Origin of the sequence: Actinomadura sp. NPDC000600 (assembly GCF_040492135.1) — a bacterium.
Lineage (GTDB): Bacteria > Actinomycetota > Actinomycetes > Streptosporangiales > Streptosporangiaceae > Spirillospora.
In genome coordinates this window covers 1-55,463 of record NZ_JBEUPD010000035.1, presented here as the reverse complement: position 1 = coordinate 55,463, position 55,463 = coordinate 1, and the positions used below count along the sequence as shown (strand labels likewise).

Annotated in this window: 56 protein-coding genes (1 of these 56 running past the window's edge); 34 read left to right on the top strand and 22 right to left on the bottom strand. The window is 73.6% G+C overall.

The genetic code is table 11. From position 1 onward, the window contains the following. Positions 1–274: the 3' portion of a LacI family DNA-binding transcriptional regulator gene (locus ABWI07_RS35365; RefSeq protein WP_149264108.1), read on the top strand. The gene continues 740 nt to the left of window position 1, outside the view; the window shows 274 of its 1,014 coding nt (coding positions 741–1,014); its start codon lies off the left edge, out of view; the stop codon is at positions 272–274. A 102-nt stretch (positions 275–376) separates the two neighbouring features. Here ABWI07_RS35365 and ABWI07_RS35360 read toward each other — a convergent pair whose 3' ends face one another. Then, positions 377–1,840, bottom strand: coding sequence for an aromatic amino acid ammonia-lyase (locus tag ABWI07_RS35360; protein ID WP_353821239.1), 1,464 nt, complete (start codon positions 1,838–1,840; stop codon positions 377–379). A gap of 162 nt (positions 1,841–2,002) precedes the next feature. Here ABWI07_RS35360 and ABWI07_RS35355 point away from each other — a divergent pair, with 162 nt between their 5' ends. From ABWI07_RS35355 to ABWI07_RS35340, 4 genes are read left to right on the top strand one after another with little or no spacing between them, the layout of a single operon-like run. Further along, complete coding sequence (locus tag ABWI07_RS35355; RefSeq protein ID WP_353821238.1) at positions 2,003–3,181, top strand: ABC transporter ATP-binding protein; 1,179 nt, start codon at positions 2,003–2,005, stop codon at positions 3,179–3,181. Continuing rightward, positions 3,181–3,828, top strand: coding sequence for an ABC transporter permease (locus ABWI07_RS35350; protein WP_149264105.1), 648 nt, complete (start codon positions 3,181–3,183; stop codon positions 3,826–3,828). Before ABWI07_RS35355 ends, ABWI07_RS35350 begins: the two co-directional genes overlap by 1 nt. After that, positions 3,825–4,511 carry an ABC transporter permease gene (locus ABWI07_RS35345; RefSeq protein ID WP_149264104.1) on the top strand — a complete coding sequence of 229 codons (687 nt, stop codon included), beginning with the start codon at positions 3,825–3,827 and terminating at the stop codon, positions 4,509–4,511. The genes ABWI07_RS35350 and ABWI07_RS35345 overlap by 4 nt, the downstream gene beginning before the upstream one ends. Positions 4,512–4,530: 19 nt before the next feature. Beyond that, positions 4,531–5,454 carry an ABC transporter substrate-binding protein gene (locus tag ABWI07_RS35340; protein WP_353821237.1) on the top strand — a complete coding sequence of 308 codons (924 nt, stop codon included), beginning with the start codon at positions 4,531–4,533 and terminating at the stop codon, positions 5,452–5,454. A gap of 83 nt (positions 5,455–5,537) precedes the next feature. Here the strand turns inward: ABWI07_RS35340 and ABWI07_RS35335 are convergent, their stop codons facing one another. After that, positions 5,538–6,455, bottom strand: a complete 918-nt coding sequence (locus tag ABWI07_RS35335; RefSeq protein WP_353821236.1) for an endonuclease/exonuclease/phosphatase family protein — start codon at positions 6,453–6,455, stop codon at positions 5,538–5,540. Positions 6,456–6,534: 79 nt separating this feature from the next. On the opposite strand from ABWI07_RS35335, the gene ABWI07_RS35330 reads away from it, so the two are divergent. After that, complete coding sequence (locus ABWI07_RS35330; RefSeq protein WP_149264101.1) at positions 6,535–7,131, top strand: gamma carbonic anhydrase family protein; 597 nt, start codon at positions 6,535–6,537, stop codon at positions 7,129–7,131. A 40-nt stretch (positions 7,132–7,171) separates the two neighbouring features. Here ABWI07_RS35330 and ABWI07_RS35325 read toward each other — a convergent pair whose 3' ends face one another. Continuing rightward, on the bottom strand, positions 7,172–8,356 hold the full coding sequence (locus ABWI07_RS35325; protein WP_353821235.1) for a cytochrome P450 family protein: 1,185 nt from the start codon (positions 8,354–8,356) through the stop codon (positions 7,172–7,174). After that, positions 8,356–9,165: an SAM-dependent methyltransferase gene (locus ABWI07_RS35320; protein WP_235037367.1), complete on the bottom strand. Its 810-nt coding sequence runs from the start codon at positions 9,163–9,165 to the stop codon at positions 8,356–8,358. Before ABWI07_RS35320 ends, ABWI07_RS35325 begins: the two co-directional genes overlap by 1 nt. 121 nt (positions 9,166–9,286) lie before the next feature. Between ABWI07_RS35320 and ABWI07_RS35315 the strand changes: the two genes are divergently transcribed. Next, positions 9,287–10,150, top strand: a complete 864-nt coding sequence (locus ABWI07_RS35315) for an alpha/beta fold hydrolase (RefSeq protein WP_353821234.1) — start codon at positions 9,287–9,289, stop codon at positions 10,148–10,150. A gap of 162 nt (positions 10,151–10,312) precedes the next feature. Next, on the top strand, positions 10,313–10,681 hold the full coding sequence (locus ABWI07_RS35310; protein ID WP_235037365.1) for an avidin-fold protein: 369 nt from the start codon (positions 10,313–10,315) through the stop codon (positions 10,679–10,681). On the opposite strand, the gene ABWI07_RS35305 is transcribed toward ABWI07_RS35310, so the two are convergent. Next, positions 10,662–11,285 (bottom strand): Lrp/AsnC family transcriptional regulator, encoded by a 624-nt coding sequence (locus ABWI07_RS35305; RefSeq protein WP_353821233.1) that lies wholly within the window; start codon positions 11,283–11,285, stop codon positions 10,662–10,664. The genes ABWI07_RS35310 and ABWI07_RS35305 overlap by 20 nt on opposite strands. A 130-nt stretch (positions 11,286–11,415) precedes the next feature. On the opposite strand from ABWI07_RS35305, the gene ABWI07_RS35300 reads away from it, so the two are divergent. The 6 genes from ABWI07_RS35300 to ABWI07_RS35275 are packed head-to-tail and all read left to right on the top strand — an operon-like array spanning position 11,416 to position 17,671. Continuing rightward, positions 11,416–12,999: an ABC transporter substrate-binding protein gene (locus tag ABWI07_RS35300; RefSeq protein WP_353821232.1), complete on the top strand. Its 1,584-nt coding sequence runs from the start codon at positions 11,416–11,418 to the stop codon at positions 12,997–12,999. After that, the gene (locus tag ABWI07_RS35295; RefSeq protein ID WP_149264097.1) at positions 12,996–14,090 is read left to right on the top strand and encodes an ABC transporter permease; all 1,095 of its coding nucleotides are present in this window, start codon (positions 12,996–12,998) and stop codon (positions 14,088–14,090) included. The genes ABWI07_RS35300 and ABWI07_RS35295 overlap by 4 nt, the downstream gene beginning before the upstream one ends. Continuing rightward, positions 14,087–14,932 (top strand): ABC transporter permease, encoded by an 846-nt coding sequence (locus tag ABWI07_RS35290; protein ID WP_149264096.1) that lies wholly within the window; start codon positions 14,087–14,089, stop codon positions 14,930–14,932. The genes ABWI07_RS35295 and ABWI07_RS35290 overlap by 4 nt, the downstream gene beginning before the upstream one ends. Beyond that, on the top strand, positions 14,929–15,741 hold the full coding sequence (locus ABWI07_RS35285; RefSeq protein ID WP_353821231.1) for an ABC transporter ATP-binding protein: 813 nt from the start codon (positions 14,929–14,931) through the stop codon (positions 15,739–15,741). Before ABWI07_RS35290 ends, ABWI07_RS35285 begins: the two co-directional genes overlap by 4 nt. Continuing rightward, the gene (locus ABWI07_RS35280; RefSeq protein WP_149264095.1) at positions 15,738–16,685 is read left to right on the top strand and encodes an oligopeptide/dipeptide ABC transporter ATP-binding protein; all 948 of its coding nucleotides are present in this window, start codon (positions 15,738–15,740) and stop codon (positions 16,683–16,685) included. The genes ABWI07_RS35285 and ABWI07_RS35280 overlap by 4 nt, the downstream gene beginning before the upstream one ends. Next, entirely contained in the window at positions 16,682–17,671 is a 990-nt protein-coding gene (locus ABWI07_RS35275) for a M24 family metallopeptidase (protein ID WP_149264094.1), read from the top strand. The genes ABWI07_RS35280 and ABWI07_RS35275 overlap by 4 nt, the downstream gene beginning before the upstream one ends. A 181-nt stretch (positions 17,672–17,852) precedes the next feature. Here ABWI07_RS35275 and ABWI07_RS35270 read toward each other — a convergent pair whose 3' ends face one another. Together ABWI07_RS35270 and ABWI07_RS35265 are read right to left on the bottom strand one after the other, a co-directional pair. Beyond that, positions 17,853–18,428, bottom strand: a complete 576-nt coding sequence (locus tag ABWI07_RS35270) for a TetR/AcrR family transcriptional regulator (protein WP_353821230.1) — start codon at positions 18,426–18,428, stop codon at positions 17,853–17,855. A gap of 41 nt (positions 18,429–18,469) precedes the next feature. Continuing rightward, the gene (locus ABWI07_RS35265; protein WP_353821229.1) at positions 18,470–19,453 is read right to left on the bottom strand and encodes an alpha/beta hydrolase; all 984 of its coding nucleotides are present in this window, start codon (positions 19,451–19,453) and stop codon (positions 18,470–18,472) included. A gap of 114 nt (positions 19,454–19,567) precedes the next feature. Here ABWI07_RS35265 and ABWI07_RS35260 point away from each other — a divergent pair, with 114 nt between their 5' ends. From ABWI07_RS35260 to ABWI07_RS35250, 3 genes are all read left to right on the top strand, one after another. Continuing rightward, the gene (locus ABWI07_RS35260; protein ID WP_353821228.1) at positions 19,568–20,173 is read left to right on the top strand and encodes a TetR/AcrR family transcriptional regulator; all 606 of its coding nucleotides are present in this window, start codon (positions 19,568–19,570) and stop codon (positions 20,171–20,173) included. A gap of 79 nt (positions 20,174–20,252) precedes the next feature. Next, a complete protein-coding gene (locus tag ABWI07_RS35255; RefSeq protein WP_353821227.1) occupies positions 20,253–21,749 on the top strand; it encodes an MDR family MFS transporter in 1,497 nt (498 codons plus the stop codon). Positions 21,750–21,758: 9 nt separating this feature from the next. Then, complete coding sequence (locus ABWI07_RS35250; RefSeq protein WP_353821226.1) at positions 21,759–22,787, top strand: Lrp/AsnC family transcriptional regulator; 1,029 nt, start codon at positions 21,759–21,761, stop codon at positions 22,785–22,787. A gap of 94 nt (positions 22,788–22,881) precedes the next feature. On the opposite strand, the gene ABWI07_RS35245 is transcribed toward ABWI07_RS35250, so the two are convergent. The 6 genes from ABWI07_RS35245 to ABWI07_RS35220 form a co-directional block, all read right to left on the bottom strand. Then, a complete protein-coding gene (locus ABWI07_RS35245) occupies positions 22,882–23,760 on the bottom strand; it encodes a VOC family protein (protein WP_353821225.1) in 879 nt (292 codons plus the stop codon). A 143-nt stretch (positions 23,761–23,903) separates the two neighbouring features. Then, complete coding sequence (locus tag ABWI07_RS35240; protein WP_353821224.1) at positions 23,904–24,779, bottom strand: SDR family NAD(P)-dependent oxidoreductase; 876 nt, start codon at positions 24,777–24,779, stop codon at positions 23,904–23,906. Positions 24,780–24,787: 8 nt separating this feature from the next. Then, a complete protein-coding gene (locus ABWI07_RS35235) occupies positions 24,788–26,341 on the bottom strand; it encodes a class I adenylate-forming enzyme family protein (protein WP_353821223.1) in 1,554 nt (517 codons plus the stop codon). A gap of 3 nt (positions 26,342–26,344) precedes the next feature. Continuing rightward, the gene (locus ABWI07_RS35230; RefSeq protein ID WP_149264085.1) at positions 26,345–27,571 is read right to left on the bottom strand and encodes a thiolase family protein; all 1,227 of its coding nucleotides are present in this window, start codon (positions 27,569–27,571) and stop codon (positions 26,345–26,347) included. 25 nt (positions 27,572–27,596) lie between these two features. Further along, entirely contained in the window at positions 27,597–28,082 is a 486-nt protein-coding gene (locus ABWI07_RS35225) for a hemerythrin domain-containing protein (protein WP_149264084.1), read from the bottom strand. Between the two features lie 115 nt (positions 28,083–28,197). Further along, positions 28,198–29,094, bottom strand: coding sequence for an alpha/beta hydrolase (locus tag ABWI07_RS35220; protein ID WP_149264083.1), 897 nt, complete (start codon positions 29,092–29,094; stop codon positions 28,198–28,200). Positions 29,095–29,191: 97 nt separating this feature from the next. Between ABWI07_RS35220 and ABWI07_RS35215 the strand changes: the two genes are divergently transcribed. Then, entirely contained in the window at positions 29,192–30,226 is a 1,035-nt protein-coding gene (locus ABWI07_RS35215; protein WP_353821222.1) for a PucR family transcriptional regulator, read from the top strand. Between the two features lie 72 nt (positions 30,227–30,298). Next, positions 30,299–31,360 carry an SDR family oxidoreductase gene (locus ABWI07_RS35210; protein ID WP_353821221.1) on the top strand — a complete coding sequence of 354 codons (1,062 nt, stop codon included), beginning with the start codon at positions 30,299–30,301 and terminating at the stop codon, positions 31,358–31,360. A gap of 3 nt (positions 31,361–31,363) precedes the next feature. Here ABWI07_RS35210 and ABWI07_RS35205 read toward each other — a convergent pair whose 3' ends face one another. Further along, positions 31,364–32,125 carry an IclR family transcriptional regulator gene (locus tag ABWI07_RS35205; protein WP_353821220.1) on the bottom strand — a complete coding sequence of 254 codons (762 nt, stop codon included), beginning with the start codon at positions 32,123–32,125 and terminating at the stop codon, positions 31,364–31,366. 107 nt (positions 32,126–32,232) lie between these two features. On the opposite strand from ABWI07_RS35205, the gene hutH reads away from it, so the two are divergent. The 13 genes from hutH (at position 32,233) to ABWI07_RS35140 (ending at position 45,612) form a co-directional block, all read left to right on the top strand. Next, complete coding sequence (gene hutH / locus ABWI07_RS35200) at positions 32,233–33,777, top strand: histidine ammonia-lyase (RefSeq protein WP_353821219.1); 1,545 nt, start codon at positions 32,233–32,235, stop codon at positions 33,775–33,777. Between the two features lie 11 nt (positions 33,778–33,788). Then, positions 33,789–35,444 (top strand): urocanate hydratase, encoded by a 1,656-nt coding sequence (gene hutU, locus ABWI07_RS35195; protein WP_353821218.1) that lies wholly within the window; start codon positions 33,789–33,791, stop codon positions 35,442–35,444. A gap of 14 nt (positions 35,445–35,458) precedes the next feature. Beyond that, positions 35,459–36,658, top strand: a complete 1,200-nt coding sequence (locus tag ABWI07_RS35190) for an allantoate amidohydrolase (RefSeq protein ID WP_353821257.1) — start codon at positions 35,459–35,461, stop codon at positions 36,656–36,658. Between the two features lie 10 nt (positions 36,659–36,668). Further along, positions 36,669–38,039 (top strand): formimidoylglutamate deiminase, encoded by a 1,371-nt coding sequence (locus tag ABWI07_RS35185; protein WP_353821217.1) that lies wholly within the window; start codon positions 36,669–36,671, stop codon positions 38,037–38,039. A gap of 77 nt (positions 38,040–38,116) precedes the next feature. Further along, positions 38,117–40,855, top strand: a complete 2,739-nt coding sequence (locus tag ABWI07_RS35180; protein ID WP_353821216.1) for an AAA family ATPase — start codon at positions 38,117–38,119, stop codon at positions 40,853–40,855. Between the two features lie 185 nt (positions 40,856–41,040). Beyond that, positions 41,041–41,628: a MauE/DoxX family redox-associated membrane protein gene (locus tag ABWI07_RS35175; protein WP_353821215.1), complete on the top strand. Its 588-nt coding sequence runs from the start codon at positions 41,041–41,043 to the stop codon at positions 41,626–41,628. Next, positions 41,628–42,155 carry a hypothetical protein gene (locus tag ABWI07_RS35170; RefSeq protein ID WP_149264074.1) on the top strand — a complete coding sequence of 176 codons (528 nt, stop codon included), beginning with the start codon at positions 41,628–41,630 and terminating at the stop codon, positions 42,153–42,155. The genes ABWI07_RS35175 and ABWI07_RS35170 overlap by 1 nt, the downstream gene beginning before the upstream one ends. Next, positions 42,152–42,451, top strand: coding sequence for a hypothetical protein (locus ABWI07_RS35165; RefSeq protein ID WP_353821214.1), 300 nt, complete (start codon positions 42,152–42,154; stop codon positions 42,449–42,451). The genes ABWI07_RS35170 and ABWI07_RS35165 overlap by 4 nt, the downstream gene beginning before the upstream one ends. Before the next feature lie 82 nt (positions 42,452–42,533). Continuing rightward, the gene (locus ABWI07_RS35160) at positions 42,534–43,109 is read left to right on the top strand and encodes a hypothetical protein (protein WP_353821213.1); all 576 of its coding nucleotides are present in this window, start codon (positions 42,534–42,536) and stop codon (positions 43,107–43,109) included. Then, the gene (locus tag ABWI07_RS35155; RefSeq protein ID WP_353821212.1) at positions 43,028–43,609 is read left to right on the top strand and encodes a hypothetical protein; all 582 of its coding nucleotides are present in this window, start codon (positions 43,028–43,030) and stop codon (positions 43,607–43,609) included. Before ABWI07_RS35160 ends, ABWI07_RS35155 begins: the two co-directional genes overlap by 82 nt. Further along, positions 43,596–43,763, top strand: coding sequence for a hypothetical protein (locus ABWI07_RS35150; RefSeq protein WP_160161171.1), 168 nt, complete (start codon positions 43,596–43,598; stop codon positions 43,761–43,763). Before ABWI07_RS35155 ends, ABWI07_RS35150 begins: the two co-directional genes overlap by 14 nt. A gap of 83 nt (positions 43,764–43,846) precedes the next feature. Further along, positions 43,847–45,055, top strand: coding sequence for an imidazolonepropionase (gene hutI, locus ABWI07_RS35145; RefSeq protein ID WP_353821211.1), 1,209 nt, complete (start codon positions 43,847–43,849; stop codon positions 45,053–45,055). Between the two features lie 20 nt (positions 45,056–45,075). Continuing rightward, entirely contained in the window at positions 45,076–45,612 is a 537-nt protein-coding gene (locus ABWI07_RS35140) for a ferritin-like domain-containing protein (protein WP_149264069.1), read from the top strand. Positions 45,613–45,628: 16 nt separating this feature from the next. Here ABWI07_RS35140 and ABWI07_RS35135 read toward each other — a convergent pair whose 3' ends face one another. The 3 genes from ABWI07_RS35135 to ABWI07_RS35125 form a co-directional block, all read right to left on the bottom strand. After that, on the bottom strand, positions 45,629–46,120 hold the full coding sequence (locus ABWI07_RS35135) for a flavin reductase family protein (RefSeq protein WP_149264203.1): 492 nt from the start codon (positions 46,118–46,120) through the stop codon (positions 45,629–45,631). Further along, complete coding sequence (gene sppA, locus ABWI07_RS35130) at positions 46,105–47,808, bottom strand: signal peptide peptidase SppA (protein ID WP_353821210.1); 1,704 nt, start codon at positions 47,806–47,808, stop codon at positions 46,105–46,107. The genes ABWI07_RS35135 and sppA overlap by 16 nt, the downstream gene beginning before the upstream one ends. 91 nt (positions 47,809–47,899) lie before the next feature. Further along, complete coding sequence (locus ABWI07_RS35125) at positions 47,900–48,388, bottom strand: PaaI family thioesterase (RefSeq protein ID WP_353821209.1); 489 nt, start codon at positions 48,386–48,388, stop codon at positions 47,900–47,902. 129 nt (positions 48,389–48,517) lie between these two features. On the opposite strand from ABWI07_RS35125, the gene ABWI07_RS35120 reads away from it, so the two are divergent. Beyond that, positions 48,518–49,375: an NUDIX domain-containing protein gene (locus ABWI07_RS35120; protein ID WP_353821208.1), complete on the top strand. Its 858-nt coding sequence runs from the start codon at positions 48,518–48,520 to the stop codon at positions 49,373–49,375. Here ABWI07_RS35120 and ABWI07_RS35115 read toward each other — a convergent pair. The 3 genes from ABWI07_RS35115 to ABWI07_RS35105 all read right to left on the bottom strand — a co-directional run bounded on the left by ABWI07_RS35115 (position 49,372) and on the right by ABWI07_RS35105 (position 52,570). Next, positions 49,372–49,722, bottom strand: coding sequence for an ACT domain-containing protein (locus ABWI07_RS35115; RefSeq protein WP_353821207.1), 351 nt, complete (start codon positions 49,720–49,722; stop codon positions 49,372–49,374). The two genes, ABWI07_RS35120 and ABWI07_RS35115, sit on opposite strands and share 4 nt — an antisense overlap. 9 nt (positions 49,723–49,731) lie before the next feature. Continuing rightward, the gene (gene glgB, locus ABWI07_RS35110) at positions 49,732–51,966 is read right to left on the bottom strand and encodes a 1,4-alpha-glucan branching protein GlgB (protein ID WP_353821206.1); all 2,235 of its coding nucleotides are present in this window, start codon (positions 51,964–51,966) and stop codon (positions 49,732–49,734) included. 394 nt (positions 51,967–52,360) lie between these two features. Continuing rightward, complete coding sequence (locus ABWI07_RS35105; protein WP_149264064.1) at positions 52,361–52,570, bottom strand: hypothetical protein; 210 nt, start codon at positions 52,568–52,570, stop codon at positions 52,361–52,363. A 214-nt stretch (positions 52,571–52,784) separates the two neighbouring features. Between ABWI07_RS35105 and ABWI07_RS35100 the strand changes: the two genes are divergently transcribed. Beyond that, positions 52,785–53,552, top strand: coding sequence for a GntR family transcriptional regulator (locus tag ABWI07_RS35100; RefSeq protein ID WP_235037361.1), 768 nt, complete (start codon positions 52,785–52,787; stop codon positions 53,550–53,552). Between the two features lie 75 nt (positions 53,553–53,627). On the opposite strand, the gene ABWI07_RS35095 is transcribed toward ABWI07_RS35100, so the two are convergent. Next, positions 53,628–55,112 (bottom strand): maltokinase N-terminal cap-like domain-containing protein, encoded by a 1,485-nt coding sequence (locus ABWI07_RS35095; RefSeq protein ID WP_353821205.1) that lies wholly within the window; start codon positions 55,110–55,112, stop codon positions 53,628–53,630. 2 nt (positions 55,113–55,114) lie between these two features. Next, the coding region (locus ABWI07_RS35090) for an alpha-glucosidase C-terminal domain-containing protein (protein WP_353821204.1) at positions 55,115–55,463 on the bottom strand (349 nt) is incomplete at its 5' end.

Sequence of the window (55,463 nt, the reverse complement as noted above, 5' to 3'; positions counted from 1 at the left end):
CGACTCCATCGCCTACGGCGTCTACGCCGCCACCCGCGAGCTGGGCCTCGACGTCCCCGGTGACGTCGCCGTCTGCGGCTACGACAACCACCCGATGTCGGCGCTGCTCACCCCGCCGCTCACCAGCGTCGAGTGGGACATCGACGGCATCGTCCACTCCGCCGTCCGCCTCGTCGTGGACGTCATCGACGGCAAGCCCCGCAAGCGCCGCGTCGTCCGCGAGCCGTCCCTGCGCATCCGCGCCTCCACCGGCGAACCGCCGGCGGACGGCTGAGCCGCCGGTGTGCCGGGCCACCGGTGTGCCGAGGTCTCCTGCAGACCGGGCCGCCGGCGGGGTGAGATCACCGGCGGGGTGAGATCACCGTTCCCACCGGGCTCAGGGGTGGAGACGGGACAGGTGCGGTAGGAGGTCCGCGGCGGCGGCGATGTCGGTGTCGAGCGGGCGGTCCTCCACCCGCGGGTCGAGGACGGCGTCCGCCATGTCGTACGCCGAGCGCAGCGGGCCGCCGGACGGCGCCCGCCCCTGCATCCGCAGCGCGCGGACGGCGGCCACCAGTTCGCAGCCGAGGCCGAGCCGGTAGGCGGCGACCGCGTCGGTCGTGGCGCGCGCCGACTGCGTCGAGAAGCCCGCGTGCTCCTCGACGCCGCGCGACAGCACCGCGCTGCCGAGCGCCGCGGGGGTCGCGAGGCGCCGCGCGTCCGCGAGGCACGAGTGCGCCACGTACTCCAGGATCATGATCCCGGACGAGGCCTCCGTGGCGCCCTGGAACGGGTAGAGGCCGGTGAACGACGGCTCGGCGAGCGTGCCGAGGCGCGCGGCGGCCAGCGCCATCGTCTGGAAGAGGGCGGCGCGGGCCGCGTCCAGGGCGAGCCCGACGTAGGCGGTGTGGAAGTTGCCGTTGTGCCAGACCGCCCGGCCGGGGACGTCCACCAGCGGGTTCTCGGCGGCGGCGTTGATCTCCCGCGTGACGACCTCCTCGGCGTAGCCGGCCGCCTCCAGCGCGGGGCCGTGCACCTGCGGGAACGCCCGGTAGCCGTAGGGGTCCTGGATGCGCATCGGCGCCGGCCGGTCGAAGGCGAGCAGCGCGCGCATCGCCGCCGCGGCCTGCTGCTGGCCCGGATGGGGGCACGCGTCCTGCACCGCCTCCGCGTAGGGCTCCTCCGAGGCGCGGACGGCCAGATGCGACAGCGCCGCCACGACCGTCGACGCGCGCAGCGCCACCCGCAGGTCGGCGACCGCGAGCGCCGACTCGCCGAGCGTGGCCGCGTTGGAGCTGATGAACGCCAGCGCGTCGGCGGAGCGGAGCCGGTAGCCGGGGCCGCGCTCCTGACCGCCGTCCGGGCCGGGCAGCCACGGCCGCTCGCCGAGAAGGCACAGCGCGGTCGAGGCCAGCGCGGTCAGGTCGCCCGTGCCGATCGCCCCGTACACCGGCACCGGGGGGAGGAGGCCGAGGTTGAGCACGTCCGCCAACGCCTGGAGCGCGCCCGGTTCCACGCCCGAGCCGCCCGCCGCGATCTGGTTCAGCCGGACCGCCAGCATCGCCCGGACGATCTCCGGCGCGACCAGCGGACCCGCTCCGGCGGCGTGGCTGCGCAGCAGTCGCAGCCCGTGGGCGTCGGCGTCCTCCCACTCGACGTCCACGACGCGGTTGGCGCCGACCCCCGTCGTCCGCCCGTACACCGGCCGGGCCTCGGTGATCTCACGGACGAGTCGCCACGCGGCGCGCGCCCGCTCGACCCCGGCCGGGGCCACGGCGACCGCCACATCCTCCCGGGCGGCGCGCGCCACCTGCGCGCATGTGAGGGATGTCCCATCGATAACGATTCGGCTGTTCTCCACGCCGACACGCTACTTTCCCTGCATTACCGGTAGATATGCTTGCATGCTTGACGTGCCGGACATGCAGGGACACTGGGATGACGTTACCCACGGGTCGCGGTGGGGAACCAGTCGGAATCGATCATCGGCGTCACGGGGGACGCCCGGCGAGGACGTGATTCGTTGATCACCTTTGAGGGCGTCACCAAGCGCTATCCCGGGGGCACCGTCGCGCTCGACGACGTGAGCCTCGACTGCCCCGCGGGCCGCATCACCGTGTTCGTCGGCACGTCCGGCGGCGGCAAGACCACCGCCCTGCGGACCATCAACCGGATGGTGGAGCCGACGTCCGGGCGCGTGCTGATCGACGGGCAGGACGTCCGCGAGCGCAAGCCCGCCGAGCTGCGGCGCGGCATCGGCTACGTGATCCAGCACGCCGGGCTGTTCCCGCACCGCACCATCCTCGACAACATCGCCACCGTCCCGTACCTGCTGTCCTGGAACAAGAAGAAGGCGCGGGCGCGGGCGCTGGAGCTGATGGAGCGGGTCGGGCTCGACCCGGCGATGGGCAGGCGGTACCCGTTCCAGCTCTCCGGCGGCCAGCAGCAGCGCGTCGGCGTCGCGCGGGCGCTCGCCGCCGATCCGCCGATCATGCTGATGGACGAGCCGTTCAGCGCCGTCGACCCGGTCGTCCGCGCCGAGCTGCAGGACGAGTTCCTCCGCCTCCAGGAGGAACTGCACAAGACGATCGTGTTCGTCACCCACGACATCGACGAGGCCATCAAGCTCGGCGACCGGATCGCGGTGTTCCAGACCGGCGGCAAGCTCGTCCAGATCGACAGCCCCGAGAACCTCCTCGCCCACCCGGCCGACGACTTCGTCGCCGGGTTCATCGGCCAGAACCGCGGAATCCGCACCCTGTCGTTCGCCGAGACGGGCGGCCTGAGGCTGAGCGACGCCGCGGTCCGCGCGGCGAGCACCGACGCGGCGGACGCCGCCGGGACGGACTGGGTGCTCGTCGTCGACGACGACCGGCGCCCGCTCGGCTGGGCCCGTCCGGCGCAGGCCGGCGGGCCGCTCGGCAAGGCGAAGCTCAGCCCGGTCGGCCCGACGTTCCGGGTCGGCGGCGACTCCGTGCGGACCGCGCTGGACGCGGCCGTCCTGTCCCCGTCCGGGCTGGCGGTCGGCGTCGACGAGACCGGCGCCGTCGTCGGGACGGCGAGCGGGACCGACCTGCTGGCCGTGCCCACCCACGGCCGCGACGGCGCCGCCGCCGGAACCGCCGCCGGAACCGCCGCCGGAACCGCCGCCGGTCCGGAAGAGGCGGATCCGGAAGGGGCCGACGCCGGAGGCACCGGCTGATGGACATCGACTGGGGCTGGATCGGCGAGCACACCGACACGCTGTCCGAGCACGCCCTCATCCACCTGCGGCTCGCCCTGCTGCCGGTGCTGTTCGGCCTGCTCATCTCGCTGCCGGTCGGCATGATGTGCCGCCGCTGGCGCTGGCTCTACCCGCCCGCGCTGACGATCTCGAACATCTTCTACGCGATCCCGTCGCTCGCGCTGTTCATGGTCTTCATCCAGTACACCGGCCTGACGGCGTCCACGGTCATGATCCCGTTGACCCTGTACAGCCTGTCGGTGCTCGTCCCGAACGTGGTGGACGGGCTGGCGTCGGTGTCCGAGCCCGTCCGGCAGGCGGCCACCGCGATGGGATTCGGCCCGCTGCGGCGCCTGCTCCAGGTGGAGCTGCCGATCGCCGTGCCCATCGTCATCGCCGGGACGCGCGTCGCCGCCGTCTCCTCCATCAGCCTCGTCGCCGTAGGCCAGCTGATCGGCCAGGGCGGCCTCGGCTACGACATCATCCGCGGCTACCAGCTCCAGTTCCAGACGCAGATCGTGGCCGCCACCGTCCTGATCGTCCTGCTGGCCCTGGTCACCGACGCGATCCTGGTCACCGTCCAACGCCTGCTCACGCCGTGGGCCCGAGCCCGGATGACCTCATGAACGAGCTGTGGAACCAGATCGACCTGTTCTGGACGTGGCTCACCACGTCCTCCCAGTGGCACGGCGGCGACGGCATCCCGCACCGGCTGCTCCAGCACGTCTACTACAGCGGCGTGGCGCTGGTGTGCGCCGCGGTCATCGGCCTCGCGCTCGGGCTGCTCGTCGGGCACACCGGCCGCGGCGGGTTCCTCGCGATCAGCCTGGCGAACGTCGCCCGCGCCGTCCCCACCTTCGGCCTGGTGCTGATCGTCGTGGTGATCGAGTACAGCATCACCCCGGTGCTCGTCGCCCTGGTGGCGCTCGCCGTCCCGCCGATCCTCGTCAACACCTTCGAGGGGATCCGCGGCGTCGACGCCGACGCCAAGGACGCGGCGAGCGGCATGGGCATGACCGGCTGGGGCGTGCTGTGGCGGGTCGAGCTGCCGATGGCGCTGCCCCTGATCCTGCTCGGGCTGCGCACTTCCGCGATCCAGGTCGTCGCCACCGCCACCATCGCCGCCTACCCGGGCTTCGGCGGCCTCGGCCGCTACATCATCGACGGCCTGGCCCGCAACGACTACCAGCTCGTCGTCGGGGGCACCGTCCTGGTGGTGCTGCTCGCGCTGATCGTCCAGGCGGCCTTCGCGGCGCTGCGCCGCCTCCTCGTCTCACCGGGCCTGCTCGGCTCCGCCCGATCCTCCTGAAAACCGAAGGAAGAGCACCATGAACAAAACCATCAGGGGCGCGGTCGTCGGCCTCGTGGCCGCCCTGTCGCTGTCCGCCTGCGGAAGCGGGGACTCCGGCGACGACAAGAACCCGCTGTCCGGCGGCGGCGGGAACGGCACCGTCACCGTCGGCGGCGCGAACTTCCCCGAGAGCAACCTCCTCGGCGAGCTGTACGCGCAGGCGCTGGAGGCCAAGGGCGTCAAGGTCACCCGCAAGTTCAACATCGGCGCCCGCGAGATCTACTACGACCAGGTCGTCAAGGGCGGCATCAGCGTGATGCCCGAGTACAACGGCGCCCTGCTCACCACCTCGGTCGACAAGTCCAGCACCGCCGCCACGACCGACGAGATCAACGCCGCCCTCAAGGCCAAGCTGCCCGCCGGCGTCGAGATCCTGGACTCCGCGCAGGCCGAGGACAAGGACTCCGTCACCGTCAACCCGCAGACGGCCGCCAAGTACAAGCTGAAGTCCATCGCCGACCTCAAGCCGGTCGCCAAGGACCTGATCATCGCGGGGCCGTCGGAGTTCAAGACCCGCCAGCAGGGGCTCGTCGGCCTCAAGAAGACCTACGGCCTGGAGTTCAAGAAGTTCCAGCCGTTCGACGCCGGCGCCCAGGCCACCCTGGTGAAGCTGCTCACCGAGAACAAGGTCCAGGCCGCCGACCTGTTCACCACCGACCCGACGATCCAGCAGAACAAGCTCGTCGTGCTGGAGGACCCGGAGAACGTCTTCTCCGCCCAGAACGTCACGCCGCTGGTCAACAAGTCCGCGGTGGACGACAAGGCCAAGGCGGCGCTGAACGCCGTCTCCGCCAAGCTCACCACCCAGGACCTCCTCGACATGATGAAGCGCGTCGCCATCGACAAGGACGACCAGGAGAAGGTCGCCGAGGAGTGGCTGAAGAAGTCCGGCCTCGCCTGACCCGCCGCCACTGAACGACCGCGACACCGCCGAGCGGCCGGGCCCGCACATGGGCCCGGCCGTTCGCCGTCCACGCCGGCGGGTCAGTTCCGGAAGGCGAGCCGGGCGAGCACGGGATCGTGGTCGGACGGGTAGAGCCCGCCGGAGCGGTAGGGGTCGATCTCGGCCCACGCCGTCCTGATCCGGCCCCGCACCAGGATCCAGTCGATGCGCCTGCCGCCCGGCTCCGGCGGCTCCCAGTGGTTCTCGGTCCGGTACTGCGGCCCGTGCCGGTCCGCGGCCGTCCAGGTGTCGCGGAACGCGCCCGGCCCGGTGAGGATCGAGTACGCCGGGGACGCCCCGGCCGTGTCGTTGAAGTCGCCCGTGAGGACGACCGGCGCGCCCGCCTGGAAACCCCGGACGCGGTCGAGGATCAGCCGGGCGCTCTTCTCCCGCGAGCCCGCCGACATGTTGTCCAGATGCGTGTTGGCCTGGTAGAACACCGTGCCGGTGCGGCGGTCGCGGAACTTCGCCCACGTCACCATCCGGACGTACCGGTTGCCCCAGGTGGCCGAGCCGATCACCGACGGGGTGTCGGAGAGCCAGAAGTGGTCGAAGTCCAGCACCTCGAACCGCTCCTCGCGGTAGAAGATCGCCAGGAACTGGTCGCGGGTGCCGCCCTGGCTGCCGAGGCCGATCCAGCCGTACTCCGGCAGCGTCCGGAGGAGGTCGCGCACCTGGTACCAGCGCGCCTCCTGCACCCCCAGCAGATCCGGGTCGTGCTCCCGCAGCAGGCGCCTGACCAGCGGCAGCCGGGTCTTCCAGTCGCGGGGCGGCGGGTCGTTCACGCCGCGCAGGTTGTACGTCATCACCCGCAGCGACCCGTCGCCGGCCGCCCTGGGCTCGACCAGCACGAACCCGGAGACCAGCAGGACCGCAGCGGCCGCGACCGCCGGCCAGAACCATCGCCGGCGCAGGAGGCGCCCGGCCATCCCGCCGCCGTCACCATGACGCCGCCTCACCACGCAGCCACCGCCCGTCGTGCCGCACCCGCCGGTCCTGCCGCCGCTCCGAGCATAGATCGCGGCCTACGATTCGGACATGCTGCTCGAGCACCGAGGAAAGCGCCCCGTCGTTCCCGAGTCGGCGTACGTGGCCCCCTCAGCCGTCCTGTGCGGAGACGTCGTCCTGGGGGAGGGGGCCCGCATCCTGCACGGCGCGGTCCTCACCGCCGAGGACGGCACCGTGCGGACCGGCGCGAACGTCGTGGTCATGGAGAACGCGCTGGTCCGCGGCCGGGCCGGCCATCCGGCGGCCCTCGGCGACGCCGTGCTGGTCGGACCGCACGCGCACGTCAACGGCGCGACCGTCGAGGACGAGGTCTTCGTGGCGACCGGCGCGTCCCTCTTCCCGGGCTCGGTCGCCGGGACGCGCTCTGAACTGCGCATCAACAGCGTCCTGCACGTGAACTCGCGGCTGCGTCCGGACACGGTCGTCCCGATCGGTTGGGTGGCGGCCGGAGACCCCGCCGAACTCTTCTCCCCGGACCGGCACGACGACCTCTGGGAGAAGCAGCGCGCCCTGGACTTCCCTGGCACCGTCTACGGCGTCCCGCGCGGCTCCTCGATGCGCGACATCATGGCCCGCCAAGCGGACTTCTACGCCGCCCACCGCCACGACCGCCGACTCGACGACTGACCACCGCCGCCCCGGGCGGTGGTCAGGTCCAAGCGGGTGCTCAGACGTGGACGGGGAGGGAGACGAGGCCGCGGACGATCGAGCCGGTGCGATGGTGGCGCAGCTCGTCGGCCGGGACCGCGAGGGCGAGGTCGGGGAAGCGGTCCAGCAGGCCGCCGATGGCGATCTGGCCTTCCAGCCGGGCCAGCGGGGCGCCGAGGCAGAAGTGCGGCCCGTGGCCGAAGCCGACGTGGCCCTTGGGAGCGCGCGTCACGTCCAGCCGGTCGGGGGACTCGAACACCGCCGGGTCCCGGTCCGCGGCGCCGAGCGAGACGTGCACCCAGGCGCCCTTGGGGATCGGCGTCCCGGCGATCTCCATGTCCTCCAGGGCGATGCGCTGGCTCGCGCGCTCCACCGGGCCGTCGAACCGCAGCAGCTCCTCGACCGCGGCCGGCAGCAGCTCGGGCCGCGTCCGGAGCAGTTCGAGCTGGCCCGGGTTCCGGAGCAGGGCGAGCACCCCGTTGCCGATGAGGTTGACCGTGGTCTCGTGCCCGGCGATGAGCAGCAGCGCGACGGTCCCGAGCATCTCGGCCTCGGTGAGGGCGGACCCGCCGTCGCGGGCGGTGATCAGACCGCTGACCAGGTCGTCCTCGGGACGGGCCCGCCGCTCGGCGATGACCGCGAGCAGGTAGTCGTTGAACGCCCGGGCCGCCGCGCGGCGGCGCTCGCGGGCCTCGGCGGTCAGCGCGGGCACGGTCAGCACGGCCGTCCACTCGCGGAACCGGGCCCGGTCGGACGCCGGGACGCCGAGCAGTTCGCAGATGACCTGGATCGGCAGCGGGACGGCCAGCTCCTCGATCAGGTCGGCCCCGCCGCGGGCCGCGATGCCGTCCAGCAGCCCGTCGGCGATCTCCTGGACGCGGGGGCGCAGCCGCTCGACCCGCCGGCCGGTGAACGCCTTCGCCACCAGCCCGCGCATCCGGGTGTGGTCGGGCGGGTCCATGGCGAGCATCGTGCCGCCGAAGAACAGCTCGGCGTTCACGGGCACGGTGCTGTACGAGCTGTCCTTGGACAGGCGCGGATCGGTCAGGGCCGCCCGGCCGTGCTCGTGGTCGACCACGAGGAAGGCGGTGGCGCCGGGAGGGAAGTCGATCGGATGGACGGGCCCGGAGGCGCGCAGCTCGTCGTACACGGCGTACGGGTCCTCGCTGAACGCCCGGCTGAACAGCAGGTCCAGTGGCAGCATCAGATCACCCTTCCGACGCCGGCGAGAAAGCCCGGCCGCGACATGTCGGGCGTGGCCGGCTCGGCGTCCGGCCGCCAGTCGGCCACCTGGACCAGGCCGGGACCGACCAGCTCGGTGCCCTCGAAGAACGTCATGACCTCGTCGATCCCGCGCGGGACGATGTCGCCCGCTCCGGTCCTGCCGTACGCGCCCCGCACCTGCTCCTCGACCTGCGGGGGGACGTGGCCGCGGTGGCCGTGCGTGACGGCCAGGTGGCTGCCGGGGGCGAGCGGCGCGCGGAGCCTCGCCACGATGTCCGCCGGGCGCGCCTCGTCCGGGATGAAGTGCAGGATGGCCAGCAGCAGGAGCCCCACCGGCCGGTCGAAGTCGATCCGGGCCTTGACCTCGGGATCGTCCAGGATGCTCTCCGGGTCCCGTAAGTCGGCCTGGATGACCGTCGTCAGCGGGTTGTCGGCCAGCAGCGCCCGCGCGTGCGTGAGCACGATCGGGTCGTTGTCGACGTAGATGACGCTGGAACCGGGAGCGGCGCGCTGGGCCACCTGGTGCACGTTCTCCTGGGTCGGCAGCCCGGAGCCGATGTCGAGGAACTGCCGGATGCCGCGCTCGGCCATCATCGTCACGGCCCGCGACAGCAGCCTGCGGTTGGCGCGGGTGAACTCCAGCACGTTCGGCATCGCGGCCACCACCTGGTCGGCGGCCTCGCGGTCCGCGGCGAAGTTGTCCTTGCCGCCGAGGTAGTAGTCGTACATCCGGGCCACGCTGGGGGTATGGGGATCGATCACCCACTCCGGATGGTGCTCACCGCTCACGGACGGTCCTCCCTGTCCGGGTACCCGACCGCCCGAGTCTAGGGGCGAACCCCGGACGATGTTGATCAATTCGCCACACCCGGACGGCCGGCCCCGGCCGGTGCGGGCCATCATGTGAATCATGATGTTCGTCGCGGACCCCGAGCGGACAGGGGAGACCACGCTGCCGGACGGCCGGCTGCTCGGCTGGGCCGAGTGGGGCCCGGAGGACGGAACGCCCGTCCTGCTCTGCCCCGGAGCGGCCACGAGCAGGTGGCTCGGCTTCGGCGCGGGCGCCGTGCGTCCCCTCGGAGTACGCCTCGTCTCGGTGGACCGTCCAGGCCTCGGCGCCTCGTCGCCCTCACCCGGCAGGACGTTCGCCGACTTCGCGACCGACGTGAGCGCCTTCTTCGCGCTGCGCGGCCTGGAACGTCCCGCCGTGGTGGGGAACTCGCAAGGCGCACCGTTCGCGCTGGCCTGCGCCGTCGCGGGCCTCGCGTCCTCCGTGGCCGTCGTCTCCGGCGCGGACGAGGTCGCCGCCCCCGAGTTCGCGACCGCGCTGCCGGACGAGCTGCGCGGACTCGTCGACCGGGTGGCCGCCGACCCGCGCGGCGCCGAGGAGTTCTTCCGCGGATTCGGCGCCGACGCTATGTGGACGATGGTGATGAACGGGAGCCCCGAGTCGGACCTGCGCGTGTACGGCGAACCGGCATTCGCCGCCGCTTACCGGCGCGCCCTGGACGAGGCTTTCGCGCAGGGCCCGGACGGCTACGCCCGCGACACCGTCCTCGCCATGGGCCGCTGGCCCTTCGACCTCGCCGCCATCGGCGTCCCCGTCGACCTCTGGTACGGAGAGCAGGACACCACCCATTCACCGGACAACGGCGCCACGCTCGCGACACGGATCCCCCACGCACGGCGCCACGTCGTAGAGGGGATCGGCGGCGCCGTTCTCTGGACGCACGCCGACCGCGTCCTTCGCACGTTGACCGCTCCCCGCCCCTAGAACCGGAGGAACCCGCATGCCCGGCACTACGACACGGGCGGTCCGAGACGGATTGGTGTGCGGGTCGCGTATCGCGGACGGATCGTCCAGGAGGCGGGCGGTTCCGCGACGATGCGTTCAGGCGCGATTGCGCACGGCGCGGAACCCGGCACCATGACACCCGTGAACGAGAATGATCTTTTCAACCTGGACGGCCGCCGGTTCGCGATGGTCAGCTCGACCGCGAGCCGGGTGGACCCCGCCGCGCCCACACGGTTCGCCTACACGGAGGCCGACGGCGTGGTGTGGGGCAGCTACGAAGGCGACACCGTGGTCCACGGCCGGTTCGTGGGGGCCCGGCGCGGGGCCGAGGTCCGGCTGAACTACGTGCATCTGACCAAGCGGGACGCGGATCCGGTCGCCGGGTCCAGCACGAACCGGATCGAACTCCTCCAGGACGGCCGGATCCGGCTGGTGGAGGAGTTCCGGTTCGAGGGGGACGACACGCCCCAGGTCAGCGTCTGCGAGGAGATCATTCGGGGAGGTCTTTGAGGTCGGCCCGCCCCGCGCCCGCGCGGATGAAGCGCATCCGTCCCATGGTGACCGGGGCGGGGCCGGGCTCCGCCTCGGCCTTCGCCGGAGCGGAGTCGGACGTCAGCACGAACGGGCGGCGGATCACCTCGTCGAGGATGAGCACCGTCTCGGTCGCCTTCACCGCCGGGATGCCGGCGAGGCGCTCGGAGACGAGTCGGTGCACGGCCGCCACGTCGGTGGCCCGGACCTGGATCATCGCGTCGTGCTGGCCGGTGGTGATCGCGCAGTACTCGACCTCGGGCATCAGCGCGAGCTGGGCGCGGAACTGCGGCCACATCTGCTGCCGGACGGTGACGAAGATCAGCGCGCAGATGCCGAGGCCGGTGCGGACGGGGTCGACCTGCACGGTGAACCGGCTGATCACGCCGCTGGTGCGGAGCGCCTCGAAGCGCATGTAGGCGTTGGCCCGGGAGATCCCGACCTGCTGGGCGAGGGCCGCGATGGAGATCCGGCCGTCCTGGCGCAGGACCTCCAGCATCTTGAGGTTGATCGAGTCCAGCTCGGCGCGGATCTGTCCAGGTTCGGGCCCCCTATTGGGTGGTCCTTGGGACGCTCTGGCCATGAATTCGTTTCCTTCTTCGGCTTCGTCTTGACTTTCGCTGGCTGCATAGACGTTCAGCCGGAAGTCTCGCACTATCGGACATCGTCGTCCAGACGCAGAGAACTGACCTGACGGACCCCCGGAGGCCGCGATGCCGATCACGAGTGGAACCACACGGCGGGCGGCGTTGTCCGTCCTCGTGGCCGCAGCACTCAGCCTGACCGCCTGCTCGGGCGGGGACGAGGCGTCCTCGTCCGGGGGCGGCAAGGCCCTGGTCATCGACACCTCGTTCAACCTCAAGACCGTGGACCCGGGCCGGATGTACGAGCAGACCGGCCTGCTCATCGACCGGGCCCTCTACGACACCCTGCTGAGCTTCAAGGGCTCCGACGTCAGCAAGCCGGTGCCGGCGCTGGCGGAGTCGTACGAGCTGTCCAAGGACGGCAAGAAGCTCACCCTCAAGCTGCGCCAGGACGCCGTCTTCTCCGACGGCAGCCCCGTCACCGCCGACGACGTGGTGTTCTCGCTCGACCGGGTCCGCGACCTCAAGGGCAACCCGTCGTTCCTGCTCGATGGCGTGAAGGTCGAGAAGACCGACGACAAGACCATCACCCTGGTGTCGGCCAAGCCCAACCCGTCGCTGCCGTTCATCCTGCCGAACCCGGCGCTCGGCATCGTCAACTCCAAGGTCGTCAAGGCCAACGGCGGTGCCGCCGGCCCCGACGACAAGGCGGAGAAGTACCTGAACGGCCAGTCGGCCGGATCCGGCCCGTACATGCTGGAGTCCTTCAACGCGGCCACGCAGGTCGTGCTCAAGGCCAACCCCAAGTACTGGGGCGCCACCAAGCCCGTCTACAAGCGGGTCGTGGTGCGCAACGTCCAGTCGCAGACCCAGAAGCTGAACGTGCAGCGCGGGGACAGCCAGATCGCGGTGGACCTGACGGCCGACCAGGCCCAGGGCATCGGCGGCGGCAACCAGATCGTCAAGGGCGCGTCCGCCAACGTGTTCTTCCTGCTGACCAACCGGAACCCGGCCGTCAGCAAGACCACGTCCAACCCCCGGTTCGCAGAGGCCGTCCGCAAGGGCGTCGACTACGCGGGGCTGCTGGAGCTCGCAGGCGAGGGCTCGGTGCAGGCGGCCGGCATCGTGCCGTCCATGATCAACGGCTCGCTGCCGGCGGAGCAGGCGCCCAAGCGCGACGTCGCCGGCGCCAAGGCGGCGCTCGCCGCCGGCGGGATCACGAACCCCAGGGTCAAGCTGGAGTACCCCAGCGACTTCACGCTCAACGGCCTGTCCTTCCAGCCGCTGGCCGAGCGCGTCCAGGCCAACCTGAAGGAGGTCGGCATCACCGTCGACCTCGCCCCCGCGCCGATCGCGACCGCGCTGGAGAGCTACCGCGACGGCAAGGAGGAGATGGGCCTGTGGTGGTGGAGCCCGGACTACCCGGACGCCAGCAACTACCTCGCCTTCCTGCCCGGCGGCCTGATCGGCGAGCGCGCGGGCTGGAAGAAGGGCGCGGACAAGGCCCTGGAGGACGCGGGAGCCAAGGCCGCGACCACCATCGGCGATGACCGGTTCGCCCAGTACCACCAGATCCAGACCGAGCTCAACGCGCGCGGCCCGATCGTGCCGCTGATGCAGCCGAGCCAGCGCCTGGTCACCGCCGGATCGCTGACCGGCCTGGCGGTCAACCCCGTGTGGACCTTCGAGATCGCGGCGCTCGGCAGCAAATGAAGTCCCCACACCCGTCGGACGAGCGGACGCTCAAGGGCCGCCGGCCACCCGGCGCCCGGTGGTGGTCGCGGCATCCGCTGATGCGGTTCCTGACCCGGCGGCTGGCGGTCTCCGTACTGCTGGCCGTCGGGGTCACCCTCGTCACCTTCATCCTGACCAACATGGTGCCCGGTGACCCGGCCACCGCGAACCTCGGCCAGCAGGCGCTCGGCAACCCGGCGATCGTCCAGCAGTTCCGGGAGCAGCACGGCCTCGACAAGCCGCTGCCCGTGCAGTACGCGACCTACATGGGCAACCTGGTCCGCGGGGACCTGGGCGAGTCGCAGCAGAGCCACCGGCCGGTCGCCGACGACCTGCGGGAGTTCGTCCCCGCGACGTTCGAGCTGGCCGGCACGGCGCTGCTGGTGTCGCTGCTGGTGGGCGTCGCGTTCGGCGTGATCGCGGCGCTGCGCCGGGACCGGTTCGTCGACCAGTTCCTGCGGGTGACCAGCCTGGCCGGCGTCTCGGTGCCGACGTTCTGGCTGGCGCTGCTGGCCTTCTACCTCTTCTTCTACAAGTTCGGGCTGGCGCCGGGCTCCGGCAGGCTCTCCCCGGCCATGGCGCCTCCGCCGCACGCCACCGGCCTCTACACGGTGGACGCGGCGCTCGCCGGCCAGTGGGACGTCTTCGCCAGCGCCGTCGGCCATCTCGTGCTGCCCGCGCTCGTGCTCGCCACGTACACGATCGGCCTGCTCACCAGGTTCACGCGGTCGGCCGTCCTGGAGGTGCTCGGCCAGGACTACGTGCGGGCCGCCCGGGCCAAGGGCCTGCCCGGCCGCGCCGTCCTCTTCCGGTACACGCTGCGCGCCGCGCTGGTGCCGGTCATCACGGTGGCGGGGCTGGCCTTCGGCAGCCTGCTGTCCGGCACCGTGCTCGTCGAGGCGATCTACGCCTGGCCCGGCGTCGGCGAGTACGCGTACAAGAGCGCGACCACGCTCGACCTGCCCGCGGTCATGGGCGTCGGACTCGTGGTGGGCGTGATCTACGTGGTGGTCAACCTGGTGGTGGACATGCTGTACGGCGTCATCGACCCAAGAGTGAGGCACACGTGAGCCGCAGGGTGCCGGAGGCATGGCGCAAGCCGCTCGCCGTCGTCGGCCTCGCCATCGCGGCGGCATGGCTGGTCGTGGTGCTCGCCGCGCCGCTGCTCGCGCCGCACGACCCGCTGAGCCAGGCCTTCCCGCGGCTCCAGGCGCCGAGCGGGGCGCACTGGTTCGGCACCGACGAACTCGGCCGCGACGTCCTCAGCCGGGTGCTGTACGGCGCGCGCCTGTCCATCCCGCTCACCATGCTGCTGGTCGTGATGTCCGTCGTCATCGGCGGGCTCCTGGGGGCCTGCGCGGGCTACTTCGGCCGCTGGCTGGACGAGACGATCATGCGGGTGGCGGACCTGGTGTTCGCGTTCCCGACCGTCATCCTCGCAATGGCCGTGGCCGCCTCGCTCGGCGCCAGCCTCCGCAACGCGGTGCTCGCCGTGCTCGTCGTCTCCTGGCCCGCCTACGCCCGGGTCACCCGCGGCCTGGTGCTCGGCATCCGGTCCCGCGAATTCGTGATCAGCGGGCGGCTCCTCGGGTTCTCCGCGTGGCGCTCGCTGCGCACCGACGTGCTCCCGAACGTGACCGGCCCGGTCCTGGTGCTGGCCACCCTCGACATCGGCACCCAGCTCCTGCTGCTGTCGGGACTGTCGTTCCTGGGCCTCGGCGCCAAGCCGCCCACCGCCGAATGGGGCTCCATGGTGGCGTCGGCCACGCACGTGTTCGACAAGTGGTGGGTCGGCGTGTTCCCCGGCCTGGCCATCCTGACGGTGGTGCTGGCCTTCAACTTCCTCGGCGACACGATGCGCGACGCGCTCGACCCGCGGACCGCACGGGCGATCAAGGAGCGGGCGCTGTGACCGTGCCGAACACCGGGCCGGAAAGCGGGCCGGACACCGTGCTGAACATCGAGCGGCTCACCGTCGAGCTGGGCGGGCGCCAGATCATCCAGGGGATCGACCTGGCGCTGGAACCGGGCCGGATCCACGGGCTGGCGGGCGAGAGCGGCTCCGGCAAGACCATGACCGGGCTGGGCGTCATGGGGCTGCTCCCGCACGGTGCGCGCACCGGCGGGCGGATCCTCTTCGACGGGACCGATCTGCTGACCCTCCCGCCCAAGAGGATGAACGCGCTGCGCGGCAGCGAGATCGGCATGGTCTTCCAGGACCAGTCGACGAGCCTGCACCCCATGCTCTCGGTCGGCCGCCAGCTCACCGACCACATGCGCCACCACCTGGACCTGGACAAGGCCGAGGCGCGCCGCCGCGCGGCCGAACTGCTGGCCAGGGTGCGCATCCCGGATCCCGGCGGCGCGCTCCGGAGATACCCCCACCAGTTCTCCGGCGGGATGCGGCAGCGCATCGCGATCGCGATCGCGCTGGCCTGCGACCCGAAGGTCCTGATCGCGGACGAGCCGACCACCGCGCTCGACGTGACCGTCCAGGCCGGGGTGCTGCGCCTGCTGCGCGGCCTGTGCGACGAGCTCGGGCTCGCCGTCCTGCTGGTCACCCACGACCTCGGCGTCATGTCCGCGGTGGCCGACACGATCAGCGTGATGCGGGCGGGCCTCCTGGTCGAGACCGGCCCGCGCGCGCAGGTCATGTGCGAGCCCGCCGACCAGTACACCCGAACGCTGCTGGACGCGCTGCCGGAGCGGAGCACCTCATGAAACTGCTGGACGGCGCCGAGCCGGCGCCCGCCACACCGCTGCTGTCCGTTGAGAACCTGGTGGTCGACCACCGCAGCCCGGACCGGCCCCCGGTGCGGGCGGTGGCGGGTGTCGACCTGTCCGTCGCGCCCGGAGAGGTCGTCGGCCTGGTGGGCGAGTCGGGCTGCGGAAAGTCGACGCTGGCCCGCGCCATCTGCGGCATCATCCGCCCGTCCGGCGGCTCCATCGGGTTCGAGGGCCGCCCGGTCACGCCGCTCGGCCTGCGCCGCCGCGATCCCGCGCTGACCCGGATCCAGATGGTGTTCCAGGACCCGTTCGCCTCGCTGAACCCGCGCCGCCGGATCGGCGGCCAGATCGCCGACGGCCGGCGCGGCGGCCCGGACCCGGGCGAGCTGCTGGAGCGGGTCGGGCTGTCGGCCGACATGGCCGGCCGCTACCCGCACGAGTTCTCCGGCGGGCAGCGGCAGCGCATCGCCATCGCCCGCGCGCTGGCCGCCCAGCCGTCCCTGCTGATCGGCGACGAGCCGATCTCCGCGCTGGACGCCTCCGCCCAGGCGCAGGTCGCGGGGCTGATGCGGTCGCTGACCGTGGAGTCGGGAGCGGGGCTGCTGTTCATCAGCCACGACCTGTCGGTCGTCCGGATGATCGCGGACCGGATCGCGGTCATGTACCTGGGCAGGATCGTCGAGATCGGCCGCACCGCCGAGGTCTGGGCCGACCCGCGGCACCCCTACACCCGGGCCCTGCTCGCCGCGGTCCCCGCGCCGGACGGGGCGGGCACGCTGCCCGCCGAGCTGCCCGGGGACGTGCCGGACCCGGCGGCGCCGCCGTCCGGCTGCCGGTTCCACCCGCGGTGCCCCCACGCCATGGAGATCTGCTCGCGACGGGAGCCGGTGCAGGAACGCGGGGTCGCCTGCTGGCTCTACGATTCGGCGCCGGAATGAGCGACGACCGGCTGGAGCGGGTGCGGGCCCGCATGGTCGAGCACGGGGTGGACGTCCTCGTCCTGCGCCCCTCTTCGAACCTGCGGTACCTCGCCCGCTCGGTACGGCACGGCTTCCTCGTCATCACGCCGGACGGCCCGCCCGCGCACGTCCCCGATGCCTCGCCCCTCATCCCGGCGGGCTCGCGGGTCGCCGTCGACCCCCAGATGCTCGCGCACGAACTGCTGTCCATCCAGGAGCGGCTCGGCCCGCAGACCCTGTTCGCCTCGGCCGAGCCGCTCCTCGCGGCGCTCCGGATGCGCAAGTCCGGCGCCGAGATCGCGGCGCTGGAACGCGCGGCCGTCGCCGCCGACCGGGCCGTGGCGTCGGCCGCCGAACTGAGCTGGTCCGGCGCCACCGAACGGGAGATGGCGCGGCTGCTGCGGCGGCTGCTGCTGGAGGCCGGCCACGACGAGGTCACGCTCGTCACCGTCGCGGCGGGGGAGCACTCCGCCGACCCCTACCACCGGCCCACCGAACGGACGATCAACCCGGGCGACGCGGTCCTGGTCAACATCGGCGGACGGTACGAGGACTACTGCTCCGACATCGCCCGGATGTTCGTCGTGGCCGAGCCGCCCGAGGACTTCGAGGCCATGTACTCCGTCGTCCTCGCCGTCCACGGCGCCGCCTGCGAGGCGGTGCGCCCGGGGGTCACCGCCGCCGAGATCGACGAGGTCTGCCGCGACGCCATCGCGGCCAGCGGGTACGGGTCGTTCTTCGCCCACCGGACGGGCCACGGGGTCGGCCTCGACCAGTTCGAACCGCCCTACCTGTCGCCGGGGGACCGGACCGTCATCGAGCCCGGCATGACCATGTCCATCCAGCCCGCCATCTACCTTCCGGGACTGTACGGCGCGCGGATCGAGGACGTCGTCGTCTGCACCGACGTCGGAGCCCGCCGCCTGAACCAGAGCCCCCGCCTGCTCATCGTCACCGACCGCTGAACGAGCGCCCCGGGCTCGGCGACCTGGCGTTCGAGCTTTTCCGCAGGGGACGGGGCGGGGTGGGGGCGGCGGTATCCGATGATCCGCCGCACGGGCGGGGGAGCGGCGCGAAAACGGCTTCGTCCGCGTGAAGATCAAGAAGCCGGTGACGGTACGGGTGGTCTCGAAGCACCCGGCGGCGCTAGGTCGGACGGCCGTCGGCGAAGTGTGTCAGCAGCATCTCGACCAGGGCGGTGACGTCCGCGTCCGCCATCGGCTCGCCGGTCATGCCCATCCGGTGCAGCAGGGTTCCGACGGCGACGTCGATGAAGAGCAGGATCCGGTCCTCCGGCTCGCCGAGCGCGTCCTGGAGCGCGGTCCTGTAGGGGGCCTGGAGCCGCGAGGACAGGACCTCGCGCAGGTCCGGGTCGCTGACGGCGTCGCTGAACACGCCCGCGAACGCGTCCCCCACGCCCGGCTCGGCGATCTTCGCCGCGATCCAGCGGACGGCCGAGGACATGAGCTCGGCCCGCCCGGTGCCCTCCAGCGGCACCGGGCCGAACGCGTCGAGCAGGCAGTCGACGATCAGCGCGCCCTTCGACGGCCAGCGACGGTAGATCGTCGTCTTGGCGACGCCGGCCGCGGCGGCGATGCGGTCGACGGTGGCGCGCGCGTAGCCGAGCTCCCGCACCGTGGTCAGCGTCGCGGCGAACACCACCGCGTTGACGCCGGAGCGCGGGCGGCCCGGTGGCCGGGCGGAAGCGGTCGCTGGTGGCACCCCCAGACGATACCCGTCGCGCCCCGGCGCCGATCAGCGGTTCAGCGCTCCCGCGTGCCGGGCGGATTCGATGCGGGGCGCAACCGGTGGCGCAGGAAGGCGAGGATCTCGCGACGTGCGGGCCGGGCGTCCGGGATCAGGCCGGGCATGCTGAGGAACCCGTGGATGGCCCCGGGGTAGCAGGCCACGCGGGCGTCCGTGCCGTCCGCGCGGAGCCGTTCGACGTAGCGGCGGCCGTGGTCGTCCCCGGGATCCAGCGCGCCGGTGACGACCAGCGCGGGCGGCAGGTCGGCGAGATCGTCGAACTTCACCGGGGACACCGTGCGCGGGTCGAGGGTCGGCGGGACGCTCAGCCTGCGGGCCGTGCGCCATTCGGACACCGACAGCCCGGGGTTCCCGGAGTTCGCGGCGACCGACGGGTAGTCGGCCATGGTGTCGGTCCAGTCCGTGCTCGGGTAGCAGAGCACCTGGGCGTGCAGGGGCGGGCCGTTCTTGCGGGCGCGCAGCGCGACCAGCGCGGCGAGGGTGCCGCCGGAGCTCTCGCCGAGGACCGCGACGGCCGCGGGGTCGATGCCCCAGCCGAAGGGGTCGTCGACGAGGGCGGCGAGCGCGTCGTAGGCGTCGTCGAGGGGCGCCGGCAGAGGGTGCTCCGGGGCGAGGCGGTACTCCACCGACACCACCACCGCCGGGCAGCGGGCCGCGAGGCGGCTGTTGAGCCAGTCGTTCTGCGCCGGGGTGCCCACGATGAAGCCGCCGCCGTGGAGCGAGAGGATCAGCGGCAGCCCCGGGCCGGCGTCCTTGGGGCGGTGCACTCGCAGCCTCAGGCGGCGGCCCGGCAGGTCGATGGTGCGCTCCTCGATGCGGGCGCCCCGGTCGGGCAGGCCGGTGATGATCCGTACCGCGCGGGACGCCCGCAGCCGGTTGACCTTCGCGCGCGCGGCGATCACCTGTTCGTCGGTGAGCGCCTCCCAGTCCACCTTGTCCCTGAGGACGATGCGGGCGCGCAGTGGAGCCTTGGCCGTCATGATGACCTCCTCATATTTACGATACCAATAGTAGCGTAATAGGGATGGCCGGTCCGCGCGGGGTGTCCCGGGTTGCGATGGCGCAGGTCGTATGTAAATGTTTACTGCATGTCGGTGAGCAAGGCTTCCCTCCTGGCCGCCGCGGCGGAGGAGTTCGCCCAGTACGGCCTTCGGGGCGCGCGCGTCCAGGCGATCGTCAAGCGGGCCGGTGTCAACGAGCGGATGATCTATCACCACTTCGGCAGCAAGGAGGGCCTGTACAGGGCCGTCCTCGAGGACCAGATGGCCGCGCTGCACGACGCGTGGCACCCGGCTCTGGAGAAGGCGCGGGCCCTCGCGCCCTACGAGGGCGTGACCGCGGCGCTCGGCGCGCTTGCCGAAGCCCTCTCGGGGCGTCCCGTCCTGATCGGTCTGTGGCTTCACGAGTCCCTGGGCGGGTGGAAGACCCTCCCGCTGCCCTCGGCCGACACGCTTCCGGCGGAGCTGCGCGAGCTGTACGAACGCGGCCAGCATGAGGGGGTCTTCCGCGGCGACCGGCCGTTCGAGATCGCTTGGGGCATCGCGATGAGCGCCCTCATCGGGGGCGTGGTGCTGGCGCGGCGCGGAGACGCTCTGGCGGCGGAAAGAGGCATCGACTTCACCGCGGCCGAGACGCGCCGGCTGGTGCTGGAGCAGTTGCTGGACGGCATGACCGGCTCCAGGCGATCCCTGGAGGAGTAGCGAGTCCGCCGCTCGGAGAGCGCCCGCTCTTCGCGCGACCTGCGCAGTAAATATTTACTGAAATGGAGGGCCCAGTCCCATGACCGTGTCCGCGAAAGCGGTCGAGGAGCCGGGCGGCGGGCGCCTGCCCGCCCGGCTCGTCCTGCTCATGATCACGATCGCGCTGGGGTCGATCATGATGCAGCTCGACGCGACGATGACCAACATCGCCTACGACACGCTGCTCAAGCAGTTCGACAGCTCGTTGCTCACCATCCAGTGGATCACCACCGGGTACCTGCTCGCGATGGCCGCGGTCATGGCCCTGTCCGGGTGGGCCCTGGAACGGTTCGGCGCCCGGAAGATGTGGATCACCTGCATCTCGCTGTTCCTGGTCGGGTCCGTCCTGTGCGGCACCGCCTGGGACGTCTACAGCCTCATCGGGTTCCGGGTGGTCCAGGGGCTCGGCGGCGGCATGGTGCTCCCGCTCGGCATGGCGATCCTCGCCCAGGAGGCCGGGCCCGCCCGGCTCGGACGGGTCATGGGGGTGATGGGCGTCCCCTCCGCGCTCGGGCCGGTGCTCGGGCCGGTGCTGGGCGGCGTCATCGTCGACGACTGGGACTGGCGCTGGATCTTCTTCATCAACGTCCCGGTGTGCATCGCCGCCATGGTGATGGCCTGGCGCGTCATGCCCACGCGGACGTCGCCGGGCGCCGGGCGGCTCGACGTGCTCGGCCTCCTGCTGCTCTCGCCCGCCTGCGCCGTGGTCGTCTTCGGGCTCACCGAGGCCAGCAGGTACAGGTCGTTCGCCGACCGGCACGTCGTCCTTCCGCTGGCCGTGGGGGCGGTGCTCCTGGCGGCGTTCTGCCTGCACGCCCTGCGTGCCCGCGATCCGATCCTCGATCTGCGGCTGCTGAAGGTCCGCAGCTTCATGTCGTCCTCCGCCGTGCTGTTCTTCGCCAGCGTGGCCCTGTTCGGCGCGGTGGGCGTGCTTCCGCTGTACTCCCAGCAGGTCCGCGGCCACAGCGCCCTGGAGGCCGGCCTGCTGCTGGTCCCGCAGGGCGTCGGGATGGCCGCCTCGCTGATCGCGGTGGGCAAGCTCGCCGACCGGGTCGCCGCCCGCGTCCTGGTCATCGGCGGCCTGGTGCTGACGGGTGCGGGCGCCCTGGTCTTCACCCGGCTCGGCGCCGAGAGCAGCGAGGTCCTGCTGAGCGCGGCGCTCCTGGTCAACGGCTGCGGCATGGGCGCGGTGATGGTGCCGGCGATGGCGGCCGCCATCCGCGACGTCCCCGGGCCGGCGATCCCGCGGGCCAGCGCGGCGAACAGGATCATCATGCAGATCGGTTCGTCGTTCGGGGCCGCGGTCCTGCTCATCGTCGCGCAGGGACGCCTCGAGGAGCTGATCGCGTCGAAGCACGTCACCCCCGACGGGCTCGCGGGCGCCTACGGCCGCACCTTCTGGTGGGTACTCGGCTTCGTCGCCGTCTCGATCCTGCTCGCGCTCCTCATCCCCGCCCGGGCGTCCCAGTCCGAGCCGGCACGGCCGCGATCCGAGCAGGCCGGATCACCGCGCGTCGAGGATGTCCCGGACGTCTAGGTTGTGAGAATGGAGACGGCTGCTCTGGACGGGCTGGACCGGGCGATCGTCCACGCGCTGCACGTGGACGGGCGTGCGAGCTTCAGCCGGATCGCGGCCGTGCTGGAGGTGTCGGACCAGACGGTGGCGCGGCGCTACCGCAGGCTGCGCACGACCGGCGCGCTGCGCGTGGTGGGCCGGCCGGTGGCGCAGCGGATGGGCTGGGTGGAGTGGGTGCTGCGCATCCAGGCCCTGCCCGAGGCGGCCAACGCGATCGCGGACGCGCTGGCACGCAGGGACGACACGTTGTGGGTCAGCCTGACCTCGGGCGGCACGCAGATCGTCTGCGTCGTGCAGGCGCGGGACCGGCGGCGCCGCGACGCGCTGCTGCTCGGGCAGCTCCCGCGGACGCCGCAGGTGACCGGGATCAGCGCGCACTGCGTGCTGCGGGTGTTCGCCGGAGGCCCGACCGGGTGGCACGGCCGGACCGACGCGCTCACGCCCGCGCAGGTCGCCGAGCTGGCCCCCGACCTCGACGATCGCCAAGGCGAGGCCGTCGTCCTGACCGAGGAGGACGAGCAGTTGCTGAGCGTGCTCCTCCAGGACGGGCGGGCGGGCTACACGGACCTGGCCAAGGTGATCGGCGCCTCGGAGATGACCGCCCGGCGCAGGCTGGACCACCTGCGCCGGACCGGGGCGGTCTTCTTCGACGTGGACATCGACCCGCTGCTGCTGGGCTACGACACGGTGGCCATGCTGTGGCTCACCGTCGAGCCGTCCGCGCTGCGGCGGACCGCCGACGCGCTGGCCGCGCATCCCGAGGCCGCCTTCGTGGCGGCGACCACGGGGCCGACGAACCTGCTGGTGTTCGCCGCCTGCCGCGACGTGTCGGCGCTGTACGACTACCTGGAGGCGGGGATCGGCGCGCTCCCGGGCGTCCGCCAGGTGGAGAGCGCGCCGATCATCCGCAGCAGCAAGAGGATCGGGGCGGCCATGGGAAGTGATGGACCCCGGACCGACGGCCGTAGCGGCCTCGCCCCGGTGAGCCGCCGCGGATGAAGGCGGTCCCCGCCTCCTGGACGCGGTCGGCCAGGCGCCGAGAGCCGCGGTGCCGTCCCGAAGCAGAGCCCGCGTAAGGCGCCTGCGGTCGCCATCAACGCACCTGCTGGAATGCGAGCGCCGCGCCCCGCGCCTGGGCCGCGCCGACGAAGAAGCCTCCACCCGGCAGGTCCCGCGCGACGAAGCCGTTGCCCTCCACGAGCGTCCGCGCGGCGCCGAGGTCGCCGACCGCCACCGTCTGGGCCGCCATGTACGGCAGGGCGGGGACGTCCTCACCGGGCAGCACCTCGCCGAAGGCGGAGACCGTGACGATCTCCACCCGCCCCAGCGCCAGCCGCAGCACCCGGCTCGGCCCCTCGGCGGCCGCGGGCACGTCCAGGATGCGCGCGTAGCGGTCCGCGGTGGCGGCCAGCTCGCCGTCGTCGACCACCAGCAGGACGCTCTCCAGATGCGTCGCGCCGTTGGCGTGCTCCAGGTACCGGGGCTGGTGGATCAGCTCCGGCGTCAGGTGCCGGGCCGCGTGGACCAGGCCCTCGGGGGTGAGCGACCGCTCCAGGTGGACGGCCTGGAACCGGGCGGTGGCGGTGCCGCCGGGGGTCTCCACATCGCGCTGGAGCGGCAGCACTCCCGAGGAGGACAGGCCCGCCCGGCGCAGCCGCTCCTCGGCCGCCTCCGCGTCCACGCAGCCGAACGAGTAGCCGTGCAGGCCCTCGTACTCGGCGATCAAGGGGCGGATGTTCCACGGGTCGACGCTTCCGTCGCCGAAGAGGCCGAGCAGTTCGAGGTAGTTCTGTCCGAACAGGGCGCAGCGGTTGCCGGCGCCCATGGGCCTGCGCTCGCCGCCGGGCCGGTCGGAGCCCATGTGCATCGACAGCGGGCTCAGGGTGAAGCCCAGGGCTTCGTAGGCCGCGGCGGTGGCGTCCATGTCGGTGGTGTAGAGGACGGAGTGGTCGATCCGGTCGATGTCGGTCATGTGCCAAGCGTCCGCGCCGCCCCCTCGCCGCCCCAGCCGCCCGTCGGAAACCGAGGATTTCCGACGCCCGGGCCCCTGCCGGTGGGGGAACGGCACGCCGCGGCCGTGCACCCGGCGGCGGGGGGAGGCGGGGTGGCGGCCGGTCATGCGAAGCCGAGCGCGACTCCTCCGTCCACGACGAGCTCGATCCCGGTGACGTACTTCGACCGGTCGCCTGCGAGGAACAAGGCCGCCTCCGCCACGTCCCACGGCGTGCCCATGTGACCCATCGGCACCTGGGCGTCCCGCTTCGCCCACATGGCCTCGATGTCGGGGCTGTCGTAGGCGTCGGCGAGCATCGCCGTGGCCACCATCGGCGTCTTCATGAGGCCGGGGAGCACCGCGTTCACCCGGACCCGCCGCCGGGCCCACTCGCGCGCGGTCATCCGCGTCAGGTGGTTGAGCCCGGCCTTGCTCGCGTAGTAGCTCGCGTACGGCACGCCGCTCCAGCGGATCCCGGTGACCGAGGAGATGTTGACGATGGAGCCGCCGCCCTGCTCGACCATGTGCGGGATGACGTGCTTCATCGTGAGGAAGGCCCCCTTGAGGTTGACCGCGAGGACCCGGTCCCAGTCGGCCTCGTCGAGGTCGGTGACGCCGCCCACCGCTCCGATGCCGACGTTGTTGTCGAGCACGTCGAGGTGCCCGTGCGCGTCTACGACGGCGCCGACGACGGCGCGGACCTGCGCCTCTTCGGTGACGTCGAGCTCGACCGCCTCCGCGGCCCCGCCCTCCTCCCGGATCAGGCGGACGGTCTCGCGCGCCGACGCGAGGTCGATGTCGGCGCAGACCACGGTCGCGCCCTCGCGTGCGAACGTCAGCGCGGTCGCGCGGCCGTTGCCCATCCCCTCGCCGACGCAGCCGGCGCCGACGACCAGCGCGACCTTGCCCGCCAGTTCGTCCCTGCCCGCCAGTTCGTCCCTGCCCGCCAGTTCGCCCCTGCCCGCCGGTTCGCTTCCGGTGGTTCTCGGTTCCGTCATGATGCTCCTCAGATCCTTGTTCGTGTGCCGGCCCAGAACCCCTCGCGGATCTCCCGCTTGAGGACCTTGCCGTTGCCGCTGCGCGGGAGCCGCTCCATGAAGACGACCTTCTTGGGCGTCCGGACCGGGCCGAGCCGCTCGCGGCACCGGGCGATCAGTTCGGCCTCCCCGACGTCGTGTCCGGCCTTGAGCTCGACCACGGCCGTCACGGCCTCGCCCCAGTCCGGGTCGGGAGAGCCGACCACGGCGCAGTCGCGCACCGCGGGGTGGCTCCAGATCACCTGCTCGACCTCGCTCGGGTGGACGTTGAAGCCGCCCGAGATGATGAGGTCCTTCTTGCGGTCGGTGATGTGGAGGTAGCCCTCGGCGTCGCGGTGCCCGAGGTCGCCGGTGTGCAGCCAGCCGTCGACGATCGTCTCCGCGGTGCGCTCGGGGTCCTTGTAGTAGCCCTTCATCACCAGGTCGCCCCGGACGCAGATCTCGCCCGTGCGGCCCTGCGGCACCTCCGTCCCGTCCTCGTCGAGGATCGCCACCGTGGCCAGCGGGTAGGGGCGGCCGCACGAGCGCAGCCTCTCCTCGGACGCCGTCTCGCCGCCGGCCAGGTGCTCGTCGGGCCGGAGGAACGAGATCGCCGCGATGGCCTCCGTCTGGCCGTAGCCGCCCAGGAAGACGGGACCGAGCCGCTCGATGCCGGCGCGCAGCCTGTCGGTCGACATCGGCGCCGCGCCGTACACCAGGTAGCGGAGGGACGAGGTGTCCGCCGCCCGGTGCTCCAGCGTCTCCAGCAGGCGGTACACCGCCGTCGGCGGGAGGAACAGCTCCGTGACCGCGTGCCGTTCGACGGCGTCGAGGACGGCGTCCGGCGTCGCGCGCGGGACGATGACCACCGTGCCGCCGCGCGCGGTCGTCTGCAGGCTGAAGAGCCCGGCCGTGTGCGTCATCGGGGCGGCGGCGAGGTTGACGACGGGCGCCCCCGCCGGATAGGTCAGCGCCATCATCTGGTGGGCGACCATCACCGACAGGGAGCGGTGGGTGTTCATCACGCCCTTCGGCTCGCCGGTCGTCCCGCCGGTCGGCGACACGGCGACCACGTCGTCCATGGCGAAGCGGACGGGCGGCGGCGTGTCCGGCCGGCCGGCGGTCCAGTCCTCCAACGCGAGGTCGCCGGTACCGGCCGCGAGGGCCACGTAGAGGCCGACTCCCGGCGAGGCGGCCTTCATCTCGGCGACCTGGTCGGCGAGGTCGGGGTGGTAGAAGAGCACCTCCACGTCGAAGCGCCGCAGCAGCCCGATGTTCTCGCTCACCGGAGTGGCCGGGTTCAGGGGCACCCACGCCGCGCCGGCGCGCCACGCCCCGAGCACGCAGATCCACGCGGACGGCGAGTTCGGGGACAGGACGGCGACCTTGGACTCGCGCCGTGCTCCCGCGCCCAGCAAGGCGTGGGCGATCCGGCACGACAGCGCTCCCGCCTCGTCGAAGGTCCACACCTCGTCGTCGGACCGGTAGGCGACCCCCGTCGGGTCGATCGCCCGGCCGCGGTCGAAGAAGTCGATGACGGCCATCTCTCACGCCCTCCCGAGGACGGTCACGCAGGTGACGGCCTCTTCGCCGCGGTGGAAGCCCCCGCCGTTCTCGGCGACGGCGATCCGGGCGCCCTCCACCTGGCGGGGCCCCGCGGTCCCGCGCAGCTGCTCGGTGAGCTCGAAGATCTGTCCGAGCCCGCTCGCCGCGAGGGGGTGGCCCTTGGACTCCAGGCCGCCGGAGGGGTTCACCGGCAGCCGGCCCCCGAGGGCGGTCTCGCCCCGCAGGGCCGCCGGTCCGCCCTCGCCGGGCGGAACCAGACCGAGCATCTCGGTCTGGAGCACCTCGCCGAAGGCCGTGGCGTCGTGGACCTCGGCCACGTCCACGTCGTCCGGGCCGACCCCGGCCTGTTCGTAGGCGCGTGCGGACACCGAGCGGCTCTGGTGGCCCTCGAAGGTGCGCGGGTCCCGATCCGTCCCGGTGCCGATCGCGGTGGCGAGGACCTCGACCCTCTTCGCCGCCCCCAGCCGCCGCAGCCCGGCCTCACCGCAGACGACGACCGCCGCGGCCCCGTCGGTGATCGGCGCGCACATCGGAACGGTGAGCGGGTACGCCAGCCTCCGCGCCGCCAGCACGTCCGCCACCGTCATCGGCCTGCGGTGGTGTGCCCGCGGGTTCGCGGCGGCGTGGCCGTGGTTCTTGGCCGCGACCGCCGCGATCTGCTCCTGGGTCGTGCCGTACACGCGCATGTGGTTGCGCGCGACCGCGGCGTAGACGTCCATGAAGACCGAGCGGGGCCCGAGGCCGTCCACGTCGACGTCTCCGCCGAGTTCCTTCAGGGTGCGGGCGAGCGCGGCGGGATCGGACACGTCGTAGGCGCCGTCGAACACCGCCATGGTGCGCGCGGGGTCGTCGACGTTCATCCGCTCCACCCCGACGGCCAGGGCCACGTCCGCGGCTCCCGCCCGGATCCGGTCCACGGCGAGCGCGAACGCGGTGGCGCCGGTGGCGCAGGCGTTCTCGACGTTCACGACGGGGATCCGCTGGACGCCCATCGCGCGCAGTGCGATCTGGCCCGGGACCATGTGCTGCCCTTCGAGGGCGCCCTGGGTGGCGGTGCCGAAGAACGCGGCGTCCAGAGCGCCGACGGTGGCGCCGCAGTCTTGCAGCGCGTCGGCGACGGCCCAGCGGGTGAGGTCGCCGACGCTTTTGCCGCGATGCCTGCCGAACGGTGTCATCCCGACACCTGCGATCCAGACGGGAGTTGGCACGGTCGTCCTTTCGACGGGGGCGGGCTCAGTGGACGGGGAGGTTCGTCAGGGAGTTGAGGACCGGTACCAGGTAGTGCTCTTCGCGGTCGAGGTGGGTCAGGAGCTCGACCGACAGCCGTTCCAACTCGGCGTGGAAGCCGGGGGCGAGCGGGGTTTCGGTGGCCTTGCGGAGGTCGTTCAGGAGGGTGGCCATGTGCCGGTGGTCGGACGCGAGGCGGTCCAGCACCTCGGACAGTTCGGGGTGCTCCTGCGACAGGAACGGGAAGATCGCGCTGTCCTCGGTGGTGTGGTGGTCGTGCAGCGCTTCGCAGAACGTCACGCAGTGGCTGCGGAGCCGGTCCGGCAGGGCGAGCGGGCCGGCGGCGCCGCCGTCGGCGGGGAGCCGTGCCGCCTCCTCCCGCAGGGCGGCGATGTCGCGGCGGAGCTCGTCGTGGAGCGCGATCAGATGGTCGCCGAAGGCGGTCAGGCGGGAGTGCTCGGAGCCGGCGGCGGTGTGCGCGTGGTCGGGCATGAGAGGATTCCTCGTCTTTGTTTTCGGGCAGGCGGAACAGACCCGGCGGCGCGGGTGGCGTGCGCGGGGGCTCAGGCGGTCAGGGCGCGGACCTCAGTCGGCCGGCGTGCGGCGTTCAGTCGGCCAGAGCGCGGCGCAGGGCGGCGGCGAGGGCGGCGATCTGGCGCTGCGACACATCGGCGGACAAGATCGCCTGCGACCCGTGGAAGGTGCCGGGCCACTGGTGCAGCTCGACCGACACGCCCGCCTGCAGAAGGCGGACGGCGTAGTCGATGCCCTCGTCGCGGACGGGGTCGAACTCCGCGGTGGCGATGTAGGCGGGAGGCAGGCCGGCCAGGTCGGTGGCCCGCCCCGGGGCGGCGTACGTGGTGGCGGGCGCGCCCCCCAGGTAGTGCCCCCATGCCAGGGCGACCTTGTCGCGGTCGTGCCAGGGCGTGTCGGTGAAGGTGCGCTGCGACCAGGTCTCCTGCCGGTCGTCGAGTCCCGGCTCGTTGAGCAGCTGGAAGCGGATCGGCGGTCCCTGCTCGTCCCGCGCCCGCAGCGCCACCGCGGCCGCCAGGCACGCTCCGGCGCTGTGCCCGCCGACCGCGATCCGGCCCGGGTCGACGCCGAGGTCGTCCGCGTGCTCGGCCGTCCAGGCCAGCACGGCGTAGGCGTCGTCGAGCGCGGCCGGGAACCGGCTCTCCGGGGACCGCCGGTAGTCCACCGAGACCACCACCGCTCCCGAGCCGTCGGCGATGCGGGAGGCCCACGGGTGCTCGGTGTCCAGGTCGCCGAAGACGAACCCGCCGCCGTGCAGCCAGACGACGGCGCCCCGGGCGTCGCGCGGGCGGTAGATCCGCACGGCCACGTCCGGGTCCGCGGGCACCGTGCGGTTTTCGAGCCGCATGTCCGGGACGTCCGGTGCCGGACGCGCGGCGGCGCGCTCGGCGAAGCTCTTGCGCGCGCCGACGGGGTCGGTCAGGTCGGTGTCCGGGAGGAAGGGGATGAACGCTTCGAGCTCGGGATCCATGCCGGTAATCCTCACCGTCGCCGCCCGGCCGGCACATCCGCCATCCGTCGCGCATCCCGCATGGATCGCGCGCCGACCGGCGCTTATCCTCGTGCCCATGGAGGCCCTGGTCGAACGGTTGTCCGGATTGGACCCGCAGGTCGACGGCGTGATCCGCGTCGTCATGTTCTACGACACGCTGATGCGACGGCGGGTCGACCTGCCGGCGCTCGCCCGTGCCTCGGCGGGCCTGGCCGAGTGCGTCGCCGGGATCCGGCTGCACAGCACGGGGCGGGTGATCCGCGTCGCCCCCGACGGCGCGAACGCCTCCGGCCCACCGGCGCCCGCGTCCACCACGGCGCCGGTCGTCCTGGACGAGGAGGAGATCGGCACGGTCTGGCTGGAACGCCCCGGACCGCCCGGCCCGCTCGACGAGGCGGTCCTGGACCGCCTCGCCATCGCCGCCGCCGCGGTCTTCGAGAGGTACGGCCCGGAACGCACCACCATGGCCGACCCCGCCCTGGTCGAGCTGGTGATCAGCCCCGGCGCCGACGAGGCGGCCAGGGCCCGGGCGCTGCGGCTGCTGGGCTTCGCCGCCGACCTGCCCGTCCGCGTCGCCGCCGTCCGGTCGCCGCTTCCCCTCGACCGGATCGGCACCCTGGTCTGCCCGGGCCGGCCGGTGAAGGCGGCGCCGGTCGCCGACGTCGGCGTCATCCTGGCGACCACCCTCGACGCGGCCCGGTTCCCGGCGGGCGTGCGCGCGGGCGTCGGCGCCGCGGAACGGCCCGACCACGCCTGGCGCGAAGCCCGTACCGCCCTGCGCTTCACCGGCACGCGCGAACCCGTCGTCCGCTACGAGGACCTGGGCGCGCTGGCCCTGCTCGCGCGGATCCCTTCCGGCGCCGCGCGCGACAACGCCGATGTGGCCGCGATCGCCCGGCTGGCCGGCAACCCGGACGAGCTGAACACCCTGGACGCCTACTGCGCCACCGGCTCCCTGCGCCAGGCCGCCGACCGGCTCCACCTGCACCACAGCAGCGTCGCCCGCCGGCTCGACCAGCTGGCGAAGACGCTCGGCATCGACCTCACCGAACCGGCTGGACTCACCCGCGCCAGGCTCGCCCTCACCATGTGGCGCCTCCTCGACGACTGATTCTCTTCGGCCGGGGAGTCGGCCCGGCGGTCGCGGCTCGACAAAATAGGTAGACCGGTCTAGTTTGTCGCCATGACGTTCAGTGCGGGCGAGACCGGCGGTGCCTTGGTCTTCGGGGCTACGGGGTTCATCGGGCGGTGGCTGGTGGCGGAGCTGCTGGGCCGGGGGCGGACGGTCGCCGTGGCCGTTCGGGGTGGAGCCGACCGCGGTGAGGAGCTGCGTGGGTGGCTGCGGGAGCACGGGGTCGACGCGCGGGGGCTCGTGGTCGTGGACGCCGACATCACCCGGCCGGGTCTGGGACTGGGCGAGGGAGATCGCGAGCGGCTGGAAGGCGTGCGGGACGTCTTCAACGCCGCCGCCCTCTTCCGGTTCGGGTTGGGGCGCGAGGAGGCTCGGCGCGCGAACGTCGACGGTGCCGTGAACGTCGTGCGGTGGGCAGCCGGGCTTCCTCGGCTGCGGCGGCTCGTCCATGTGTCCGGGTATCGGGTCGCCTCTGCCGGCACGCTCACCTATCCGGTGGCGGCGAAGGAGCTGGACGCGCTGTACCGGCGGCTGGGCGCCTACGAGGCGTCGAAGCTCGAAGGGGACGCGGCGGTACGGGCCGTCTCGGAAGAGGAAGGCGCTCCCCTCACCGCGGTGCATCCGGCGACCGTGATCGGGCATTCGGTCACGGGTGAGGCCGGGCAGTACATCGGACTGGCCGAGCTGGTCCGGGACCTCTGGGCGGGGCGCCTGCCCGCGCTGGCCGGGTCGCGGCGCACGTTCGTCCCCGTGGTCACCGTCGATCACCTGGCGCGCTTCATGGCCGCCGTCCCCGAGTACGACGAGGGGCCGTACCGCGCCCACCGGGTCCTGGACGGCGCCACGCCGAACCTGCACGAGCTGGTCGGGCTCCTGGCGCGGCACCTGGGCGTGCGCCCTCCCCGGATGATGCTGCCGGTCGGGCTGGTGCGGCGGCTGCCGCGCGCGCTCACCGGCGTCGAACCCGAGACGCTCTCCTTCCTGTCCGAGGAGCGGTACGACACGTCCTCGGCCGACGCGCTGGCCAAGGAGGCCGGGCTGAGCCATCCGCCCGTGGAGGACGCGCTGCGCCGCTGGGGCGATCGGCTGGTCGCCGACCGTTTCGGGAGCTAGCGGTCAGGTCGGGGGGCGGCCCGTGAGCCGGGTGGTCAGGGCGGCGGCCGTGGCGCGGACGTGGTCCGCCAGGGCGGGCCACGCGGGTTCCGGGTGGTCCTCGCGGCGGAACGTCACCGTGATCGCGGCGGTGGGATGGCCGGTGTGGTCGAAGGCGCAGGCGGCGATGCTGGCGAAGCCCTCGGTGATGTGGCCGTCCTCGACCGCCCAGCCCCGGCGGGCGTCCTCGGCGAGGATGCGGCGCAGGTCGCGCAGGGACGACGGGCCGCGGCCGGTGCGGTCCACGAAGCGGCCGGGGAACAGGGCCCTGACCTGCGCGGGCGGCAGGTAGGCCAGGATCGACCGGCCGCTGGCGGTGAGCTGGGCGGGCATCCGGACGCCCACGTCGGTGACCAGGGTGGCGTGCCGGGGCGGCTGCTCCTTCAGCAGGTAGAGGGTCTCGGCGCCGTGCAGGACGCCGAGCTGCGCGATCTCGCCCACGCGGTCGACCAGGCGGCGCAGCAGGGGGCGTGCCAGGCGCTCCAGGGGCTCGTGGCGCAGGTAGGCGGAGCCGATCTCGAAGGCGGCGACGCCGAGGCCCCAGCGGCGCTCCTCGGGGATGTAGGTGACGAAGCCGTCCTCGGCCATCGCGGTGAGCAGGTGGTAGGCGCTGGAGCGCGGCAGGTCGAGGGAGCGGGCGATCGCCGAGGCGGGCAGGGGGCCGGGCGCGCCCGCCAGGAGGCGCAGCACCGCGAGCGCGCGGCGGGCGGCCGGGACCTGGCTCATGCTCCGATTGTCTCGTATACGAGACACAGAGCGCGGTCCGGGGCTGGGGCGGAGGCCCCGGAGGCGCTCCAATGGTGGGTATGGGTTTGGTGGGTAGGGGGTTTGGCATGGGGGACGCAGGCGTCGAGGTCGGGCCGGAACCGCTGGCGTTCGATCAGGTCGTGGCGGTCGCGCGGGACGGTGCGGAGGTGGCGCTGTCCGACGGGGCGCTCAAGCTGATCGGTGAGGCGCGGGCCCACATCGAGGAGCTGTCGGCCCGTCCGACGCCGGTCTACGGCGTCTCGACGGGCTTCGGAGCGCTCGCCACCCGGCACATCGCGCCCGAGATGCGGGCGCAGCTCCAGCTGAACATCGTCCGGTCGCACGCGGCGGGGTCGGGGGCCGAGGTCGAGCGGGAGGTCGTCCGGGCGCTGATGCTGCTCAGGCTCCGGACGCTCGCCACGGGACGGACCGGCGTCCAGCCCGTCACCGCCGGGACCCTGGCCGAGCTGCTCAACGCGGGCATCACCCCGCAGGTCTTCGAGTACGGGAGCCTCGGCTGCTCCGGCGACCTCGCGCCGCTCGCCCACGTGGCCCTGGCGCTGATCGGCGAGGGGTCGGTCCGGGACGCCTCCGGCGAGCTGAGGCCGGCGGCCGACGCCCTGCGGGACGCGGGCATCACGCCGGTCAAGCTCGGCGCCAAGGAGGGGCTCGCCCTCCTGAACGGCACGGACGGGATGCTCGGCATGCTCGTCCTCGCCATCCACGACCTGAGGAGGCTGCTCACCGCCGCCGACGTCGCCGCCGCGATGAGCGTCGAGGCGCTGCTCGGCACCGACCGCGTCTTCGCCGCCGACCTGCAGAACCTGCGGCCCCATCCCGGCCAGGCCGCGTCGGCCGCGAACCTGCGGGCGCTGCTGGCCGCCTCGGAGATCATGGAGTCGCACCGCGGGCCCGACTGCACCCGCGTGCAGGACGCCTACTCGCTGCGCTGCGCCCCGCAGGTGAACGGCGCCGCCCGCGACACCCTCGCGCACGCCGAACTCGTGGCGGGACGGGAGCTGGCGTCCGCCGTCGACAACCCCGTCGTCCTCCCGGACGGGCGGGTCGAGTCCAACGGCAACTTCCACGGCGCCCCGATCGCGTACGTGCTGGACTTCCTCGCGGTCCCGGCCGCCGACGTCGCCTCGATGTCGGAGCGCCGCACCGACCGGATGCTCGACAAGGGACGCTCCGCCGGGCTGCCCGCCTTCCTCGCCGACGACCCGGGCGTCGACTCCGGCCACATGATCGCCCAGTACACGCAGGCCGCGATCGTGTCGGAGCTGAAGCGCCTCGCCGTCCCCGCGAGCGCCGACTCGATCCCGAGCTCGGCCATGCAGGAGGACCACGTCTCGATGGGGTGGAGCGCGGCCCGCAAGCTGCGCCGCGCCGTGGACGGGCTCGCCCAGGTGGTCGCCGTCGAGATCCTCACCGCCGCGCGGGCGCTGGATCTGCGCACGCCGCTGCGGCCCGGCCCGGCCACCGCCGCCGTGGTCGCCGAGCTGCGCGAGGCGGTCCCGCCGCCCGGCCCGGACCGCTACCTCGCCCCCGAGATCGCCGCCGCGACCGCGCTGGTCCGGGACGGCTCACTGGTCGCCGCCGCCGAGGCCGTCACCGGCCCGCTGTCCTGAAGGAGTCGTACATGTCCGGTCCCCGTCCCGTCCGCGCCCCGCGCGGCACCTCGCTGACCGCCGCCAAGGGCTGGCCGCAGGAGGCCGCCCTGCGCATGATCCAGAACAACCTCGACCCCGAGGTCGCCGAGCACCCCGACGAGCTGGTCGTCTACGGCGGGTCCGGGAAGGCGGCCCGGAACTGGGACGCCTTCGACGGCATCATCCGGTCGCTGTCCGACCTGGAGGGGGACGAGACGCTGCTCGTCCAGTCCGGCAAGCCGGTCGGGATCTTCCGGACGCACGAGTGGGCGCCGCGCGTGCTGATCGCGAACTCCAACCTCGTCCCGCAGTGGGCGACGTGGGAGGAGTTCCGCCGCCTTGAGTCGCTCGGCCTGACGATGTTCGGGCAGATGACCGCCGGGTCGTGGATCTACATCGGGACGCAGGGGATCCTCCAGGGAACCTACGAGACGTTCGCCGCCGTCGCCGAGAAGCGGTTCGGCGGCACCCTCGCCGGGACGATCACGCTCACCGCCGGGCTCGGCGGGATGGGCGGCGCGCAGCCCCTCGCCGTCACGATGAACGGCGGCGTCGCGATCTGCGTCGAGTGCGACCCGTCCCGGATCGAGCGCCGGGTGGCGCACCGGTACTGCGACGTGCAGGCGGGTTCGCTGGACGAGGCGCTCCGGCTCGCGGAGGAGGCCAAGGCCGAGCGCCGGCCGCTGTCGATCGCGGTGCTGGGCAACGCCGCCGACATCGTCCCCGAACTGCTGCGGCGCGGCGCCCCGATCGACATCGTCACCGACCAGACCAGCGCGCACGACCCGCTGATGTACCTGCCGAGCGGCGTCGCGTTCGAGGACATGGCCGCCGAGCGCGACAAGGACCGGGACCGCTTCATCGCCAAGGCCCGCACCTCGATGGCCGCGCACGTCGAGGCCATGGTCGGCTTCCAGGACGCGGGCGCCGAGGTGTTCGACTACGGCAACTCCATCCGCGGTGAGGCGCAGCTCGCGGGCTACACGCGCGCGTTCGAGTTCCCCGGGTTCGTGCCCGCCTACATCCGGCCGCTGTTCTGCGAGGGCAAGGGGCCGTTCCGGTGGGCGGCGCTGTCGGGCGACCCGAAGGACATCGCCCGCACCGACAAGGCGATCCTCGACCTGTTCCCCGACAACGAGCCGCTGAGCCGGTGGATCCGGATGGCGGGGGAGAAGGTCCATTTCCAGGGCCTGCCGTCGCGGATCTGCTGGCTCGGCTACGGCGAGCGCGACAAGGCGGGCGAGGTGTTCAACGACCTCGTCGCGCGCGGCGAGATCAGCGCCCCGATCGTGCTCGGCCGCGACCACCTCGACTGCGGCTCGGTCGCCAGCCCGTACCGGGAGACCGAGGGCATGAAGGACGGGTCCGACGCGATCGCCGACTGGCCGCTGCTGAACGCCATGCTCAACACCGCCTCCGGCGCGACGTGGGTCTCCATCCACCACGGTGGCGGGGTCGGCATCGGCCGGTCCATCCACGCCGGGCAGGTCTGCGTCGCCGACGGGACGGCCCTCGCCGGGGAGAAGCTCCAGCGCGTCCTGACCAACGACCCGGGCACCGGCGTCATGCGGCACGTCGACGCCGGCTACGAGCGGGCCGCCGAGGTCGCCGACGAGCGCGGGGTGCGCATCCCGATGCGGTCGTGAGGGGCGGTCCGGTCGTGGGCTTCGAGGAGATGTGGGCGGAGCTGCTGCCCGTCGGCCGGGACGCGGCGACCGGCGGCTACCACCGGTTCGCGTGGACGCCGCCCGAGCTGGAGTGCCGCGCCTGGTTCGCGGGCGAGGCGCGCCGCCGCGGCCTCGACCTCGAACACGACCCCAACGGGAACATGGTCGCCTGGTGGTACCCGGAGGACGGGACCCGCGCGGACGCCGTCCTGACCGGCAGCCATCTCGACTCCGTGCCCGGCGGGGGAGCGTTCGACGGGCCGCTCGGCATCGTGTCGGCGTTCGCGGCGGTCGACCTGCTCCGCGAGCGCGGCGTCCGGCCCGCCCGTCCGATCGGCGTCGGGGCGTTCGCCGAGGAGGAGGGCGCCCGGTTCGGGGTGGCCTGCCTCGGCTCCCGGCTGCTGGCCGGCGCGATCGACCCGGACCGGGCGCGCGGCCTCACCGACGCCGACGGGCACACCTTCGCCGAGGTGGTGCACAACGCCGGGCTCGACCCGCACGCGATCGGCCCCGACGAGGACCTCCTCGGGCGGATCGGCTGCTACGTCGAGCTCCACGTCGAGCAGGGCCGTGCGCTGGAGGGGCCGGTCGGCGTCGCGAGCGCGATCGTGCCGCACGGCCGGTGGCGGTTCGGCTTCGCGGGCGAGGGCAACCACGCCGGGACGACCGGGCTGCCCGACCGGCGCGACCCGATGCTGCCGTTCGCGCACATGGTCATCGCCGCGCGGGAGGCCGCCGAGCGCAACGGGACCGTCGCGACGGTCGGGAAGGTCCGGGTGGAGCCGAACGGCGTCAACGCGATCCCGTCGGCCGTCACCGCCTGGCTCGACGCCCGGGGCCCCGCCGACGACGCCGTCCGCCGGACGGTGAAGGAGGTCGACGAGGCCGCGCGGGTCGCGGCGCGCCCGCACCGGGTGAGCGTCGACCTCGCCGAGGAGTCCTACACCGAGATCGTCGACTTCAACCTGGCGCTGCGCGACCGCGTCCGCGCGGTGCTCGGCGGCGTGCCCGTCCTGCCGACCGGCGCCGGGCACGACGCGGGCGTCCTGTCGGCCCGGCTGCCGACCGCGATGCTGTTCGTGCGGAACCCGACCGGGGTGTCGCACGCGCCCGAGGAGTTCGCCGAGCCGGCCGACTGCCTGGCCGGGGTCGAGGCCCTCGCCGCGGTACTGGACGACCTGGCGCGCGGGTAGGGATTCCGATATGCAGTGGCATGCCCAGTTCGCCTGGCTAGGCGACGGCGTCGCGCCCGACGTGCTCATCGAGGCCGACGGCGAGCGGATCACACGCATCACCCCCGGAGTCCCGGCGGCGCCGGGCGCCCAGCGCCTTCCCGGCCTCACCCTGCCGGGCCTCGCCAACGCCCACTCCCACGCGTTCCACCGCGCGCTGCGCTCCCGCGTCCAGGCGCACTCCGGGACGTTCTGGACGTGGCGCGAGCAGATGTACCAGGTCGCCGAACGGCTCGACCCGGGCTCCTACCGCGCCCTCGCCACGGCGGTGTTCGCCGAGATGGCCCTCGCCGGGATCAGCTGCGTCGGCGAGTTCCACTACCTGCACCACCGGCCGGGCGGCGCGCCCTACGGGGACCCGAACGCGATGGGCGAGGCGCTGATCGCCGCCGCGGCCGACGCGGGCATCCGGATCACCTTGCTCGACGCCTGCTACCTGACCGGCGGCATCGGCCGCCCGCTCGCCGGCCCGCAGCTGCGGTTCGGGGACGGCACCGCCGGGAACTGGGTGCGGCGCGTCGACACCCTGTACGAGCAGACCGGCAAGGCGGAGCGGCTCCATGCCCGCGTCGGCGCCGCGATCCACTCGGTCCGGGCCGTGCCGCGCGAGCAGCTGCACGCCGTCGCGTCGTGGGCGCGCGAGCACCGCGCCCCGCTGCACGTCCACCTGTCCGAGCAGCCCGCCGAGAACCGCGACTGCCTGGACGCCTACGGCATGACGCCGACGCGCCTGCTCGCCGAGGCCGGGGCGCTCGGCGCGCTCACCACCGCCGTGCACGCGACCCACCTCGCCGAGGAGGACATCGCCCTGCTCGGGACGACGATGACCGGCGTGTGCATGTGCCCGACCACCGAGCGGGACCTCGCCGACGGCATCGGCCCCGCCCGCGGCCTGGCGGACGCGGGCTCCCCGATCTGCCTCGGCTCCGACCAGCACGCCGTCGTCGACCTGTTCGAGGAGGCCCGCGCGGTCGAGCTGGACGAGCGGCTCCGCACCCGCGCCCGGGGCCACTGGACCGCAGGGGAACTGCTCGCCGCCGCGACGTCCAACGGCCACTACGGGCTCGGCTGGCCCGAGGCGGGACGGCTGGAACCCGGCGCCTACGCCGACCTCGTCACCGTCGCCCTCGACTCGGTCCGCACCGCGGGCGCCGCCCCGGACCACGCCGCCGAGGCCGCCGTCTTCGCCGCCACCGCCGCCGACGTGCGGCACGTCGTCGTCTCCGGCCGCCAGATCGTCCACGACGGCCGCCACCTGCTGGTCGAGGACGTGCCCGCCGCCCTGGCCGAGTCCATCGCCGCCGTCACCGCCGACCCGCCCACGGACCCCGGAACCGGCTGAGCCTCGATTCCAGGACGGGAACCGGCCGCCCCCCTTGCCTGCCGGCACGCGCCGTTTACGATCATGTAGTGGTCGATATGGGCACCCCTCCCATGTTGTACGGCAGGAGCGTCGAACAGGCGCGGATCGAACGGCTCATCGCGGGCGCGCGGACCGGGCGCGGCGGTGCCGCCGTCATCCGCGGCGCGCCGGGCATCGGCAAGACCGCGCTGCTCGACCACGCGGCGGACGCCGCGGACGGCACCCTGGCGCTGCGCTGCGCCGGATCCCCGTGCGAGGCGGGGCAGCCCTTCGCGGGCCTGGACCTCCTGCTGCGGCCCGTCCGGGACGGCTTCGACGCTCTCCCCGGCGCCGCCGCCGACCGCCTCCGCGCGCTGAGCGAGCCGTGCCCCGCCGGGGAGGTGGACCTCGTCCCCGTCCGCCTCGCCTTCCTCGCCCTGCTGCGCCGGATCGCCGGCGAGCGCCCGGTGCTCTGCCTGGTCGACGACGCGCAGTGGCTGGACCCGGCCTCGGCGGACGTGCTGGCGTTCGCCGCACGCCGCCTGGCCGCGGAGCCGGTCGCCCTGCTCGCGGCCGATCGCGGGGAGGAGACCTTCCGGTCGTCGGGGCTCCCGGACATCAGGCCGGACGCGCTGGAACCGCACGAGGCGGCCGCGCTGCTGCGCGACGGAGGCGGAGGGCTGAGCCCGCTCGCCGTGGAGCGCGTCGTCGCCGAAGCGGACGGCAACCCGCTCGCGCTGCGGCTCCTCGCCGGATGCCTCACCCCGGGCCAGCGCGCGGGGCGCATCAACCCGTTCACGTTCCACGACGGCACCCGCCCGATCCGCGGGCCCGTCCTGGACGAGGCGGCGGAGCGGCTCGACGCGCTGCCCGCCCGCACCCGGACCCTGCTGCTCGCGGCGGCGGCGGACGACGCCCGCGACGCCGCGCGGCTCGCGGCGGCCGCGTCCAGGCTCGGCGCGTCCGCCGCGGACCTGGCGCCCGCCGAACGCGCGGGCCTGGTCGAGGCGGCCGGGACGGCGGTGGCCTTCACGCACCCGCTCGTGCGGGCCGCCTCCTACCAGCACGCCACCGCGTCGGAGCGGCGCGCCGTCCATCGGGCGCTCGCGGACCGCGCCGGGCGCGAGGACCCCGAGGCGCGGGCCTGGCACCGGGCGGCCGCGGCCCTCGGACGCGGCGAGGACGTCGCGGCGGAGCTGGAGCGGGCGGGGGAGTGGTCCGGCGACCGGCGCGCCTACCTGTGCTACGCGCGGGCCGCCGAGCTGACCCCGGACGGCGGCGTCCGCGCCCACCGGCTCGCCGCGGCCGCGCGGTCGGCGAGCGAGGCGGGCCTGTTCGGCGCGGCGGCGGAGCTTGCGGCGCGGGCCGCCCCGCTCGCCGCCGACACGCTGACGCGCGCCGAGCTCGCACAGGTCGGCGCGGCGGTGGAGTTCGAGTGCGGCTCGCCGGGCCGGGCGGCGCGGACGCTGGTCGAGGGCGCCCTGCCGATCGTCCGCCGGGACCCGGCGGAGGCGCTGCTGATGCTGGCGGACGCCGTCCGGTGCGGATGGCACGCGGGCGATCCGGGGCTCGTGCGGGAGGCCGCGGACGCGCTGCGGGCCGTCCGGCCGCCCGGGCACTCGCCGGCGGCGGACCTGGCGCGGGCGGTCGCCGAGGCAGCGGGTCCGGCGGGCGGCGCCGGAGGCCTCGGCGGGCTGCTGGGCTCCCTGGCGGACGAACCCGGCCGCCGCCTCGCGGCCGCCTGCCTCGCCCTCGCGGACGGTGCGCACGAGGCCGCGTCCCGGTTCGCGCGGGACTGCCGCGACGCGGCCGGGCGGCTCCCCTACGCGCTGCAGGTCCTCGCCCACGCGCAGATCGACCGGGGACGCCACCGCGAGGCGCGCGAAGCCGCCGAGGAAGGGCTGCGGCTCGCGGGCGGGCGGCACCGCTCCGGCCACCTGAGCTGCCTCCTCGGCTGGCTGGCCGCCGTCGAGGGGGACGAGCGGCGCTGCGCGGACCTGGTCGCGGCCGGGACGGAGCACGCCCGCGCCGAGCGGATCACGCCGACCGTCTCCCTGGGGACTTGGGCGCTCGCCCTGCTCGACCTCGGGCACGGCCGCCACGACGAGGCGCTCGCCCGCCTGGAGGACGTCCCGGAGAGCGCGCCGGAGGCGGGGCCGGTCGCGACCGTCGTCCGCCAGGCGTCCGACCGGGTGGAGGCCGCCGTGCGGTGCAGGCGGCCGGAACGGGCACGGCGGCCCCTCGCCCTGCTCGAAGACCGGGCCGCGAAGCATCCCTCGCCGACCGCGCTGGCGCTCCTGGAGCGGTGCCGGGGCCAGCTCGCGCCCCGGGACGAGGCAGAGCACCACTTCGCGCGCGCGGCGGAACTGCTGGGCCGGGAGGGCGGCAACACCTACGAACGAGCTCGGACGGAACTGCTCTACGGCGAGTGGTTGAGGAGGGCGCGCCGCCGGGCCGAAGCCCACCGGCACCTGGCCCTGGCCGTGGAGCTGTTCACGACCGTGGACGCGCGGGTCTGGGCCGAACGCGCGAGGGCCGAACTCGGGGCCGCCGGGGTGGCCGGTCCCGCGGCGGGGGCGGACCGCGGTCCGGCGGGCGGCGGTCCGGGAGCCGGCGGCCTGACCCACCAGGAACTGCAGGTGGTGCGGTTGGCCGCCGCGGGCGCGACCAACCGGGAGATAGCGGCCCGGCTCTATCTCAGCCCGCGGACGGTCGGAAACCACCTCTACCGCGCGTATCCCAAGCTCGGCGTCAGGACCCGCGCGGAGCTTCGGCGGCTGGACTTCGGCGCGGGTTCCGGCCGCCCGGGCGAATGACACCCGGCGGGCGGCGCCTTCGCCGCCGTTCCGCCGCCGGTCATCCCCGGGAGTGCTCAACCGGAGCCCGCTCCTTGCTCAACCGGCGGCTCAACCGGGGCCGCCGGCCGCCGCCGAAGATGAGTCGTCCAGCCTCGTGATCTTGAGCCGGACGGCTGGTTAGCCTCCTCGGAGGAGGTGGCCGAATGGCGCCGGACGAATGGGCACTGACCGCCGCGGACGCGGCGGCGGCCGCGGTCCTCCTCAACTCCGGGCTCGCGAAGCTCGTGGTCCCCGGGCCGCTGCGCCGCGCGCTGGCCGAGCTGGCGCCCGCCGCGGACCGCCCGGCGGCGGTGCGGGGGCTCGCCGCCGTCGAGATCGCCGCGGCGGTCGCGCTGATCGTCGGTCCCCTCCGCGTGCCCGCCGCCGTCCTGGCCTCGCTGCTCGGCCTGCTGTTCGCCGCGTTCGGCGTCCTCGGCCGGACCCGGCGGAGCACCGCCCCGTGCGGCTGCTTCGGGGCGTCGGCCGACCGCCCCCTCGGCTGGTCGAACGTGGCGGTCGGGCTGCTGCTCGCCGCCGTCCTGCCGCTCGCCGCGACCACCGCGACGCCCGCGGACCACACCGAGGGCGCCGTGCTGCTCGCCTCGACGGGCTCCCTGGCGCTCTGCCTCTCCGCCCACCGCGAGCTGATCCGGCAACGGCTGCTGAGCCGGATCCGCGCCGCGGCCCCGCCCGCCCCCGCCGCGGGGCGACCGCTCGACGCGAGTCCGCTCGCAGGAAGTGAGGCGCGCTGATGCTCATCGTGTTCGGCTTCGCGCTGCTGCTGCTGACCGCCGCCGTCGTGGTGCTCTTCGCCATGCTCGGCGAGCTCGCGACGCGGGTGCCCGATCCGGACGACCGCCCGGTCCCCGTCGTGCGGCCGCTGGACGGTACGAACATCGGCCGCGAGCCCGGCGAGTGGCCCGCGGGACTGCCCGACCGCGACGACGCCGTGATCCTCGTGCTGAGCACGGTCTGCGCGTCCTGCCAGACCATCGCCAAGCAGCTCGCCGCCGAGCCCGAGCACCTCGCCTGGGCGGAACTGGGCCTGGTGATATCGACCGGCGCCCGGGAGGGCGGCGAGGACTTCGTCACCGCCAACCGCCTCGGCTCCTACCGGCACCACGTGGACGAGGGCGGCGCCTGGACGCGGGCGGAGTTCGCCGTCGAGATCAGCCCGACCGCGCTCGTCTTCCGCGGCGGCCGGCTGGCCTCGGCCCACACCTTCAACGACGTCGCCGCGCTCCGCGACGCGGTGCGGAAGGAGATGGAGACCGCATGAGACGGTTCACGAGGCGCCGGTTCTTCTCCGGCGTCGGCGCCACCGGGCTGACCACCGCCGCCGTGATCTTCGGCGGGGCCGGGACGGCGCACGCCGCGAAGTACAAGTACTACTGCTGCAACCTCTGCAAGGCACCGTCCATCTCCATGACCACGTGCCGCTCCTACGAGGGCTACCTCTGGAGTTGCTCGCCGCCTGACAACGGCTACCTCCACTGCACCTGCTGCGAGACGATCAACGCGGGGGCCTACTGCCCCTCGTCGATCAAGTCCGCCGCGGAATGCAAGTACAGCTGACGGGCGCGGGAACGTGACGGTCTGGGTGATCATCGGCGCCGTGGGAGCGGTGCTCCAGGTCCTGAGCCCTTGAGGCCGCTCCATGGCCGGGGTCGCCGGTCCCATGCTCCGCCGCAGCAGGCGCAGGGGCGCGAAGTTCCTGGCAGGGCTCGCCGTCGGCGGCGCCCTGGCGGGCCTCATGCTCGCGGTCCCCGCGTACGTGCTCGGCGTCCTCCTGCGCTCGGTGCTGCCCGAGCCGGTGAGGGTCTGGCTGGTGGTCGCGGCCGCCGTCGCGTTCGCGGTCGCCGACATGCTGAACCGGACCCCGCACGTGTGGCGGCAGGTGCCGCAGGAGCTCGTGCACAGGCTGCCTCCCGGGACGCTCGGCGTCACGTGGGGGTTCGACCTCGGGCTGCTGTTCACCACGCAGAAGACGACGTCTCTCATCTGGGCGGCCATGGGGGCGGTGGTGCTCCTGCGGCCGGACGTCGGCGCGGCGCTGCTCGTGGCGCTCTCCCTGATCGTCAGTGTGGCCGTCACCGCCTGGAGCATGAGCGACCGGGCGATGGGACTGCTCGGCAGCGGAAAGGATCACCGATGGGCGAGGACGCTGCGGCGGGCGTCGGGAGCGGGCCTGCTGCTCGCGGCGGCGGCCTGGGCCCTGGCGTGGGCGGCCTGACCCCGGTCATCGAGCCGGACCCCGCGCTCGGGCAGGTCGTGGTGACCCGCTTCGAATGCGGCACGCTGCCCAAACTGCTCGCCCTGATCGTCCTGCACGTCCGGGTGAAGCGGCAGGTGCGCCGCCACGCCCGCGGCCTGGTGGCGTCGCGCGCGGTCGTGCAGTGGCGGCGGCGCACCCTCCTCAGCGTCTCGCTGTGGGAGGACCTCCAGAGCATCTACTCGATGGGGAACGTGACCGCGCACGTCGGAGCGGCCGGCGTCCCCCACGCCCTGGGCGTCCGCACCGCGGCCGGGGTCTTCTGCTTCGCCGGCGACTGGCGCCGGGTGCTCTTCCAGAGCCCCCTGGAACCGAGATCGCCACTGCGTCCCCTGGAACCGCGTCCACTGGAGAGGAAGGACCGAGATGCCGCAACGGATCGAGCGCGGGCACGCCGTGCTGACGCCCCGGCAGGACGGACGGACCAAGGTCGAGGTCTGCGCCGCCGTGCGCGACGGTGAGCCGGACCGGGTCACCGCCGTCTTCTTCGCGGTGCCGCGGGTCCGCGTGGCCCCCGGGATCCGCTTCGCCTCCGGCGCGTCCGGCCGCTACACCCGGGAGGCCGTCGAGGTGCGGGCGGACGCCGCCGGCGTCCTGCACCTGACACGGATCTGACGCCCGGGCGCACCGGTGACCGGGCTCCGGCCCGCGGGTGCCGCGGTGGGGGATCCCGCGCCGCCGCGTGAGATCCTGCCCCGGTGAGCACGGTCATCCCCACGAGCAGGGGCAACTCCACGAGCACGGTCATCACCGACATCGGAGAGCTCGTCACCAACGATCCCGCCGCGGGCGGCGGCCTCGCCGTCGTCCGCGACGCCGCGCTGGTGATCGAGGACGGCGCGGTCGCGTGGACGGGGCCGTCCTCGTCCGCGCCCGCCGCCGACGAGTCGTTCGACGCCGCCGGGCGGGCGGTGCTGCCCGGCTTCGTGGACTCCCACGCCCACCTGGTCTTCGCCGGTGAGCGCGCCGAGGAGTTCGCGGCCCGGATGAGCGGCGAGAAGTACGCCGCGGGAGGCATCCGCACGACCGTCGAGCGCACCCGCGCCGCGTCCGACGACGAACTGCGCGCCAACGTGCGCCGCCTCGTCGGCGAGATGGCCCGGCAGGGCGTCACGACGGTCGAGTGCAAGTCCGGCTACGGCCTCACGGTCGAGCAGGAGGCGCGCGCCGTCCGGATCGCCGCCGAGTACGCCGACGAGGTGACCTACCTCGGCGCCCACGTCGTCCCCGCCGAGTACGCGGGCGACACCGCCGGGTACGCCCGCCTCGCCGCCACCGACATGCTCGCCGCCTGCGCTCCGCACGCGCGCTGGGTGGACGTCTTCTGCGAGGAGGGCGCCTTCGACGCCGGCCAGGCCCGGGAGGTCCTCACGGCGGGCGTGAAGGCGGGCCTGCTGCCGCGCCTCCACGCGAACCAGCTCACGCAGGGGCCCGCCGTGCGGCTCGCCGTCGAGCTGGACGCCGCGTCCGCCGACCACTGCACGTTCCTCGGCGACGCCGACGTGGACGCGCTGGCGTCGTCCCGGACGGTCGCGACGCTCCTGCCCGGCGTCGAGTTCTCCACCCGCCAGCCCTACCCGGACGCGCGCCGCCTCCTGGACGCCGGGGCCACCGTCGCCCTCGCCACCGACTGCAACCCCGGATCCTGCTACAGCTCCAGCATGGCGTTCTGCATCGCCGTGGCCGTCCGCGACATGCACATGACGCCCGCCGAGGCCGTCTGGTCGGCGACCGCAGGCGGCGCCCGCGCCCTCCGCCGCACCGACGTGGGGCACCTGACGCCAGGCGCCCGGGCCGACGTCCACGTCCTCGACGCACCGTCCTACATCCACCTCGCCTACCGTCCCGGAGTGCCCCTCACACACGCCGTGTGGAAGCACGGGCGCCGGGTAAACGACTTCCAATAGTCGACTGTGGAGGCCCCTAGATGGCGGAGTTCCTGACGGACATCAAGACCCTGCGCGAGCGTGCTCGGCAGGAGATCGATAAAGGCCCGATCACCGAGGCGTACGGTGCGGACCTCGAGCGCGTGATCCAGGTCTGCAACGAGGCCCTGGCCACGGAGATCGTGTGCGTGCTGCGGTACAAGCGGCACTACTACACGGCCACCGGCATCCACGCCGAGACCGTCGCGAGCGAGTTCCTCCAGCACGCGGCCGAGGAGCAGCAGCACGCCGACATGCTGGCGGAGCGGATCGTCCAGCTCGGCGGCGAGCCCGACTTCTCCCCGGACACCCTCACCACCCGCGCGCACGCCGAGTACAACGCCAGCCTCGACCTGGTCGAGATGCTCAAGGAGGACCTGGTGGCGGAGCGGATCGCCATCGCGTCCTACACCGAGATCATCCAGTGGCTCGGCGACGGCGACCCCACCACCAAGCGCGTCTTCGAGCAGATCCTGGCGCAGGAGGAGGAGCACGCCGACGACCTGCGCGGCTTCCTGGAGCGCTTCCCGAAGGCGTAGCCCGCCGGGCCGGCGGCTAGACGGGCAGGTAGCGCCGGGCGACCCTCACCAAGGGGGGCCGCCCGGCGCTGACGTAGTCGGTCGAGAGGACCTCGGCGATGAAGAGGGTGTGGTCGCCCGCCTCGACGGTCTGCCGGGTCTCGCACTCCAGGGCGGAGACGCCCGCCTCGGGGACGAGGGCGCCGGAGTGCTCGCCGCGGTGGTGGGGCTCGCTCGCCAGCAGGATGCGGGCGCTCGGACGTCCCTCGGCGGCGAACCTGCCCGCCAGGGCGCGCTGGGCCGAGGACAGGACCGTCGCGGCCCAGCGCGGGCGCCGCCCCAGCACCTCCGTGAGGTAGGACGAGGTCGTCACGCTCGCCACGACCATCGGCGGTTCCAGCGACACCGACATGAACGAGGTGACCGTGGTGCCGAGGTCGTCGCGGCCGTCGCGGACGGTCAGCACGGCGACGCCCGTGGCGAAGCCCGCGACGGCCTCGACGAACTCGCCGCTCAGCGGATCTCCCAGGAGCCGGGCAGGGTGAGCGGGCCGGCGGCGGGCAGGCCGAGGCGCGCGGCGAGGCCGCCGAGGGAGCCCCAGCCGTCGAAGCGCGCGGCCGCGGCGGCGCGGTCCTCGCTGGACTCCGGCGGACGCAGCCGCTCCAGCGGCGAGGTGTGCGGGTAGAGCCGGACCGGGGCGTCGGAGGCCAGGCCCGCCCTCTTGCGGGCGATGTCGAGGGCCAGGTCGATGCCGCCCAGCTCGTCGACGAGGCCGCGCTCCCGGGCGTCCGCGCCCGTCCAGACCCGGCCGCGGGCCAGCTCGTGGACGCGCTCGCGGGTCAGGTCGCGGCCCTCGGCGACCTTCGCGGTGAAGTCGTCGTAGATCCGGTCGAGGGAGGCGTTGACCCGCTCCCACTCGGAGTCGCTGAAGTCCTTGGTGGCGCTGAACATGCGGGCGTGGTCGCCGTCGGCGACGGAGCCGAGGCCGATGCCGACCCGCTCCAGCAGGTCGTTCACCACGGCCTTGCCGACCACGACGCCGATCGAGCCGGTGATGGTGCCGGGCTGCGCGACGATCGTGTCGGCGGCCATCGCGACGTAGTAGCCGCCGGACGCCGCGACGTTGCCCATGGACACGACGACGGGCTTGCCGGCGCGGCGAGCGAGCACGACCTCGCGCCAGATCGCGTCGGACGCGACGGCGGAGCCGCCCGGGCTGTTGACGCGGAACACGATCGCCTTGACCCGCTCGTCCTTCACCGCGGCGCGGAACGCGGCGCCGACCGTGTCCGAGCCCATCGCGGGGCCGGAGTTCGGGAGCGGGCCGCCCCGGCCGCTGCGGCCGAGCCGGATCGGGCCCTGACCGTTGATGTAGGCGACGACGTCCTGCTTGCCGGGCTGCGGGAGGCGGCCCGCGAGGCCGTGCGCGCGGTTGTAGCGGGAGACGAAGCGCAGCTGCGCCTCCTCGCCGAACCGCTCGCGCAGTCCGCCGTAGACCTCGTCGCGGTAGGCGAGGCCGTCGACGAGGCCCGCCTCCAGCGCCTCGGCGGCCAGCAGCGGGCCGCGGTCGGTGAGCTCGCGGACCTCGTCCTCCGGCAGGCCGCGGGCGGCGGCGATCCCGGCAGTGATCTGCTCGCCGAGCGAGGTGACGAGGCGCTGCGACGACTCCTCGTGCTCGGGCGTGTAGGTCTTCTCCATGAACGTGTTCGCCATGGTCTTGTACTCGTAGCGCTTGGCGAAGCGCGGCTGGACGCCCGCCTTCTCCAGCGCGCCGGCGAAGAACGGCTCCTCCAGCGCGACGCCGGTGAGCCCGACCTCGCCGGTGGGCTGGAGGTAGACCTTGTCGAACCCGGTGGCCAGGTAGAACGGGACGGTGCCGCGGCCCCCCTCGCCGAACGTCTCGGCCCAGGCGACGGTGAGCTTGCCCGCGTCCCGCAGCCCCTGGACGGCCTCGCGCAGCTCCTGGGCGAGCGCCAGCCCGATGGTGCCGGTGACCTTCACGACGAGGGCGCGCACCCGGCTGTCGGAGCGGGCGCGGCGCAGCCCGTCCAGGACGTCGCGCAGGCTCGTCCGGCGCATGGACAGGATGGCCGAGACGGGGTCGGACGGCGCGGTCTCGACGATGCCCTCGGTGAGGTCCAGTTCGAGGATCAGCGGGGCCGTCCGCCGGTCGCGGGCCTGTTTGATCACGTTGACGACTGTGCCTGGATCCACCATGGGCCCAGCCTATGTGCTCTCCCGCCACCGTTCCGGGTGTCCCCGGCCGGTGCCCGTCTGCCGGAAGGGGGAGTGCGCGGCGGGGGAGGGGTCAGCGGGCGAACGCCTTGTTGGGGATGACGCTGGCCGAGGCCTGGGCGACCGGGCGGCCGTGCCCGTCGGCGACCACGGCGTTGGAGACCATGCGGGTGCCGCCGGGGTGCACGCACGTCCCGGTCACCGTGTAGGTCTCGCCCGCCCGGACGCCGCGCAGGTAGTCGACGTTCAGGTTGAGCGTGAGCATCGGCATGAAGTGCTCGCCGGTGCTGCTCGCCGCGAGGCAGACCGCGTTGTCGAGGATCATCGCGATGTAGCCGCCGTGCACGGTGCCGCCGGGGTTGCAGAGCCGCTCGCCGGGCGTCCACCGGATGGAGACCCGGCCCGGTTCGGCGGAGGCGATGTGCTGCCCGATGTAGTCGTTGACGTCGGAGATCTGGGGGAACCGCCCGTCCGCCATCGCCTGGATCAGCTCGGCGCCCGACAGGGTGTTCCACAGGTCGGCCGCCTCGCGATGGGCCTCCGGGGTCGCCTCGACGCTCACACCACACTCCCTGATCACGATGACCTCCGAATGGTATTCGGCGAGCGGGGCGGGGTCGGGGCGAGGGCACTGTGCCCTTCGTCACGGGACCGGCCTGCACCGCGGGTCCGCGGCGCTATCGTCGGACGCATGGGAGACGGCGACGGCTGGGCCGCCTGCGAGCTGGGCCACACGCACTGGGGGCGGTTCGGCGCCGCGGGCCTGCTGGCCTACCACCGCGACTCCTCCGGCCAGGTGTGGTTGCTGCTCCAGCAGCGCGCGTGGTGGGGCCTCGGCGGCGGGACGTGGGGCATGTTCGGGGGCGCGCTCCACAGCCACGAGGACGTCGTCACCGGCGCGCTCCGCGAGACGTCCGAGGAGTGCACGCTCGACACGACGACGGTCGCCGTCCACGGGACCAGCGTCGAGGACCACGGCGGCTGGTCCTTCACCTCCATCGTGGGTTCGCTGCCCGAGCTCGCGCGGGTGCTGCCCGCGTCGCGGGAGACGCGCAGAGCCGAATGGGTGCGCGCGGAAGAGGTCACCGACCGCAACCTGTTCGAGCCGTTCGCGCGCTCCTGGCCCCGCCTGCGGAGCGCGATGCAGGAGCTCGTCCTCGTCGTGGACGCGGCGAACGTCGTCGGCGCCCGCGCCGACGGCTGGTGGAAGGACCGGGCGGGCGCGAACGCGCGGCTCCGCGACGACCTGAAGCGCCTGGACGGCGGCGTGCAGGGCCTGCCGAGCGGCCTCTTCCCCTACGACCGCTGCTTCCCGGAGGTCGTCCTCGTCGTCGAGGGAGCGGCGCGCGGCGTCGCCGACGAGCCCGCCGGCGGCCTGCGGGTCGTGGCCGCCCCCGGCAGCGGCGACGACACGATCGTGGACCTCGTCCGGCAGGGCCGTCCGGGGCAGGCCCACCTGGTGGTCACGGCCGACCGGGAGCTGCGCGCCCGCTGCGAGGCGGCGGGCGCCGCCGTCACCGGCCCCCGCTGGCTGCTCGAACGCCTCTAGGCCTCGACGCGGTGGCCGGCGTCGCGCAGCGCCCCGGCCGCCGCCTCCGACCGGTGCTCGGGGACGAGCACGAGGTCGGAGTGGTACGTCGAGACGACGAAGACGGACACGCCGGCCTCGGCCAGCGGCCCCACGATCCCGGCGAGCACGCCGGGCGTGTCGAGGCCGCCGTCCGGGTCGCCGTAGAAGCCGACCCAGCGCTCCGCCTCGGTGAACGGCGAGGCGTCCCGGATCACGGTGAGGCCCTCGGGGGCGCGGATGAGCGCGACCCACTCGTCGTCCTCGGGGAACGTCGCGTGCGGGAGGTGCTCCACCAGGAACTGTCCGGGGACGATGTGCAGGCGCATCCCGTCACCCTATTCAGGGACGAGCCAGACCGCTCCCAGGGGCGGGACGCGCATCTGCGCGGACGCGGGCAGCCCGTGCCACGGCTCCGGGACGGCCTCGACGCTGCCGAGGTTGCCGACGCCGCTGCCGCCGTACTCGTAGGCGTCGGTGTTGACCAGCTCGCGCCACCGGCCCGCCTCGGGCAGGCCGAGCCGGTAGTTCTCGTGCGGGCTCCCGGCGAAGTTGACGACGCACGCGACGACGGGCGGTTCGCCGACCTCCCGGGCCGGCGTCCCGTAGCGCAGGTAGGACAGGGTGTTGCCGCCCGCGTCGTTGCCGTCGATCCAGCGGAACCCCTCGGGGTCGCTGTCGCGCGTCCACAGCGCCGGCTTCGACCGGTAGGCGAGGTTCAGGTCGCGGACGAGCTTCTGCAGCCCGAGGTGGTTGGCGCCCTCGGCGGCGTTCTCCAGCAGCCACCAGTCCAGCGGCCGCTCCTCCGCCCATTCGGCGCCCTGCCCGAACTCCTGGCCCATGAACAGCAGCTGCTTGCCGGGGTGCGACCACATGTAGGCCAGCAGCGCGCGGAGCCCCGCGAACTGCTGCCATGAGTCGCCCGGCATCTTGCTCAGCAGCGAGCCCTTGCCGTGGACGACCTCGTCGTGCGACAGCGGCAGGACGTAGTTCTCAGAGAACGCGTACACCAGCGAGAACGTGATCTCGTTGTGGTGGTAGTGCCGGAACACCGGCTCGTGGCGCAGGTATTCGAGCGTGTCGTGCATCCAGCCCATGTTCCACTTGAACCCGAACCCGAGCCCGCCGAGATGGGTCGGCCGGGACACCCCGGGCCACGCCGTCGACTCCTCCGCGATCGTCACGACGCCGGGGTTGCGCTTGTAGACCGTCGCGTTCATCTCCTGGAGGAAGGAGATGGCCTCCAGGTTCTCCCGCCCGCCGTAGATGTTGGGCGTCCACTCGCCCTCCTTGCGCGAGTAGTCGAGGTACAGCATCGAGGCGACGGCGTCCACGCGCAGCCCGTCGATGTGGAACTCCTCCAGCCAGAACGACGCGTTCGCCACCAGGAAGTTGCGGACCTCGGCGCGCCCGAAGTTGAACACGAGCGTGCCCCAGTCGGGGTGCTCGCCGCGCTTCGGATCCTCGTGCTCGTAGAGGGCGGTGCCGTCGAACCGGGCCAGCGCCCACTCGTCCTTGGGGAAGTGGGCGGGCACCCAGTCCATGATGACGCCGATACCGGCCTGGTGGAGGCGGTCGATGAGGTAGCGGAAGTCGTCGGGGTCGCCGAACCGCGCGGTGGGCGCGTAGTAGGAGGTGACCTGGTAGCCCCAGGACGGGCCGTAGGGGTGCTCGGTCACCGGCAGCAGCTCCACGTGCGTGAAGCCCATGTCGCTGACGTACTGCGTCAGCTCGTCCGCCAGCTCCTTGTAGCCGAGCCCGGGGCGCCACGACCCGAGGTGCACCTCGTAGGCGCTCATGGGTTCGTGCAGCCAGTCGTGGTCCTTGCGCGAGTCCATCCACGCGCCGTCCTCCCACTCGTAGGAGGAGGTGAACACGCGGGACGCCGTCGCGGGCGGCCGCTCGGTGGCCTGCGCCATCGGGTCGGCCTTGGTGCGCCACACGCCGTCCGCGCCGAGGATCTCGTACTTGTAGCAGACGCCGTCGCCGACGCCCGGGACGAACAGCTCCCAGACGCCGGTGGAGCCGAGCGACCGCATCGGGTGCGCGCGGCCGTCCCAGTGGTTGAAGTCGCCGACCACGCGCACGCCCCGCGCCGTGGGCGCCCACACCGCGAAGCCCGTGCCGGTCACGGTGCCGAACGCGGAGGCGTAGGAGCGGACGCGGGCGCCGAGCGCGCGCCACAGCTCCTCGTGCCGCCCCTCGCCGATCAGGTGCAGGTCGAGTTCGCCGAGCGTCGGCAGATGCCGGTAGGAGTCGTCCTGGATCGACTCGGCGCCGTCCCCGTAGGTGACGGCGAGCCGGTAGTCGGGGACGGCGAGGGGCGCCTTGTCCGCGCCGGCGCCCGCGAGCGACGTCCCGGCGGGCAGCGTTCCGGTGAACAGCCCCTGGTGGAAGTGCCGGAGCGGATGCCGGTCGCCGTTCGGGAGCACGACCTCGACCTTCTCGGCGAGCGGGCGCAACGCCCGCACCGTCACCCCGTCCCGTCCGGGATGCGCCCCGAGGACACCGTGCGGATCATGGTGGTCGCCGCCGACGAGCCTGTCGATCTCCGCGCGCGTCACCCGTGCCATGACGTCATGGCCTCCCGTCCCTGAGCCGTTTTATCCCAATGAGGGTGCCCCGAGAAGCGGCGCTCTCACATGCCCGGCCCACCTGTTTTCGCGAGCCGGCGCCCACCTGCGGGTGCCGCTCGGACGCGGGTGCCGCCGGGTACGGGTGTGGTCGCCTGTGCGGGTGTTGCGACCGCACGGCCGGCACGACTCTTCGTCGTGGGGTCGCGCCGAATGCGCCGACCGTGCGGCCACGTCTACCTCGCCCCAGGGGTGACGCCGACCCCACCGCCCAGGGCTCCATTCCTGTGTCACCTCAGCGCCACAGGTACCTTCCGTACCGGAATGTCCCAGCCCGGCCCGCCCCCGCTCGCGGGCCGGGCGGCCCCGCCTCCCCTGCCTTCCGTCACCGGTCTCAGGACTCCCCGCGCCTCTGGTCGAGCAGCGTCCGGCGGAGCCCCTCCGCGTCGTCCGCGGCCACCGTCATCGCACATCCCGCCTGGAGTTGGGCGTCGGTGAGGTCGCCGCTGCGGGTCGCGTACCAGCGTCCCGCGTCGCTGCGCCACACCTGCCAACCCGGAAACTCTCCCTCGATGGCCGCCTTCAGATCCTCGAAGTCGCCCATCAAGGTCGTCCCTTCCCCGGGGCCGCGCTTCTGTATACAAAAGTCTTACTCGGCCTGAGAGGTGTCAAGCTGTCCGTAAGCGGACCGTGCCCCCGCGGATAGCGCCCGGAAGGTATGGATGACAGGAGGGACGCGCAGGATCGAACGCGGCGTCGAACGCTGTCCGAACGCCGCGGCAGGCCCGAGGCCCGGGGGTGCGCCCGAGGAGAGGGAGGTGACGCCGGTGCCGGACCGTCCCGCCTACCTGCGCATCGCCGACACCCTGCGAGAGGGGATCCGGGACGGCAGCCTTCCGCCGGGGACGCGGCTGCCGACCATCGCCGAGCTGTGCGGCGCCCACGGCGTCTCGGAGATCGTCGTGCGGCAGGCGGTCGCGCTGCTGCGCGGGGAGGGGCTGGTGGAGACCCGCCGCGGCGGCGGCACGATCGTCCGGGTCGTCCCGCCTGCGCGGCGCGTGGCGATGGACCGCTACCGCGCGGTGAGCGAGCCGATGGCGGTGCCCGAGACCACGTTCACCCGCGACCAGAAGATCACCTGGGAGGAGTACCGGCTCGACCGCGAGTTCTCCCGCGTCCGGGCCGACGACGACCTGGGCGCGCTGTTCGAGCTGCCGTCCGGCACCGAGCTGCTGCGCCGCCGGTTCGTCTTCTACGCCCGCGAGGAGCCGCAGCAGATCTCCGTGAACTACCTGCCGTGGGACGTGGTCGGCGACACGCCCGTCGCCGACCCGGCACGCGAGCCCTGGCCCGGCGGGACGCTCGCGCAGCTGGCCTACCTCGGGCACCCGCCGATCCGGGTCGAGGAGGCCGTCCGCTCCCGCATGCCGACCCCCGAGGAGGCCGAGACCCTGCGCATGACGGGCGGGGTGCCGGTGCTCGCCATCACCCGCCGGATGCTGTCGCGCGCCGGCGTCATGGAGGTCTGCCGCGACATCGTGCTGCCCGCCGACCGGGTCGTCCTGGACTACTCCATCGACCTGTGACGCGGCCCGTGAGGAGGCCCATGGCACGACATGCGGCGCGGCGCGATCCGCGGAGCGCGCGCGGTCCCGGCCCGGTCAGCCCGCGAGCCGGGCCAGGGACCGCAGCGGCACGGGGAGCCACGACGGCCGGTTCCGCGCCTCGTAGCGGATCTCGTAGACCGCCTTGTCGAACTCGAACGCCCGCACCAGCGACGCGTGCTCGGCCGGGTCGGGCCCGCCCGCGGCCGCGTAGCCGGCGCAGAACGCCGCCCGGTTCCGCTCGGCCCACGCCTGGGCGCGCAGCTCCAGCGCGTCCGCCGCCTGCTGCGGCAGGTCCGTGTCCCTGACCAGCAGGAACCGCGCGGCGTACTCGAACGAGCGGAGCATCCCGGCGACGTCGCGCAGCGGGTGCGCGGGCGCCCGGCGCTCGGCGGGCGCGCGGGCCGGCTCGCCCTCGAAGTCGAGCAGCATCCACCCGGAGTCGGTCCGCAGGACCTGGCCGAGGTGGTAGTCGCCGTGCACGCGCTGGAACGGCAGCGGCACCGCCTCGGCGGCGACCCGGTCGAACACCTCGCGGATCGCGGGCGCGTACGGGCGCAGCTGCGGGACGGCGGCGGCGACCTGGTCGAGCTGCTCGTGCATCGCGAAGACGATCTCCCGCACCAGCTCGGGCGGCGCCTGCGTCACGCCGAACGCGGCGGCGAGGTCGCGGTGCACCTCGGCGGTGGCCGCGCCGAGCCGCTCGGCCTCGGCGGCGAAGTCGCCGCCGGCCGCCCCGGGGTCCTCGGCGGCCGCACCGGCGTCGTCAGCGGCGAACGCGGGCGGCGGTCCCGGCGGCGCCGGCTGCGCGAACCAGTCGCGGACGCTGGTGAGCGCGAGCTGCCAGCCGTCCGTCGCGGTGCGCAGGAACTCCGACAGCAGCGCGAGCGTGGCCGGCTCGCCCTCGCCGGACTCCGCGCCCGCGGCCCCCAGCGCGCCCGGTGCCAGCTCGATCCAGCCGTGCACGCTCGGGATGTGCTCGGAGCCCCGCCGCGAGAGCGCGAGGTTGACCTCCAGGTCGGGGCTGACGCCGGGGGACAGGCGGCGGAACAGCTTGCAGATGTAGGCGTCGCCGAAGATCAGCGAGGTGTTGCTCTGCTCGGCCGGGATCGGCGTGCCGTCCAGGTCCGTGCGGATGCCGGTGCCGGGCGCGCGGCGGAAGGTCAGCGGCCCGACCGTCCGCTCGTCCGCCATGAGGCCGAGCAGCGGGCGCGTCAGCTCGGTGTCGTGCGCGGCGTCGTAGACGTAGCCGGTGATCCCCTGCTCGGGGTCGTCCAGCCGCCCGATCGCGACCGGCGCCAGATGCTCGGGCAGGTCGCGGCGGACGCCGAGGAGGAGCTGGTAGTGGTCGGTGGCGCCGTCCTGGCGGACGTCGATGACGAGGTGGTGCAGGGCGGGGTCGCCGGCGCGGAGCTCGGTGGCGGTGCCGATGGCGAGCTCGCGGATGGGGCCGTCCTTGCCGCCGAACCAGCGCTGCCGGGGCAGCCAGCCGGACAGGAGCCGGACGAGGGAGTCGTCGGTCGGCAGATCGGACGGCGCCACGGTCACATCACTCCCTCTCCCTGCTCCTGCTCGTCCGGCGGCGGCGGAAGCAGGAACCAGTAGAAGCCGTGGCCCGGCAGGGTCAGCAGGTAGGGCAGCTCGCCGATGGCCGGGAACTGCACGCCGCCCATGCACTCGATCGGGGACGAGCCCCGGAAACGCCGCAGGTCGAGTTCCACGGGCTGCGGGAACCGCGAGAGGTTGTTCACGCACAGGACGGTGTTCGTGCCGCCCCACTGGTTGGCGTCCCCGCCGTTGATCTCGCGGGTGAAGGCGAGGACGGAGGGGTTGGAGGCGGACAGTTCGACGTAGGAGCCGACGCCGAAGACGGGGTGGCGCTGCCGGATCTCG

Bases quoted from the DNA above. Each gene is read 5' to 3' on its own strand.
- ABWI07_RS35220 (WP_149264083.1), bottom strand. From the start codon at position 29,094: ATGGATCCCGAGCTCGAAGCGTTCATCCCCTTCCTCCCGGACACCGAC.
- ABWI07_RS35185 (WP_353821217.1), top strand. From the start codon at position 36,669: ATGCAGTGGCATGCCCAGTTCGCCTGGCTAGGCGACGGCGTCGCGCCC.
- ABWI07_RS35250 (WP_353821226.1), top strand. From the start codon at position 21,759: ATGGAGACGGCTGCTCTGGACGGGCTGGACCGGGCGATCGTCCACGCG.
- ABWI07_RS35315 (WP_353821234.1), top strand. From the start codon at position 9,287: ATGATGTTCGTCGCGGACCCCGAGCGGACAGGGGAGACCACGCTGCCG.
- ABWI07_RS35180 (WP_353821216.1), top strand. From the start codon at position 38,117: ATGGGCACCCCTCCCATGTTGTACGGCAGGAGCGTCGAACAGGCGCGG.
- ABWI07_RS35280 (WP_149264095.1), top strand. From the start codon at position 15,738: ATGAAACTGCTGGACGGCGCCGAGCCGGCGCCCGCCACACCGCTGCTG.
- ABWI07_RS35205 (WP_353821220.1), bottom strand. From the start codon at position 32,125: ATGAGCCAGGTCCCGGCCGCCCGCCGCGCGCTCGCGGTGCTGCGCCTC.
- ABWI07_RS35155 (WP_353821212.1), top strand. From the start codon at position 43,028: ATGGGCGAGGACGCTGCGGCGGGCGTCGGGAGCGGGCCTGCTGCTCGC.
- ABWI07_RS35175 (WP_353821215.1), top strand. From the start codon at position 41,041: ATGGCGCCGGACGAATGGGCACTGACCGCCGCGGACGCGGCGGCGGCC.
- ABWI07_RS35240 (WP_353821224.1), bottom strand. From the start codon at position 24,779: ATGACGGAACCGAGAACCACCGGAAGCGAACCGGCGGGCAGGGGCGAA.
- hutH (WP_353821219.1), top strand. From the start codon at position 32,233: ATGGGGGACGCAGGCGTCGAGGTCGGGCCGGAACCGCTGGCGTTCGAT.
- ABWI07_RS35305 (WP_353821233.1), bottom strand. From the start codon at position 11,285: ATGGCCAGAGCGTCCCAAGGACCACCCAATAGGGGGCCCGAACCTGGA.
- ABWI07_RS35105 (WP_149264064.1), bottom strand. From the start codon at position 52,570: ATGGGCGACTTCGAGGATCTGAAGGCGGCCATCGAGGGAGAGTTTCCG.
- ABWI07_RS35300 (WP_353821232.1), top strand. From the start codon at position 11,416: ATGCCGATCACGAGTGGAACCACACGGCGGGCGGCGTTGTCCGTCCTC.
- ABWI07_RS35160 (WP_353821213.1), top strand. From the start codon at position 42,534: ATGGCCGGGGTCGCCGGTCCCATGCTCCGCCGCAGCAGGCGCAGGGGC.
- ABWI07_RS35215 (WP_353821222.1), top strand. From the start codon at position 29,192: ATGGAGGCCCTGGTCGAACGGTTGTCCGGATTGGACCCGCAGGTCGAC.
- glgB (WP_353821206.1), bottom strand. From the start codon at position 51,966: ATGGCACGGGTGACGCGCGCGGAGATCGACAGGCTCGTCGGCGGCGAC.
- hutU (WP_353821218.1), top strand. From the start codon at position 33,789: ATGTCCGGTCCCCGTCCCGTCCGCGCCCCGCGCGGCACCTCGCTGACC.
- ABWI07_RS35140 (WP_149264069.1), top strand. From the start codon at position 45,076: ATGGCGGAGTTCCTGACGGACATCAAGACCCTGCGCGAGCGTGCTCGG.
- ABWI07_RS35245 (WP_353821225.1), bottom strand. From the start codon at position 23,760: ATGACCGACATCGACCGGATCGACCACTCCGTCCTCTACACCACCGAC.
- ABWI07_RS35275 (WP_149264094.1), top strand. From the start codon at position 16,682: ATGAGCGACGACCGGCTGGAGCGGGTGCGGGCCCGCATGGTCGAGCAC.
- ABWI07_RS35225 (WP_149264084.1), bottom strand. From the start codon at position 28,082: ATGCCCGACCACGCGCACACCGCCGCCGGCTCCGAGCACTCCCGCCTG.
- ABWI07_RS35165 (WP_353821214.1), top strand. From the start codon at position 42,152: ATGAGACGGTTCACGAGGCGCCGGTTCTTCTCCGGCGTCGGCGCCACC.
- ABWI07_RS35210 (WP_353821221.1), top strand. From the start codon at position 30,299: ATGACGTTCAGTGCGGGCGAGACCGGCGGTGCCTTGGTCTTCGGGGCT.
- ABWI07_RS35120 (WP_353821208.1), top strand. From the start codon at position 48,518: ATGGGAGACGGCGACGGCTGGGCCGCCTGCGAGCTGGGCCACACGCAC.
- sppA (WP_353821210.1), bottom strand. From the start codon at position 47,808: ATGGTGGATCCAGGCACAGTCGTCAACGTGATCAAACAGGCCCGCGAC.
- ABWI07_RS35330 (WP_149264101.1), top strand. From the start codon at position 6,535: ATGCTGCTCGAGCACCGAGGAAAGCGCCCCGTCGTTCCCGAGTCGGCG.
- ABWI07_RS35325 (WP_353821235.1), bottom strand. From the start codon at position 8,356: ATGCTGCCACTGGACCTGCTGTTCAGCCGGGCGTTCAGCGAGGACCCG.
- ABWI07_RS35170 (WP_149264074.1), top strand. From the start codon at position 41,628: ATGCTCATCGTGTTCGGCTTCGCGCTGCTGCTGCTGACCGCCGCCGTC.
- ABWI07_RS35115 (WP_353821207.1), bottom strand. From the start codon at position 49,722: ATGCGCCTGCACATCGTCCCCGGACAGTTCCTGGTGGAGCACCTCCCG.
- ABWI07_RS35265 (WP_353821229.1), bottom strand. From the start codon at position 19,453: ATGACGGCCAAGGCTCCACTGCGCGCCCGCATCGTCCTCAGGGACAAG.
- ABWI07_RS35295 (WP_149264097.1), top strand. From the start codon at position 12,996: ATGAAGTCCCCACACCCGTCGGACGAGCGGACGCTCAAGGGCCGCCGG.
- ABWI07_RS35255 (WP_353821227.1), top strand. From the start codon at position 20,253: ATGACCGTGTCCGCGAAAGCGGTCGAGGAGCCGGGCGGCGGGCGCCTG.
- ABWI07_RS35350 (WP_149264105.1), top strand. From the start codon at position 3,181: ATGGACATCGACTGGGGCTGGATCGGCGAGCACACCGACACGCTGTCC.
- ABWI07_RS35340 (WP_353821237.1), top strand. From the start codon at position 4,531: ATGAACAAAACCATCAGGGGCGCGGTCGTCGGCCTCGTGGCCGCCCTG.
- ABWI07_RS35235 (WP_353821223.1), bottom strand. From the start codon at position 26,341: ATGGCCGTCATCGACTTCTTCGACCGCGGCCGGGCGATCGACCCGACG.
- ABWI07_RS35345 (WP_149264104.1), top strand. From the start codon at position 3,825: ATGAACGAGCTGTGGAACCAGATCGACCTGTTCTGGACGTGGCTCACC.